This window comes from Bowmanella denitrificans (assembly GCF_039522935.1).
In the GTDB taxonomy this organism is placed as follows: Bacteria; Pseudomonadota; Gammaproteobacteria; order Enterobacterales; family Alteromonadaceae; genus Bowmanella; species Bowmanella denitrificans.
This window is the reverse complement of record NZ_BAAAEI010000006.1, coordinates 1-57,671: the sequence shown is the minus strand read 5'-3', so window position 1 is coordinate 57,671 and position 57,671 is coordinate 1. Positions and strand designations below refer to the sequence as shown.

The window sequence follows — 57,671 nt, the reverse complement described above, 5'->3', positions numbered from 1 at the left end:
TTGCTGAACGAAAAACGCAGTTCGGTGCGCAGTATCGAACAACGTCATCAGGTCAGTTTGCTGATCATTCCCAATCCTAATATGGAGACCCCACATTACCGCGTAACGCGGCACAGGGTTGATGATGTTATCAGTGATGTAAGTTACAACGTTACGTTGGATGAAGCCAAGAGCATTGACACTCCCAAAGTTGGGCAGGAACAACCCAGCCGAGAAGAGCCGGCCCTGAAGACATTGGTTGCCCCGCCTAAAGCAGCACCGGTCAGTAAAGTAACCGAGACACCAGCTCCGTCGTTGTTCGAAAAACTGGGCAATTGGTTTGCCAAGCTGTTTAAAACTGAACAGCCGCAAACGAAGCAGAACGAAAACAACAACCGCGGTAACCGCCAACAGCGTAACAGAAAGCCACGCCATGAGCGTGGAAATCGTCAGGATGACGGTCGCCGCGATAATAAGCGTGCCCGTCCGGATGATAAACGCGATGAGCGCCGTGAAGACCAGCGTAATCGTGATGATGCCCGCAAGGATAGCCGTCGTGACGAGCAACGCGATCAACGTAAGCAAGCTCGTGGTAATCGCAACAGAAATGACGAAACGGATACTCAGGCCTTAGAAAGTAAGCAAGGTAAAGAACAGCAAACACCTCGCCAGCCTAAGCAGGAGCAAATAGCAGAGCGCCGTCAACGTCGTGACAAACGTCGCTCAGTGCGAGTTCAGTCAACTGAAGGTCAGGATCTCGAACTGCAAGCCAACCAGCAGGTTGCACATGAGGTAGCAGTTACAGAAGAGGTGAAAGTCACTGAAACTGTTAAGCAGGAAGTTACTAAGTCCATTGCTAAGCAGCCAGAGCAAACTGAGGAAACTCAAGTAGAAGCGCAGGACAGGACAGAAAGTGACGAGTCCAAGGTAGATAAAGAATTAAATAAAGAGGAAGGAACTCGCAATCGCAGTCGCCGTTCTCCACGTCATATTCGTGCTGCCGGACAAAAACGTCGTAAAGAGCAGGACAGTGAAAGTGCGGCCCCCGAACAGGACCAGTTGGCACTTGAGGTGGAAGAGTCCGAAGTTGGAAACGACCTTAGTACTGATGTACAAAATAATGACGTTGAGACCAAAGCGAAAGCATCTGAGCAATCTGAATCAAACGCTGAGCATGATGCAGTTGATTCACAGCAGACAGATGAAGCCCATGTGGAAGAGGTAAAAAGTGAGAAGCCTAAACGCAGAACACGTCGTACCAAAGCACCGCAGCAGGTGGAAATTGCCTTAGAGGAAGGTCATGTTGATGACTCAGAGGCCAAAGCAGAATCGACTAAACCTGAAGTAAAAGAGTCTGCTGAAGTAGCTGAAGTAGCTGAAGTAGCTGAAGTAGCTGAAGTAAAAAATGTTAAACCTGTGACCCAGAAAGCCAAAGCGCTTACGCCGCTGGCTAAAGGGCCAAAGTTTCACTTTACCTCGTCGCCCATGGCTACGCCCGTGAGCCTGCCTGCAGAATTTACCGAAATTCAAATCCAGGCGCTGGCGGTAACAAACCGTCCTGAACTTAAAACCTCAGGTAAAGCGGCGGCACGCTCAAGCTTCAGTACGAAGGCAGATGCGCCGACAACTAAGCCCGAAAGCCTGGCTGACTGACCATTATCAGATTGCCGACGTGAGCTTGTAGCACGTCGGCATAACAAGTCAGCAAATAGCGATTCAGCTAAAGGTATCTAAACCAAACTAAAAAGCCGCTCATTGAAGCGGCTTTCTTATTTCGATTTGCAAACAGGGACAAGCTAACTAAGCAAGCGAGTGGTTAATGCTGTTAAGTGCTGTGACCGGATCGTTGGCCTGGGTGATAGGACGTCCGATCACCATATAGTCCACCCCTGCCTTGATGGCCTGCTCCGGGGTCATTACCCGGTGCTGATCCCCTATATCTGCTCCAGCCGGACGAATTCCCGGGGTGATTAACTTGAACTCACTGCCTAATGCTTGTTTCAACATCTGTGCTTCCTGAGCAGAGCACACCACGCCATCCAGCCCCGCATGCTTGGTCAGCTTAGCCAGATGCAATACCTGCTCTGCGGGGCTCTTATCTACCCCCGTTGCACGCAATTCAGTCTCAGACATACTGGTCAATACAGTTACCGCAATCAGCAACGGTCTTTCGTTGCCAAATTGTTCCAACGCCTGTCGACTGGTCTCCATCATTTTTGTACCACCACTGGCATGTAGATTAACCATCCACACACCAAGTTCTGCAGCGGCGACACAGGCCTTAGCGACAGTATTGGGAATATCATGGAACTTAAGATCCAGAAACACATCAAAATCGCGCTGAATCAACTGCTTAACAAAGTCCGGACCAAAATAGGTAAACATTTCTTTGCCGACTTTCAGGCGACAACTACCTGGATCTATCTGATCAACAAACTGAAGTGCATGCTTTTGATTGTCGAAATCCAGGGCAACGACAACTTTAGGATCTTTCATCTATTCTCCATCCAACCCTTTAATGGGTTTAACCAACCCCCACTTTTTACAGGAAGGGCATAACCAGTGCAATTGCCGCCCGGAAAAGCCACAGGCAGTACAGCGATACTTTGGTCTTTGCTTAATTTGTTCCTGCACCAGTTCCTGTAACATAGCTAAGCTGTCTCCAACCTGCTTCTCATTGCTATGCTGTTGATACAGATGCATTAATGTTTCAAAGCCTTTCATTGTGGGCTTCTTGCGCAGTTGCTGTAGCAGAAATTCGGCCGCCTGGATGCCCCTGCCCTGATTGGCCATTAATTTCACTTTGGCCAGATAGGCCGTCGCACATTGCTGGTGATATTCGTCCAAAAGCGACTCTAAAATACTGTTGTCTTGCAATTTGTCCGCGCATTCCTGCAACAACGGCACGGCTTCACTTAACCAGGTAACGTCTCTGACCGGAACCTGCTGCAGGTATTCCTGTGCCTGACGGTAATCTTGTTGTGCGATGGCCATCTGACCTAGCATCAACCAGGGACGCACCGCATGTTCATCAGACAGTACCGCCTTTTGCAGACTTTTCTCTGCTAATTCAAATTCTTGCTTCTTCAGATGAATTGCAGCCTGCTCACAATAGAAATGTGCGACCCGTTCACATAATTCCAGGCTGTCACCATGACAGTTGACCATGCGTTCTGCCAATTCTATGGCCCGGTCCCACTCTTTGGTATTCTGATAAATATTAAATAACTGCTGCTGAGCATCGAGAAAATACTTGTCACTGTCCAGCAACTGTAAAAATACCGCTTCAGCCCTTTCCAAAAAGCCCGCCAACATATAATCCCGACCTAGTTCTTTCAGGGCTTGTTGCTTTAGCGAGTCATTCACCTGCTCTTTGTCGACCAGGTTTTGATGGATACGTATCGCTCTGTCCAATTCCCCACGATGACGAAAAAAATTGCCCATAGCAATGTGCGTTTCCACCGTATCACTGTCAACGTTAATCATTTTGATCAGGGTATCAACAGCTTTATCGGGCTGATCAGACAGCAGGAAATTCAGCCCTTTATAATAATGTTTGGAAAGAATACTGGATTGCTTACGTTGCGCTTGACGAAGGCTGTTGCGGCCCATTATCCATCCATAACCGGCTGCGACAGGGAGCAGAAGAAAAAGCAGCTCTAACATGGAGTTCAGCTATCTCTTGGCTTGGTGGCCTGACTATTACGCTGACGACCACGCCAACGGAATCCGATAAACCAGAGAACACAAAGCAGCAAACAAGATAACGCCCCGGCAACAAACATGACCGCCATCAAACTAGACAGCCGCAGCTGTGACTGCGCAATAAGATAATTAACCTGAACAAGTTGATCATTTTGTGCGCCAATGGCCAGGGCCAGCAGAAACAGTGCCAATGCCAATAGCAGGCTCAAAATCAGTTTCAAGTCGCTCTCCCAAGCAATGAATTGGACCATTGTAATAGATAAGGGACCGCTGTGAACAGTCTTAACATGCCCATTTGGGACAAAGGAATAGTATGCAGGTGGCTGATACGACAAGACAAAAAAGGCATCCGATGTGGATGCCTTTACATAATCAGTGAGTCATCCCGTCATTCACCCTTTCACGCAACTCCTTGCCAGGTTTGAAATGGGGGACGTATTTACCGTCCAGCTTTACCGTTTCACCTGTCTTGGGATTACGTCCAACCCTGGGAGCACGATAATGCAGTGAAAAACTGCCGAATCCGCGGATCTCGATACGCTCCCCTTTTTGCAGGGTCTGCGCCATCTGTTCCAGCATTTCTTTTATCGCCGCTTCCATTTCCTTGGCGGGAATGTGACGGGCCTTATCAGCAAGTCTGTCGATTAGTTCCGATTTGGTCATATTAACCTCGTGATCATGGACAAATCATACAGTTACCGATCTGTTGAGGAGGCCAGTCGGCCTCCCCGACTCCTTACTCTTCGCCTTTCGCTGCTTTGAAAGCTTCAGCCATAGCGTTGACGAAACCAGTTTCTTCCTGCTGGTTTACTTTGTCGATCGCTTCTTTCTCTTCCGCTTCGTCTTTCGCCTTCACAGACAGATTCACGATACGGTTCTTACGATCAACACCAACATACTTGGCTTCGATTTCTTCGCCGACCTTGACGACTTCAGAAGCATCTTCAACGCGGTCGCGCATCAGATCAGTGGCACGAATGTAACCTTCAACTTCTTCGGCCAGCTCAACAGTCACGCCTTTAGCGTCAACAGCGGTAACCTTACCGACAACGATAGCACCTTTCTTGTTATCTGTCAGATACTTATTGAAAGGATCTTCTTCGATTTGCTTCACGCCCAGGCTGATACGCTCACGCTCAGGGTCGACTTGCAGTACAACTGCAGAGATCTCGTCACCTTTCTTGTAATCGCGTACGGCTTCTTCGCCAGCTTTATTCCAAGAAATATCAGACAAGTGAACCAGACCGTCAATGCCGCCGTCCAGACCAATAAAGATACCGAAATCAGTGATTGACTTGATCTTACCAGTGACTTTGTCACCCTTGTTGTGAGTCTTGGCAAACTCTTCCCAAGGATTGGCTTTACACTGTTTCAGACCCAGAGAGATACGACGACGCTCTTCGTCGATTTCCAGTACCATCACTTCAACCACATCACCCAGGTTAACAACCTTAGATGGGTGGATGTTTTTGTTGGTCCAATCCATTTCAGAAACGTGTACCAGACCTTCAACGCCATCTTCGATTTCTACGAAGCAGCCGTAGTCAGTCAGGTTAGTCACCTGGCCAGACAGTCTAGTGCCTTCTGGGTAACGCTGAGCGATTTCGCTCCAAGGATCGCTGCCCATTTGCTTCATGCCAAGCGATACGCGAGACTTCTCACGGTCGAACTTCAGAACTTTAACCTGAATTTCGTCACCAACATTGACGATTTCACTTGGGTGCTTAACACGCTTCCAAGCCATATCAGTGATGTGCAGCAGGCCGTCAACACCGCCCAGATCTACGAATGCACCGTAGTCAGTCAGGTTCTTAACGATACCTTTCACTTCCAAACCTTCTTCCAGGTTGGCCAGCAACTGTTCGCGCTCTGCACTGTTTTCAGCTTCGATAACGGCGCGACGTGATACCACTACGTTGTTACGCTTGGCATCCAGTTTGATAACTTTGAATTCCAGCTCTTTGCCTTCCAGGTGAATAGTGTCACGCACTGGACGTACATCAACCAAAGAACCAGGTAAGAAAGCGCGTACAGAGTTAACTTCAACCGTAAAGCCACCTTTGACTTTACCATTGATGATACCCTTAATGGTCGCTTTCTCTTCGTATGCTTTTTCCAACTCAACCCAGGCTTCATGACGCTTGGCTTTTTCACGGGACAGGATGGTTTCACCGAAGCCATCTTCCACAGCGTCCAGTGCTACATCCACAGTGTCGCCTACTGCGATTTCCAGTACGCCTTCAGCATTTTTGAACTGTTCGGCAGGGATGGCACTTTCAGACTTGAGACCCGCATCAACCAGAACGATGTCTTTATCGATGGCAACAACAGTACCTTTAACGATAGCGCCTGGGCGAGTTTCAAGCTGTTTTAAACTTTCTTCGAAAAGTTGAGCAAAATTTTCAGTCATAGTGTGATTATTCAAGTATTGACATCCACTCAGCAGTCCCGCTAATGTGGGGTTGTTCCAATTGGCTCGCAGCATCCTTACTTTCGAGCAGTTTCATCAATTATTTTGCAATCTGTCTTCAACAAATTGCATAACGGTTTCAAGCACTTGGGTGATACTCAACTGCGTTGAGTCCAACACCAATGCATCCTCTGCCGGTACCAGTGGCGCAACCGAACGATTAATGTCTCGTTCATCACGCGCCTGTATATCGGTCAAAAGGCGCTCAATGCTAACATCGAGCCCCTTATCTTTCAACTGCTTATAACGGCGCATCGCCCGCTCTTCAGCGCTGGCAGTAAGGAAGATTTTTGCTTGTGCACCGGGGAAAACCACGGTGCCCATATCTCTTCCGTCGGCGACCAACCCGGGTTCTTCCCGAAACGCTCGCTGCCTTCTGAGTAAGGCTTCACGAATCCTCGGCAGTGACGCCACCTGAGAAGCAACGGCACCGACTTCTTCGGTACGAATACTTTCCGTGACATCTTCGCCTTCGAGGATAATTCTTGTCCCACCAGATTGCGTTTCAAAGCTAACGTCCAGACTGGACGCCAATGGCACCAGCCCCATCTCGTCCAATGCATCAATTTGATGATGCAGAGACGCTACGGCCAATACACGATATATGGCACCGCTATCAAGAAAATGCCAGCCCAGCTTTTCAGCCAACATGGCGCTGATGGTGCCCTTTCCTGCTCCACTCGGTCCGTCGATGGTAATGACAGGCGCTACTTGCATCGCTTCTCCAAAACTGTCTTCATATAAAAAAACGCGCGCAATTATACGCTTTAGGCAGGGATAAGCAACGAAAGCCCTATACCGGCGGAGGGACTTAAGCTTAGTGTAGCCCTGCAACCTGCGCCAATATAAGGGCCTGCTGCCCTATGTGTTGGATTAACGATGGCTGATATCCGCCAAACGCAAAAAATAATCCGGGAATGTCTTAGCCGTGCAACCTGGGTCATTAATAACAACCTGGGTATCGCCAAGCGCCACCAGAGAGAAGCACATTGCCATGCGGTGATCATTGTAGGTATCAATGGCAGCTCGCTGCAATTTTGCCGGTGGTGTGACTTCAATAAAGTCATCGCCTTCCACAACATGCGCCCCTACTTTACGAAGCTCCGTTGCCATAGCATGCAAGCGATCGGTTTCTTTCACCCGCCAATTGTAAATATTGCGAATGGCCGTTGTACCTTTTGCAAAGAGTGCGGTGGTGGCAATCGTCATGGCGGCGTCGGGAATATGGTTCATATCCATATCCACCGCGTTAAGTGGCCTTCCTTCCACTTCAACGAAGTCGGCTCCCCAGTTGACTTTTGCTCCCATAGCTTGCAGTACCAGGGCAAAGTCTTTATCCCCCTGAATACTATTTCTGCCAATGCCGGTCACCCTGACTGTACCGCCTTTAATTGCAGCAGCAGCCAGGAAATATGATGCAGATGATGCATCCCCTTCCACCAGAAAGGAACCGGGGGAACGATAATGCTGCCCGGCGGTCACTACAAATTTCTGATATTGATGGTTTTCCACCATGACACCAAACTTGGCCATGGTATCCAGAGTGATATCAATATAGGGTTTTGATACCAGCTCACCAACAATTTCAATCTGTGTATCACCATCAAACAGCGGTGCTGCCATTAGCACGGCGGTTAAGAATTGGCTGGATACACTGCCATCCACCTGAATGGTACCACCGGATAACCTTTGGCCTTTAATCAGCAGTGGCGGAAACCCTTGGTTCTTCAGATACTGAATATCTGCCCCAGCTTGTCTGAGGGCATCAACCAGAGCTCCGATAGGACGCTCTTCCATGCGTGGTTCACCAGTCAGTTCAAACTCACCCTGAGAGAGCGCCAGCGCGGCACACAAAGGACGCATGGCCGTACCGGCATTACCCAAAAATAATGTCTGCCTGGCCGCCACCTTAAAAGCCTGCCCCAGTCCATCCACCGTGCAGCGGGTTTTATCTGCACTCAATTGGTAGCTCACCCCAAGTTGAGTTAAGGCACTGAGCATATGCCGGATATCTTCACTGTCCAGTAAATTGGTCAGCTCGGTTCTGCCTTGCGCCATCGCCGCCAATAGCAAAGCGCGATTCGACAGGCTTTTGGAGCCGGGCAGGTTCACCTCTCCATCAATACGACTGATAGGTTCCAGTACAAGTTGTTCCATTAACCCTTTCTCCTGGCAAAGTCAGCCATAAAGTCAACCAAAGCTTTTACCCCTTCAATGGGCATAGCGTTATAAATACTGGCGCGCATGCCCCCGACACTGCGATGTCCTGCCAACGCTTTAAATCCTGCCTGTTCAGATTCCATCAGGAATACTTTGTCCAGCGCCGAATTTGCCAGTTGAAAAGGCACATTCATACGTGACCGGAATGCAGGTGCAATGCGGTTATGATAAAAATCACTGCTATCAATATAGCTATACAGCAGCGCGGCCTTATCGGCATTGCGCTTCGCCATGGACTCCACCCCTCCCTGCGCTTTGAGCCATTTAAACACCAGCCCGGCCAGATACCATGCGTAAGTAGGTGGCGTATTAAACATAGAGCCCTGCTGCGCCAGGATGTTGTAGTCCAGAATCGAAGGAGTGTGAGTCATAGATTGGTTCAGCAAGTCGTCCCGCACAATCACCACTGACAAACCCGATGGACCAATATTTTTCTGTGCGCCAGCGTAAATCACACCAAAACGCGACACATCAACAGGTTTAGACAAGATATTGGATGACATATCAGCAACCAAAGGGACCGCGCCAATATCCGGGATGTCTGACATTTCGACACCATCCACGGTCTCATTGGGACAATAATGCAAATAGGCTGCCTCGGGATTTAAATGCCACTCTTCTTGTCCCGGAACAACTAAAAGCCCGTCCTCCCTGCGGCTGCTGGCCACCACATTGGCCTTAAGGTAACGTTTGGCTTCATCCACTGCTGCGGATGACCAGGAACCACTGACCAGATAATCGGCCTGATCTCGTTGGCCACCTAAATTCAGTGGCACGGCCGAAAACTGTCCCCGTCCTCCACCATGGGTAAAAAGCACTTTGTAATTAGCCGGCACGCTCAGAAGTTCCCGCAAATCCGCTTCGGCTTGCTCTGTCACCTGAATAAATTCCTTACTGCGATGACTAAGCTCCATTACTGAGCATCCCTGCCCCTGCCAATCGACAAATTCAGCCTGCGCCTGCTGCATTACCTCCACCGGTAACATGGCGGGACCAGCACAAAAGTTATACACCTTATTCATTTTTACACTCTTCAAAAGCAAACGAGCGGCTTAAGGTTTATCTCAGGCCGCTCGTCGCTGTACAGACTATAAGAGACATTGCTGTCTCTCGACTGGATTTCTGTCGTTTATTCGTCGTCGCCCGGCACCTGGCCTTCGTCCGAACTTGCCTGTAACGCGGGTTCTTGCCCGTCTTCTAGCATATAGTCGTCTTCAGCTTCCACCTCTTCGATGCGCTGCAGTCCAACTACATGTTCATTTTCTGTGGTGCGGATCAAGCGAACACCCTGAGTGTTTCGGCCAATAACCGATACTTCACTCACACGAGTGCGTACCAGCGTGCCCTGATCACTGATAAGCATGATTTCATCATTCTCATCGACCTGAACAGCGCCTACCACAGCGCCATTACGCTCGGATACTTTGATAGATACCACACCTTGCGTGGCACGGCTCTTAGCCGGGTAATCCTCCAGCGGCGTACGCTTGCCGAAACCATTTTCGGTAACGGTCAGTATCGCGCCATCCCCTTGTGGAACAATCAAGGACACCACTCTTTGCTCATCCTGCAAACGGATACCGCGCACACCCGTGGCCGTGCGGCCCATGGGACGTAGTGACAGCATCTCTTCACCGGTTTCTGGATCAAGTTTCACTTCACCGGTTTCTGCGTCGCGCTGTTTCTCATTAAAACGCACAACCTTACCCGCATCAGAGAACAGCATGATGTCGCTTTGACCGTCGGTTAGCGCAACACCAATCAGCTCATCACCATCATTAAGATTCACAGCGATAATACCGTTGGCTCTCGGGCGTGAATACTGAGTCAAGTCAGTTTTCTTCACCGTACCAAATGCGGTCGCCATCAATACAAATTTGTCTTCCACAAATTCTGCAATCGGCAGCATGGCGGTAATCCGCTCACCTTCTTCCAAAGGTAGTATATTGACAATAGGTCGACCTCTGGCGTTGCGGCTGGCCAGCGGCAACTGATAGGTCTTAATCCAGTACAGTCGGCCGCGGGTAGAAAAGCACAGAATATAATCATGGGTATTGGCAACCAGCAGCTTCTCAATAAAGTCCTCGTCCTTCATTTTGGTGGCTGACTTACCTTTACCACCACGGCGCTGGGCTTCGTATTCCTTGAGTTTCTGGTACTTAACATAGCCTTCGTGTGACAGAGTGACGACCACGTCTTCCTGCTCAATCAAATCTTCTATATCAATATCGTGGCTGGCCGCAGTGATTTCAGTACGACGCTCATCACCGTACTCGGCCTGGATTTTCTCCAGTTCTTCACGAATCACTTCCATCAAGCGCTCTGGACTGGCCAGGATATGCATCAGCTCTGCAATCAGCTCCAGCAGTTCTTTGTATTCAGCCAGAATCTTGTCATGTTCAAGGCCTGTCAGCTTGTGCAGGCGCAGGTCCAAAATGGCCTGAGCTTGCGCTTCGGTGAGATAGTATTTGCCGTCGCGGATGCCAAATTGCGGCTCCAACCAGTCTGGGCGCGCTGCATCGACACCGGCTCTTTCCAGCATGTCAGACACATCACCCAACAACCAGCCTTGTGCCACCAAACCGGCCTTGGCTTCGGCCGGGCTGGGTGAAGCCTTGATCAGTTCAATGATCGGGTCAATGTTGGCCAGCGCCACGGCCAGGCCTTCCAGGATGTGCGCGCGGTCACGAGCCTTACGAAGTTCAAATACGGTTCTGCGTGTCACCACTTCGCGGCGGTGCAACACAAAGGCTTCAAGCATTTCTTTTAAGTTGAAGACTTTTGGCTGGTTGTTATCCAGCGCCACCATATTAATACCAAACACCGTTTGTAATTGGGTTTGGGCATACAAATGGTTGAGCAATACTTCGGCAGATTCGTTACGTTTCACTTCGATAACGATGCGCATACCGTCTTTGTCAGATTCATCACGTAGCGCAGAGATGCCCTCAACTTTCTTTTCTTTAACCAGCTCGGCAATCTTCTCGATTAATCTGGCTTTGTTAACCTGATAAGGAATTTCGCTGACGATAATGGTTTCTTTACCGTTATCTTCTGTCTCGATGTCAGCTTTGGCACGCAGATAAATCTTTCCGCGCCCCGTGCGGTAGGCTTCTTCTATTCCCTTACGGCCGCTAATCATTGCCGCTGTAGGGAAGTCCGGCCCAGGAATAAACTCAATCAGTTCTTCAATACTGATGTCAGGGTTGTTGATCAGCGCAATACAGCCGCTGATCACCTCAGTCAGGTTATGCGGGGGAATATTGGTGGCCATGCCCACGGCAATACCAGAAGAACCATTTACCAACAGGTTAGGCACTTTGGTAGGCAGTACTTCGGGTATTTGTTCCGTGCCATCATAGTTAGGCACAAAATTAACCGTTTCTTTTTCCAGGTCAGCCAACAGCTCATGGGCAATTTTGGCCATACGTACTTCGGTATAACGCATCGCAGCTGCAGAATCGCCATCGACCGAACCGAAGTTACCTTGTCCATCAACCAGCATATAACGTAATGAGAAGGGCTGGGCCATCCTGACGATGGTGTCATACACGGCAGAATCACCATGCGGGTGGTACTTACCTATGACATCACCCACCACACGGGCAGATTTTTTGTAGGGCTTGTTGAAGTCGTTCTTCAACTCGTTCATCGCAAACAGCACACGCCTGTGTACCGGTTTGAGGCCGTCGCGCACATCTGGCAGGGCACGGCCCACAATGACGCTCATGGCATAATCAAGGTATGAGTTTTTCAACTCTTCCTCAATATTAATGGGGAGAATTTCTTTGGCGCGGTCGGTCATATACAGCCCTGTTCCCTTCTTTAATCTACGTCTTCCCATTCGGGTTTACACTGAACATCAAAAAATCAGTCAGAACCCGGGAATTCAAGCTTTATTAGAGGTTTATTAACCGCACAATCCTACCACTTAAATAAACAAATAAACAGCCGCAGCTTGCTCATATAAACGGCATTCGCACCAGCCTGAGGCCATTGTTATAAAACAGCGTTGGTGTTCGGCAATGAGCTGATTATACTAGGCCGCAGTTTTTCAAAACAAAGCCATACTCATGTCACAAACACTCATCCAGCAAAACCACCACGACAATGTAGATGAACAGGAAATTGCCAAGTTTTCTGCCCTGGCCAGTCGATGGTGGGATCTGGAGGGTGAATTTAAACCTCTGCACCAAATCAATCCCTTGCGTCTGGATTTTATCGCCCAGCATTGCCAGGGATTGTTTGGCAAGAAAGCCTTGGATGTCGGCTGTGGCGGAGGCATATTAGCAGAAAGTATGGCCAAAATGGGGGCCGACGTAACAGGCATTGATATGGCCAAAGACTCCCTGGAAGTGGCCAGATTACATGGTCTGGAGTCTGGCATTAATGTGAACTACCAGCTAATTACGGTGGAGGCGTTCAGCGAGGCCCAGGCTGGACAGTTTGATGTCGTGACTTGTATGGAGATGCTGGAACATGTACCCGACCCAGAATCCATCGTGCGTGCTTGCGCTAAACTGGTTAAGCCAGGTGGACAGGTGTTCTTCTCGACCTTGAACCGCAACCTTAAATCCTACTTAATGGCCATTGTGGGAGCTGAATACATGCTGGGGCTGGTACCCAAAGGCACGCATCAACACAGTAAATTCATCCGCCCTTCTGAACTGATGCAATGGATAGATAACACCCATCTGCTGTGCCGTCATATTCAAGGACTGCACCTTAATCCACTCAGCGGTCAGTACTATTTATCTAATAGCAATGTGGATGTTAATTACCTGCTGCATTGTCACCGGCCGGAAAATGACTAAGCCACGGGCAGGATTGCTGTTTGATCTGGACGGTACTCTGCTGGATACCGCCAGAGATATGGGCAACGCATTAAATATGTTGCTTGCCGAAGAAGGTCGCGCCCAGCAAAGCTATCAGTCATATCGACCTATCGCTTCTCATGGCGCTATGGGCATGCTGAAATTAGGTTTCGCGATTTGTCGCAATGATGGCGACTTCGAAGCACTACGCCAACGCTTTTTGCACCATTACCGTAACACTTTGTGCCAACATACCTGTTTGTTTGAAGGCATTGAGCCACTGCTATTGTGGCTTAATGATAACAATATCCCCTGGGGCATTGTGACCAACAAGCCAACACACCTGACACTGCCCCTGTTAGAACAGTTTCCACTTTTACAAAAAGCCGCGGCACTGGTATGTGGGGATACGCTGACAGATAGAAAACCCAGCCCCAAACCGCTCTTCCATGCTGCCAATCAACTAAACCTGGCGTTGCCGCATAGCTGGTATGTGGGTGACGCAGAACGTGACATGCTGGCAGCCAGATCAGCCGGTATGCAGGCTATACTGGCCGAATATGGTTATATCTGCCCCAGTGAACAACCGCAACATTGGCAGGTAGACCAACGCATTGCTCACCCAGTTGAAATATCCAACAGGTTCAAACACAAGATCTAGTATTTTTTGTGCAACACAAACACCATATGTCGTTAAATAATAACAACACCGCATTTAAGAAATAAAAAATTTATCTGCCTTAAAATGATCTAAATATTCCTTGCATTCCTATCACCGAAGTCTTGATAGTGACTCTTCGGTGAGTCGACACTAACCTCATTATCCAGTGCCTTCTGTTCGGCCATTAAACCACCAGATATTGGGTTGCATAAAGGCTAAAACCTCACTATCTTGTGCCAAAGCGAACATCTTGCTAAGGCAAAGATTCGCAGTTTTTCTGTCCTGCAGGCAAGGGCTTGTTTGCAGGCAATTTGCGCTAATTTTGATAACAATAAGACGGCTATCGGCATGAACAATACGCTTCTCGTTACCAAACGCTCCGGCGAAAAAGAGCCTATCGATCTCGACAAGATCCATAAAGTCATTACCTGGGCTGCCAAGGGCCTGAACAATGTATCTGTGTCCCAGGTAGAGATAAAGGCTCACATCCAGTTTTACGACGGCATCAAAACCTCTGATATCCACGAGACTTTGATTAAATCTGCCGCAGACCTAATCTCCAAGGACAGTCCGGATTATCAATACCTGGCCGCCCGACTGGCCATTTTCCATTTGCGTAAAAAAGCGTACGGACAGTTTGAGCCGCCGACTTTATACAGCCATGTTGCACGCATGGTGGACATGGGCAAGTACGATAAGCATCTACTGGAAGACTACAGCCAGGCTGAATTTGAACAAATGGACGCCTATCTTGATCACTGGCGTGATATGGATTTCAGCTATGCTGCCGTGAAGCAACTGGAAGGTAAGTATCTGGTTCAAAACCGGGTTACTGGCGAGATTTATGAAAGCGCGCAGTTCCTGTATATGCTGGTTGCCGCCTGCTTGTTTGCCAATTATCCAAAACAAACACGCATGGATTATATCCAGCGTTTTTATGATGCCGTCTCCAAATTTAAGATTTCGTTGCCGACCCCTATCATGTCCGGGGTGCGCACGCCGACGCGTCAGTTCAGCTCCTGCGTATTAATCGAGTGTGGCGACAGCCTGGATTCTATCAACGCCACCGCCAGCGCCATTGTTAAGTATGTGAGCCAACGTGCAGGCATTGGCATTAATGCCGGCCGTATTCGTGCTTTGGGGAGCCCCATCCGGGGTGGCGAAGCCTTCCACACCGGTTGTTTGCCGTTCTATAAATATTTCCAGACCGCGGTAAAGAGTTGCTCGCAAGGCGGTGTGCGTGGTGGTGCAGCAACCTTGTTCTACCCGTTGTGGCATCTGGAAGTAGAGTCCCTGCTGGTTTTGAAAAATAACCGTGGTGTGGAAGAAAACCGAGTCCGTCACCTGGACTATGGAGTGCAGTTTAACAAGCTGATGTATCAGCGCCTGATTAAAGATGAGCACATCACCCTGTTCAGCCCCTCGGATGTACCGGGCTTGTATGATGCTTTCTTTGCTGATCAGGACAAGTTTGAAGCGCTTTATACCCAGTACGAGCAGGACCCCGCCATACGTAAGAAGCAGATCAAAGCCATCGAGCTTTTCAGTCTGTTTATGCAAGAGCGTGCCAGTACTGGCCGCATCTATCTGCAAAACGTTGACCACTGCAATACCCACAGCCCATTTGACCCGGCCGTGGCCCCGGTACGTCAAAGCAATTTGTGTCTTGAAATCGCCCTGCCAACCAAGCCATTGGAGCATGTGAACGACGAAAATGGCGAAATTGCGCTATGTACCCTGTCGGCCTTTAATCTGGGTGCCATCGAAAACCTGGATGAGCTGGGTGAGCTATCGGATTTAGCCGTACGCGCACTGGACAGTTTGCTGGATTATCAGGACTACCCAGTACCTGCAGCGTATAACGCCACCATGGGCCGCCGTACACTGGGTGTAGGGGTCATCAACTTTGCCTACTATCTGGCCAAGCACGGAGTGCGATATTCCGACGGTAGCGCCAATGGCCTTGTGCACAGAGCTTTTGAAGCGATTCAGTACTACCTGCTTAAGGCTTCAGTGGGACTGGCGAAGGAAAAAGGCGCATGTCCGAAGTTTAACGAAACCACTTATGCCAAAGGCATCCTGCCCATCGACAGCTACAAAAAGGATTTGGATGCAGTGTGCAATGAGCCGCTGCAATACGACTGGGAAGCGCTGCGTGCCGATATCAAGGAGTTCGGTCTGCGTAACAGCACATTGTCAGCCCTGATGCCGTCTGAGACTTCTTCGCAGATTTCCAATGCGACGAACGGCATTGAGCCGCCTCGTGGTCATATCAGCGTTAAATCCAGTAAAGACGGTGTACTTAAGCAAGTGGTACCGGAATACGAACGCTTGCGTGAACAGTATGAGCTGCTATGGGACATCCCCTCTAACGACGGTTATTTGCAACTGGTCGCCATTATGCAGAAATTTGTCGATCAAACCATCTCTGCCAATACCAGCTATGACCCAGGCAAATACGAAGGTGGCAAAGTTCCAATGAAACTGTTGCTTAAAGATCTTCTTACTGCTTACAAACTGGGGGTTAAGACGCTTTACTATCATAATACCCGTGATGGTGCTGCAGACACCCAGGAAGAGCTGACTGTCAGCAAACGGCAACCTGTAGTGGAAGCCGTGGTCGAAGAAGATGACGACTGCGCCGGCGGCGCCTGCAAAATATAATCATAATAGGCCGGTCCCAGACCGGCCTTTGCGCTAAACAACCGTTGAAACTTGAGCCAATGAAATACACCACCTTTAACCAGCAAAGTACCAATCCCCTTGTCGAGCCGATGTTTTTTGGCAATCCGGTGAATGTGGCGCGCTACGACCAGCAAAAACACCAGATCTTCGAAAAATTGATTGAGAAACAAATCAGCTTTTTCTGGCGTCCGGAAGAAGTGGACGTCAGCAAAGACAGGGTGGATTTCCAGAAGCTCAGCGAGCCGGAAAAGCATATTTTCATCTCCAACCTTAAATACCAGACCCTGTTGGATTCGGTGCAAGGTCGCAGCCCGAATATTGCGTTTTTGCCTATCGTCTCGTTACCAGAGTTGGAAACCTGGGTTGAAACCTGGTCTTTTTTTGAGACCATTCATTCACGCTCTTATACCCATATATTGCGTAACCTGTTTGCCGACCCCAGTGCCGTGTTTGAGGACATCGTGCTGAATGAGGAAATCAAACGTCGGGCAACCGATATATCCAAATACTATGATGATCTGATCTTTGCCACTCAGGTCTGGCAAACCCAGGGCGAAGGTGTGCATTTGGTAGATGGCCAGACGGTGACCATTAACCAGCGCGAATTAAAGAAGAAGTTATTCCTGTGTATGAATTCGGTCAATGCATTGGAAGCTATCCGCTTTTACGTGTCTTTCGCCTGCACTTTTGCCTTCGCCGAGCGGGAGCTGATGGAAGGCAACTCGAAGATCATCCGCCTGATTGCCAGAGACGAAGCGCTGCACTTAAGTTCAACCCAGCACATTCTGAATCTGTGGGCTAAGGGCAAAGACGACCCGGAAATGGCCAGCATTGCCGAAGAGTGCCACGACGAGGCCAGGGCAATCTTTATGAATGCGGTGGAGCAGGAGAAACAGTGGGCAACCTATCTGTTCCAGCATGGTTCCATGATTGGCCTGAATAAAGATATTCTTTGTCAGTATGTGGAGTTTATTGCCAACCATCGTATGGCCGCTATTGGTCTGGATACACCATTTGAAGTGAAGTCCAACCCCCTGCCCTGGATGAACAATTACCTTAATTCAGATAACGTGCAAGTGGCGCCTCAGGAATCAGAAATCAGTTCATATTTGGTTGGACAAATCGACTCGGAAGTCAGCGGCGATGACTTCGGAGATTTCGACCTCTGATGTTCTGCCAATGAAAATGGACGATCTGTATATAATCCATTTGGATGATCAGACCCGCCTGGCGTGCCTTAAAGACAAAACGCTGTTAGAGAGTCTTGAAGCTCATCAGGTGGAGGTTCATTTTCAATGCCGAGAAGGCTTCTGCGGCGCATGTCGTACTAAATTGATTGAAGGCCAGGTGGATTATCTTACCGATCCCCTGGCCTTTATTGATGACGATGAAATACTGCCTTGCTGCTGCGTGGCTAAATCCGACCTAAAACTGAAACTAGGCGGGTGATTGGCCAGTGCACAGTGCTGCCTTATTCGTAATGGCGCTCTCGCTTTAACTCAATACTATCGATATAACCATGCCAGGTAGCGTAGCCAATCAGCGGCATTAAAATCACAAAAGCGGCAAAACCGGTCACAAAACCTATGCCAACCGCTGTGGCGATAATCAACCCCCAAATCATCATTGGCAACTTGTTGGTCCAGACTACATTCATGCTGGTCAGTACCGCAGATGCCAGGTCTATGCGCCTTTCCATCAGCACGGGTTGGGTAAATACGCTGATAAAAAAAACCAGCATGGTAAAGCCTGCTCCCACCACGGTACCTAAGGCTAGAAAAGGTAACAGGTTTTCCAGATTGTCCTCCAGATAAGGGGGATACAGAGCATGAATAATAGATGCCACCCTGAGCCAGAAGATCATCAGTACCAGCAGCAAGATACCAAACGCCCATTCATTCACAGCGTTACGCTTGATGGCTTTAATGCTGTGCCACAGGGACGGTTTATGGCCCTTCTCAAGCTCCCAACTGACATCATATAAACCTGCCGCCAGAAAGGGACCAATCAGCATAAAGCATACGATGGACGGCAGTATCACCAGGTGCCAGCCAGTCAGGTTGACCAAATAAGTAATCAGCCAGGGAATGGCTGCAAAGATCAATCCGTAGAATGCGGTGAGTAACGGTGCCCTGACCAAATCCCGCCAGCCCAGGGCCAGCCATTTGAGCGGGTCGCCCAAATCCAGTTCTTTACAAGGAATGACCCTGGCAATACCACTGTCGGTAATCGCATTGTGGGGAGTTTCTTTAAATGAATGAGACATAACACCTCCGGGGATGGCTTATTCTTCTGCGCACAAAGTGGACCTGACGTTAATAATCAGCGAGCGGCCCATCTTTAGCTTACGCAGACATAATCCAATCTGCCCGTAGTTATAAAAAACTAGTCTTAGAAAATATTTTTTAGAACTTATACCTATGAGAAATGTTGACGTCTTGAGGGTTGCTTCTATCAAGCTCAACCTGCTTCCGACATCTTATATTAAGGCTGGGCGCCAGCTTATCTGGCGTGCATAGTGGCGGGTCAGGTTTTGATTCAACTCACTAAATAAGGTGATGTGCTCAGCCAAAGGATCACAGCACGACAGCACAAAGCGGTGGCAGTTGTTACGCAAAAGATGATAGTCAGCATACTCAAATACTCTGGCAACGGCTCTGCTGGCGATTTGTTCGTCTCCTAACACAGTGCCATCGTCAGCGCAGGCTACGTAAATCAGGTCACCACTGCGATTTTCTAAAAAACGCTGGGGTGAAATAGCCCTTACCAGGCCGTTACCATTTAGTTCGATGATGCTGCCATCCATCCAGATACCGGTGTGGTCAAAAATACCGAAGACGCCGCAGCACACCACCGCGCCGTTTTGGGGTATCACCGTCTCGGTAAAATCACCAGGATGGTGCAGTACTGATTGCTGTGACGCTTTATGCAAACTCCGCCCGGCCGCCAGCGCTCCAAGTCCGAGACCAAGCCAAACCAAAGGTATCGGCATACTTATACTCCCAGTGCCTGAACAAGCTTTTCAGATAATAATTATCAGGCTGTGGCGATTTCGCCAATCGCGGCAATGTAAAGGGATGTGTCATAACCCCAAGGTCAGGATATTTTTAGCAAAATATCTCCTTAGCCATGCAGACAAGACGGTGGCGACTGTATTACCCTGTAGGGCCGTTTTTCAAACCCCAGCAGTGCATGAAACAGATTGTAAAATCCAGCAAACTCAACGACGTATGTTATGACATCCGCGGCCCCGTATTGGCCGAGGCAAAAAGGCTGGAGGATGAGGGACACAGGGTGTTAAAGCTGAATATCGGCAACCCTGCGCCCTTCGGCTTTGAAGCGCCGGACGATATTCTTAAAGACGTCATCCACAATTTACCTACGGCACAGGGTTATGCCGATGCTAAAGGCCTATATTCTGCCCGCGTGGCGGTGATGCAGTATTATCAGCAGCAGAATATCAAAAACATTGATATTGAAGATGTGTTTATCGGTAATGGCGTCAGCGAACTGATTGTGATGGCCATGCAGGCTTTGCTGAATGTCGGCGATGAAGTTCTGCTGCCTTCTCCGGATTATCCACTTTGGACGGCCGCTGTAACGCTTTCTTCCGGCACACCAGTGCATTATCGCTGCGACGAGCAGGCCGGCTGGTTTCCGGATATTCAGGATATAAAGAGTAAAATCACACCGAACACCCGGGCTATCGTCATGATCAACCCGAATAATCCTACCGGTGCGGTATACAGCAAAGAACTGCTGCTGGAGGTGATTGAACTGGCCCGTACACACGGTCTGGTGATTTTCAGCGACGAGATCTATGACAAGATCCTTTACGACGAAGCCAGACATACCTGTATTGCCTCCCTAGCGGATGATTTATTGTTTGTGACCTTCAGTGGCCTGTCGAAAAATTACCGGGTGGCCGGTTTTCGCGCCGGCTGGATGCTGTTAAGTGGCAATAAAAAGCTCGGGCGCAGTTATATGGAAGGCCTGAACTTGCTGGCCTCTATGCGGATGTGTGCCAATGTGCCGTGCCAGCACGCCATACAAACTGCCCTTGGCGGATATCAGAGTATTAATGATCTGGTACAAGCCGACGGCCGTTTACGTTTGCAAAGGGACACGGCCTGGCGCTTACTGGAGCAGATCCCCGGCATCTCCTGTGTAAAACCCAAGGGGGCCATGTACTGCTTCGCCAGGGTGGATGCCACACGTTTTAATATCAGCAATGATGAATTGATGATTCTTGACCTGCTGCGCCAGGAAAAAGTATTGCTGGTGCACGGCAGTGCTTTTAACCTTAAAGAGGGCTGCTACTTCCGGCTGGTCTTTTTACCTCACGCCGACCAGTTGCAAACGGCCCTTGGCAAGGTGGAACGCTTCTTCGCCGGCTATCGTCAGGAAAATGGTCAATGAGTGTGCCGCAAAGTCACTTCTTCGCCCATTTGGCGCGTATGAAACTGATTAACCGCTGGCCGCTGATGCGCAATGTCAGTACCGAAAATGTGCAGGAGCACAGCTTGCAGGTGGCCATGGTTGCCCACGCCCTGGCCATGATCCGCAATAAGTATTACGGCGGCCAGTTAGACCCTTTTCGCATTGCCACCCTGGCCATGTTCCACGATGTATCGGAAGTTCTGACCGGCGACTTACCTACCCCGGTGAAATATTATAATCCGGCGATTCAGCAGGAATACAAAAAGATTGAGCAAATCGCCGAGCAAAAGCTGATAGAAATGGCCCCCGATGCATTCCGGCAGGATTACGCGCAGTTAATTGACGGGCAATATCACACCGACGACGAGCGATTTATTATTAAGGCCGCCGATATTATTTGCGCCTACCTTAAAACCCTTGAAGAACTATCCGCCGGCAACCATGAGTTTGAACTGGCAAAACGGCGATTGGATAAAATCCTACAGGAATATCAATCAGAGGAAGTTAATTATTTCCTTGAGGCCTATGTACCCAGTTTCTCTTTGAGTCTGGACGAAATCACGCAGGAGTAATCTATGTCCCCCTGGCTTGCAAGACAGCAGATGCAACCCGAACGACAGGGGGACCACCGCTCAGCCTTCCAGCGCGATAAAGCCCGGGTGTTGCACTCCGCCGCCTTTCGCCGTTTGCAGGCCAAAACGCAGGTACTTGGCGTGGGTGTGAATGATTTTCATCGCACCCGCTTAACACATTCGCTGGAGGCCGCACAAATTGGCCATGGCATTGCATCCCAACTGCGGCAGAAGTACCCACAGCAAAGTCATGCGTTGGACCTTAACGATAATCTGATCGAAACACTCTGTCTGGCCCATGATATAGGTCACCCGCCCTTCGGCCACGGGGGCGAAATGGCACTGAACTATATGATGCGCAAGCATGGGGGTTTTGAAGGCAATGGGCAGACTTTTCGCATTGTCACCAAGCTTGAGCCCTATACACCCGACGCAGGTATGAACTTATGCCGCCGAACTTTGTTGGGCCTGGTGAAATACCCGAACTATCAAAGTCAGTTATTAATCACCCGTCCGACAACAGAGCGTTTACAGGATTGGCAACCGGCTAAAGGTTTGTTTGATGACGACAAAGACGTATTTGACTGGTTGCTGTCACCATTGGAAGCCGAAGACAAAGCGCTATTTTGTAGCTTTGCCCCACACAATGCGCAGCTTGCCAAAACCCGTTTTAAGTCCTTTGATTGCTCTATTATGGAGCTTGCCGACGACATTGCTTATAGCATTCACGATCTGGAAGATGCCATAGTGACAGGTATTGTCAGCCAGGATAGTTTTATTGAAGAAGTCGCCAACCCCATCAGCCAACTCGACATTGTCTGGCTTAGCCAGAACATACAGCACCTTGCGATCAAATTGTTCAGCCAGGCCCACTATGATCGTAAAGACGCCATTGGTGCTCTGGTTAACGCCTTTATTACTGCCGTTGAAATTGGCACTACGGATAACCAATTCAAACACCCTTTACTCGCCAATAACGCCCAGCTTCCATCTGGCTTTAGTCAGGCTCTGGACGAATTTAAAGCTTATGTATACCGGCGGGTAATTCGGCAGAGCGACGTACAGCGTATGGAGTTTAAAGGCCAGCAACTGGTGATAGCCTTATTTGAAGCATTCAGTTCCGACCCTATGCGTTTGTTACCGGAAAACACCAAGCAGCGCTGGCTGAAAGGACAGGCTCAGGGGCAGGAACAACGGGTTATCGCTGATTATATCTCAGGGATGACGGACGAATTTGCTTCCAGACTGTATCGACAGTTATTCCTGCCTCACAGGCACTAAATGCAGAAGACACGCCTTCTCTGAAAATTGTTTAAAAAAAACACTTGCATGTTCATTTATACAGTACTACTGTTTGCACAACCACTGTATAAATAAACAAGGTTTTGTTATGGCCGTTAACGCATTGCTTCCGTCTCGCCACCAACCAGGCTTAATGGAATTGTCCATTTACCAGGGGTCGCAACTTCGCAGTCTGATGCAACACTTTACGCAACAGAATAAATGGATTTATTTGCTGGCCAACAACCTGCGATTTAAACGGACAGAACACCATAGCCAGCAGTTACCTCGTCCTGAAGCAGAACAGACTCTGGAATGGCTGGAAAAGCTGATGAGTGCCGGAAAAACCTGCGCACTGTTTGTAGAAGAGTTAGTACTGGATGAATTAAACCGTAAGCGCCTGGAACAGCTCTGTCGTCAGTTTGGCGTTACAGTGGTAAGCTTAAGTAAAGAAAAAGGCCTGGACAACAATCTTGTCTTTGGGCCATGGTAATGGGCTTACTGCTGCCGATCTCGACTTTTTCCATGACAACACTTTGTTATTGCGATAGTAAACTTGCCTTTGTACGCTGCTGTGAGCCACTGCTTAAAGGTAAGCTTTTGGCCCAAAACGCAGAGGCCTTGATGCGCTCACGTTATTGCGCCTATGTATTGGGTGATTTCCAATATATATTGGACACTTATAGCCAGGCTAAACGCCGGGACTTGTCTTTGGCAGTGTTGCAACAAGATGCCAATGAAACACAATGGCTGGCATTGCAGGTAGAGTCTCATCAGCTAACCGAGCCAGGGGCCACCGTACAATTTAGTGCCTTTTATCGTTACGATGGCCAATTGTATAAACTACATGAGCTATCCCGCTTTATTATTGAAGAAGGTCATTGGCGTTATGTGGATGGGCAGATGTTAGATGACTGTGGCAAACTCAGGTTAGGTCGGAATGACAGCTGTTTTTGCGGTAGTAATAAAAAGTTTAAGCAATGCTGCGGTAAAAATTGATCTGCTACTTTTGTATTCCCCCTCCCTTTCAAGCCTACCCGCATGGTTCTCTTTTCAAACAACCTCAGCACACTTACTTACAAATTTCATCTCGATAGCCTTTGCTAAACCACTAACATTAAGTGATCAGGGTTGACGCAACATTAACTTTTGACACAAGTAACCAACAATTGGTCGAAATCGCCAACTTATACGCAAACCAACAAACCTCGAACATAAGGACAAAGACATCTATTTGTTTTTATTGAACTTATTACACTGGCACGGTGAGTGCTTCATAGTGCAATAACACAGGACATTGTGACCACACGATAAACTTCCGGGGAAAATCCATGCAATCCAGGTTCGTAAAAACACTCATCGCCAGTTCCATATTCGCTGCCAGCGCTCTGTTAAGTGGCTGTGGCGGTGCCGAAGCAACCGTTGATAGCGCGCAAAAAAAAGCCGAGGTTATCGCCATTCCGGTTGAAGTCGCCGCATTGAGTCAGGGAGATATTTCTTCTAATTACGCCACCACAGCCATTCTCGAAGCCAAAGAAGAAGCGTTTGTGGTAGCCAGAGCATCCGGCATTATTCATGAGATCCTGGTGGAAGAAGGCGATTATGTGGAAAAAGGCCAGGTTCTGGCCAGATTGGAAACCGAACGCTATATCCTTAACCTCAGACGCGCAGAAGCCAATCTGACCGGAATAGAAAAGGAACTGAATAAAGTTCGTGACATGTACGCCAAGAAATTGGTCAGCGATGATGCATTTGACAAACTCAGCGCCTCTTATGATGCAGCCAAAGCGGAGTTGGAGCTCGCTAAGCTGGACCTGGCAGAAACCACCATCAAAGCGCCTATTGCCGGTTTTATCGCCGAACGTAATGCCAAAGTAGGTAACCTGACAGAGTCATTCCAGCGTGAACGCATGTTCCATATTGTGCAACAGAAACAACTTTACGGTGTTGTGCACCTGCCTGAAAAAGAGCTGTCCAAAGTGCATGTCGACCAAGCTGCACAGTTGGATATTACCGCAGCCAATGACAACCAGGTGAAGGCCTTTGTGGAACGCATCAGCCCGGTTATAGATGCCAAAACCGGTACTTTCAAAGTTACCTTGCGTGTACCCAATGAAGATAACCGCTTAAAAACCGGGATGTTTGCTCAGGTGAAGCTCAACTACGACACGCATCAAAATGCCACTCTTCTACCGCGTCAGGCCATTATCAATATTGACGATACAAGCAGCGTATTTGTGGTTCGCGATGGTGTGGCAGAAAAAATCAAGGTGCAAACCGGCTATACCGAAGGCGATAAGGTGGAAGTGCTTAACGGGCTCTCTGGCACCGAACAGGTGGTCGTCACAGGCCATCACAATTTAAAAGACAAGGCACCAGTAGAAATCGTCAATACCCTCGAACTGGCCAAGCGCTAAGCAGAAGGAAGATTATCATGAGCTTAGTTGATGTGGCTGTTAAAAGGCCGGTTACTGTGTGGATGTTCACCTTTGCCATTATCTTATTTGGCATGGTGTCACTGTCTCGACTGGCACTCAATCTGCTACCCGAGTTGTCCTACCCTACCCTGACCATTCGCACCGACTATCCCGGTGCAGCTCCAGGTGAAGTCGAGCAACTGGTGAGTAAACCGGTGGAAGAAGCCGTTGGTGTAGTGAAGGGTGTACGCACCGTAACATCTACCTCAAAAGCCGGTCAGTCTGATGTGGTGCTGGAATTTGAATGGGGCACCAGAATGGATCTGGCCAGCCTGGATGTACGCGAAAAGCTGGATGTGATCTGGTTACCACTGGATGTGAAAAAGCCGTTACTGCTGCGTTTTAACCCCAATATGGATCCCATACTGCGCATGGGGCTGGGGGCTACACAGGGTAATATGGATGCCAATGCAACCAAACGACTGCGTACCTATGCCGAGGAGGAATTCAAACGTAAGCTGGAGTCCGTGCAAGGTGTTGCCTCAGTCAAAGTCGGCGGTGGCCTGGAAAATGAAATCCAGGTTCTGATCAATCAGGACAAAGCCAGTCAGCTTAATATTAAACTGGAAGAAGTGATCGCCCGTCTCAAGGCTGAAAACGTGAATACCTCAGGAGGCCGGGTGGAAGACGGCAGTCGTGAGTATCTGGTGCGCACACTCAATCAATTTCAGAATCTTGAGCAAATGCGCGATCTCTTTATTGCCAGTCGAGAAGGCCGCAATATCCGATTAGGCGACATCGCTGAGGTGCTGGACAGCCATAAGGAAAGAGATGCTATTACCCGCTTCGCCGGTTTGGAAGGCGTGGAAGTCGCCATTTACAAAGAAGGTGACGCCAATACCGTACAAGTCGCGCAGAATGTTAAACGACGTCTGGAGCAGATCAAAAAAGACATTCCGGCCCAGTATCAGTTACAACTGGTGTATGACCAATCTCTGTTTATCGCCAGCGCCATTGACGAAGTCAAGTCAGCGGCCATTATTGGCGGTTTTCTGGCCATGTTGGTGCTCTATCTGTTCCTCAAAAACATTTGGCCCACCCTGATTATTTCCATCAGCATTCCGGTGTCCATCATTGCCACTTTTAACCTTATGTATGGTAACGACATCAGTCTGAATATCATGAGTTTGGGTGGCATCGCACTGGCCATCGGCTTGTTAGTGGATAACAGTATTGTGGTGCTGGAAAACATTGACCGCCACAAAAAGCTGGGCAACCATCCTCACGATGCGGCCGCTAAAGGCACCAAAGAAGTGAGTAACGCCATCATCGCCTCGACGTTGACCACCATGGCAGTCTTCTTCCCACTGGTTTTTGTTGAAGGCATAGCCGGTCAGTTGTTCAGCGACCAGGCCCTGACCGTGACGTTTGCTCTGGCGGCTTCATTGGTTGTCGCACTGACACTGATCCCTATGTTGGCGGCCAGAGAAAAGCAGCCGGGTCAGACTTCGCCGTCTATGGAGCTTGATTCGGCACCGGATGATGCTGTTGCACCGCCCAGCGGCATAGCGGCTAGAACGCTGTATGTCTTGGCCTGGCCGTTCAGGATGCTGATCAAAGCAGTCGGTAAGCTGATCTATGCGCTGTCGCTGTTCATTAGTAGTGCGGTCGTGATGTTGACCCGTTTGCTACGCAGACTGTTCGGTTTACTGCTGCGACCTTTTCAGTGGGGCTTTGAGAAGGGTTTTAATATCCTTGAACATGCTTATCAGGTGATGCTACGCGCGGCCATGCGGCAACGAATGCTGACCTTAAGTGGAATCCTGGCTGTGTCGCTGCTTTCACTGGCGCTGATCCCACGTCTGGGGATGGAGCTGATTCCACCTATGTCCCAGGGCGAATTCCATGTGGAAGTAAACCTCTCTACCGGGGCGCGTTTGGAAGATACAGACCAGGTGCTGGAAAAGCTGGCCCTGTTCACCCAGCAATTACCCAACGTGCAACGCACCTATTCACTGGCGGGCACCGGTAGCTTAATGAACGCATCCCCCAGCCAGGGAGGCGATTACTGGGGCAAACTGAATGTGGTGATGACCCCAGGCAGCAGCGCCACTGACGAGTCCAACACCATGGACGCCATGCGTGACTACCTGCGTACCCAGGCAGGTATCACCGCCAAATTTGGCAAACCCGAAATGTTTAGTTTCTCTACGCCAATGGAAATCCAGCTCACCGGTTATGATCTGAGTATGCTGAGCCGTTATGCCAACGAGTTGGTGAGTTTACTTGAAACAAATAACCGATTCGCTGATGTTAAATCCACCTTGCGTGCCGGTCACCCCGAACTGAAAATCTACTTTAACCATGCCAAGTTAGCACAGCTGGGGCTGAGTGCCGCCGACGTATCAAAACTGATAGCGGCCAAAATTGGTGGTGAAGTGGCAAGCCGTTATGCCATTGATGATCGCAAAGTCGACATTCTGGTGCGCACCCAGGAGCAACAGCGCGATTCAGTACAGGATATTGCCGGTATCACAGTCAACCCAGGTGGCAGTCCGGCCATTCCCCTGGAAGCGGTTGCCGATATCCAGATGTCGGTTGGCCCAAGTGAGATTACCCGGGTAGGTCAGGAGCGTGTGGCCCTGATAAGTGCTAACCTGGCCTATGGTGACTTAGGTGAAGCGGTGACTGACGTTAAACAGCTGCTGGCTAAACTGGATTTGCCACTTAGCATGCAGGCCCGTATTGCTGGTCAAAATGAAGAAATGCAGGTTTCCTTTGATTCGCTGAAGTTTGCTCTGCTACTGGCGGTGTTTATGGTGTACCTGGTCATGGCTTCCCAGTTTGAATCGCTGCTGCATCCCTTCCTGATCCTGTTCACCGTCCCCCTGGCTTGTGCCGGCTCTATTTACGGGCTGTATATTACTGGCACCAATATCAGCGTAGTGGTGTTTATCGGCCTGATTATGCTGGCAGGTATCGTCGTTAACAACGCCATCGTATTGGTGGACCGTATAAACCAATTGCGTGAAAGCGGCAGTGACAAACATGACGCCATATTTGCAGCAGCAAGCAGCCGCCTGCGCCCGATTTTGATGACGACATTAACCACCACCCTAGGTTTATTGCCAATGGCCATTGGCCTGGGGGAAGGGGCAGAAATCCGTACCCCCATGGCTGTCACCGTTATCTGTGGATTATTGTTTGCCACCGTACTGACTTTGCTGCTGATCCCGGTGCTGTATAGCCTGTTTGACCGTAAGCAGTTTATTCAAACCAGTCAGACTACGTTGGAGGTGGGTCATGAACAAGCTCGATAATATGAGCGTGGCCCTGACGGACTTTGCCATTCGCAAGCCGGTTACCGTTTGCATGCTGTTTTTTTCCATGCTGCTGCTTGGCCTGATGGCCAGTCGGTTGCTGCCCCTGGAGAAATTTCCGGGCATCGACATCCCACAAATGGTGGTGGTAGTGCCCTATCAGGATGCCACGCCCGCCGAAGTGGAAAAGATGATCACCAAGCCAGTGGAAGAAGCGCTCGCCACTATGTCAGACGTTAAACGCCTGTCATCGCGTTCCAACGAGGACAGCGCGGAGATCGAGCTGGAATTTAACTGGGGTGAAAACTTAAACGCCAAAAGCATCGAAGCCAGAGAGAAAATCGATGCCATCCGCCACCTGCTGCCTTCGGATGTGCAACGCATTATGGTGTATCAGTTTAATACCGCCGATTTACCCATTTTTCAGTTGCGGGTTTCCAGTGATCGGGATTTGTCTAATGCCTATGATCTTCTGGAACGTAATCTGAAGATGCCCATAGAACGGGTCGCCGGCGTGTCCAAGGTAGAGCTTTATGGGGTGATGAAAAAACAGATTGCCATTCGCCTGGATGCACAACGTATCGCTGCACTGCATATCGACCTGACCAAACTGTACAATGTGCTGCAAGACGCTAACTTTTCCATGACAGCCGGTCATTTCTTTGAGCTGGACCAGAAAATCACCGTGAACCCGCAAGGGGAATTTCGTAGCAAAGAGGAAATAGAAGATCTGATCGTTCAGCAAGGTATTCGCCTGAAGGATTTAGCCGAGGTTCGCTATGAAACACCCAGACGCACCGAAGGCCGTCATCTGGATAGAACCTACGCAGTTGGGTTGAATATTTATCGTGAATCCGGCAGTAATCTGGTGGAAGTCTCCCAGGCGGTGCTAAAGGTAGTGGACGAAGCCAATGAAAGCCCGGCATTTAATGGTATTAATCTGTATATCATGCAGGATGAGGCGACCAGCGTAACTCAATCACTGAGTGACCTGCTCAGCGCCGGTATGCTGGGGGCACTGCTGTCGGTTATTGTGCTCTATGCGTTTTTGCGCCAGTGGGCCCCTACCCTGATTGTGGTGTTGTCTGTGCCCTTTGCCATCTGCATTACCTTAGGCTTTATGTACTTTATGGGATATAGCCTGAATATTCTGTCCATGATGGGCTTAATGCTCGCCATTGGCATGTTGGTGGACAATGCCGTGGTAGTCACCGAAAGTATCAGCCACGAGCGTGAAACCCAGCCGGATGCGATCAAAGCCACTAAAGCCGGTGTCAGTAAGGTCAGTCTGGCAGTTATCGCCGGTACGGCCACCACCGCCATTGTGTTTTTACCTAACATTGTTGGCGAAAAACAGGAAGTCACGGTGTTCCTTGAGCATGTGGCCATCGCCATCTGTATTTCACTGTTTGCCTCACTATTGATTGCCCAGACGCTGATCCCACTGCTGACCACTCGTCTTAAATACCAGGCGAGCAAACCCAGGAGCCAGGCTGGTAAGTTTGCCAACTGGTATAAGCGTGTGCTGAGCTGGACCCTGGCTCATCAGGGCAAAACCGCGTTAATTGCCATCCTTATCCTGCTGTCCACTGCGATTCCTATGGGTGTGGTAACCAATGACGGGGACAACGACAACCCAAACAATCAACTTTGGCTTAACTACAATATTGACGGTAACTACAGCCTTGATGAGGTGGAAAAAGAAGTCAATCGGATGGAGCAGTACTTGTATGCCAATCAGGAGCGCTTCCACATTAAACAGGTGTACAGCTATTACAACCCTGGTCATGCCGTGTCCGGGCTGACCCTGAATGAAGACCTGCCCATCAGCCAGGCAGAGCTGAAAGACATGATTAGAAAGGACATGCCCAGCTTTGTACGCAGCCAGCCCAGCTTTCGCTGGAATGAGAGTAAAGGTGGTGTGCGCCTGACCTTGCTTGGGCAATCGTCAGAGACATTGATGCGTATTGCCGATCAAATTGTTCCGGTGCTGGAACGGGTCGAAGGACTGACCGACGTCAGAGCAGATATCAATGGCCAGAAGGAAGAGTTGCAAATTCGCGTAGACAGACAGAAAGCCTTCCGCTTTGGCTTGTCTGCCGAAACCGTTGCCAATACCGTTGCAACCGCATTGCGGGGCGCCAATTTGCGTACCTTCCGTCACGGGGATAGCGGTGAAATGGATATTCGCCTGATGTTTGACGAATCATTGCAACATTCACTGGACGAGTTGAAACGGTTGACCATCAAGCGCGATGACAAACAGAATATCACTCTGGATATGGTGGCCGACATCAGTATTAAACCGCGTTTGTCGCAGATCCGTCGCTATTACCGGCAAACGGCACTGGGCGTGGGAGCTAACCTGCAAGAAGGCACCACACTGGAGCAGGCCCGCGAGCGGATAGAAACGGTCATGGCCAATATCGCGCTACCGAGCGGCTACAGCTGGACACTGGATGGCAGTTTCCGTAACCAGAATGAATCAGAAGCCGTCATGCAAATTAATATGCTATTGGCGGTATGCATGATTTATCTGGTCATGGCTGCGCTGTTTGAATCCCTGCTGCTGCCTACCGCCGTTATCACGTCACTGCTATTTTCCTTCACGGGCGTATTCTGGGCCTTTTTGGTCACCGGCACCAATATGTCAGTGATTGGTATGATTGGCATGTTGATTCTGATGGGGATAGTGGTCAACAACGGTATTGTGCTGGTTGACAGAATTAATCAGCTTATTGGCGAAGGTGAAAGCGTTCATCAGGCCATACTGGATGGTTGTTTAAGCCGTGCCCGGCCGATACTGATGACCGTCGCCACCACAGTACTGGGACTGATTCCCCTGGCACTTGGCGGCACCCAAATTGGCGGTGACGGCCCGCCTTATGCTCCGATGGCCATTGCCATCATTGGCGGCCTGCTGTTTTCCACCCTGACCAGCTTATTCTTATTACCCCTGACATACTTAGGGCTGCTTAAGTTGCGCCGTGCCACGGTTAATATGATTGCTGACAGTAAACGCCTGGTCGGCCGCGTTATCCCTGAATAATCACATCGCCCCGAAAGGGGCGTTGTTATTTAGCGAACATCGCTTGTTACATAAAGCCGTTGGACAGAAGGGCCTGTTCACATTTCAATCAACATTCCTTCAAGCAAAAAAATAATTCGCTATGGTTTTGAACAACACCTTGTATGCATTGTGTTTTTTGTTAAGCGCAAGTTCCATTTCAGCCGCCGAGTCACTTACCCATCTTACCAGTCAGGATTACCCCTTGGGTGACCACCGTTATCTGGTCTATATCACCGACGCCAACACCGGCACGCTGAAAAATACTGCCATCTGGCAACGCATCGTTAGTATCGATGAGTATCAAGGTCAGCCGGCCATTAAAATAGAACAGCACTGGCAAAGTGCCGATGCAAAAGGCAACCGCGACCTGGTGTCTTACAACCGAATTGACAATTTCTTACCCTTATATCACCGTACCCATAATGCCAAGGGCACCGAAGCCTATGTATTTGAACCACAGCAAATCCACGGTGATAAGGACCTGCAAGACAACTTAAACAGCGATTTTTTGCAATCCCACCAGCCAGGGTTGTTAAATTGGGAACTGGATATGGAAACCTTTGCCCTGCTCGACCTTGCTGGCAAGTCTCAGATAACCTTACCTTTTTATCATCCAGGCTCTAAAACGGCACCAGCAAATTATACGTATCAGGTCAGCGAGAAGTCTTACCATACACCTTACGGTATTGCCTTGCCTTGTTGGGTTTTGCATTACTCCGACGGTGACAAATACCAGGTGGATTTTTACCTGGATAAAGTCAGTGGTCTGGTTATTTATATGCAGGAAGTCTGGGACAATATCCGACGGTATAAAATAAAGATAACCTGACAACTCAATTTCCAGACGATGGGGCATATCGGTTAATACGCTTTTGCAATGAGCCATTCCCCTTAATTACAAGACCTTTAGGGCGTTGATGCGTACAATAGCCGGCACCCTTGAATATCCGGGCTTTTTCATGCGTCACCAAATCTGGCAACAACTTCGACTGGAAGCGGAAGATCTGATCCGCACTGAACCCTTGCTGGCGAGTCATGTCTACTCGTGCATTTTAAATCACAGCTGTCTGGGTAGTGCGTTGAGCTTTATTGTTGCTAACAAGCTGACGGATGGTGTGGTGTCTGCCTTTACCTTTCGGGAGCTGTTCGATCAGGCTTTTGTTAATTGTGACAATATGCTCACCCATGTCAGTTGCGACATTAAAGCGGTGATTGACCGCGACCCCGCCGTTGATAAATACCTGACCGTGCTACTTAACCTCAAAGGTTTTCAGGCCATTCAGGTACACCGTCTGGCCCACTGTTTGTGGCAACAGAATCGTCGCGATCTGGCCCGCTTTATTCAAAGTCGCAACTCCGAAGTGTTTGGTATCGATATCCATCCCGCCTGTAAAATTGGCAAAGGAGTCATGTTTGACCACGCCACCGGGATTGTGATTGGTGAAACAGCCGTGATTGAAGACAATGTGTCAATTCTTCAGGGCGTCACCCTGGGTGGCACAGGTAATGAAAGTGGCGACCGCCATCCCAAGATCCGTGAAGGCGTGATGATAGGCGCGGGCGCCAAGGTACTGGGCAATATCGAAGTGGGCAAAGGCGCTAAGATAGGGGCTGGCTCTGTGGTACTGCACGCCGTCCCAGAGCATACCACAGTGGTGGGTGTACCTGCCAAAGTAGTGGGCCGCACCAACTGCGAATGCCCAGCTGAAACCATGGATCAATCCTTTGCCGAGGAACAATCCTGAACCGATAGAATGTCTGGTTTTCTATCAGGTTAGGCAAAGAGACTTTTCAGTTGGTGGATAGCAGCGTACTCTTAGCTTATTAATCGCACTCCAGGAGGAACTGATGGCTAAGATACTGATGATTACCGGTGACTTTGTCGAAGATTACGAAAATATGGTGCCGTTTCAAGCACTGTTGGCTATGGGCCATGAAGTGGATGCTGTGTGCCCGGGTAAGCGCAAAAATGAAACGATTGCCACCTGTATTCACGATTTTGAAGGTCAGCAAACTTACACCGAGAAACGCGGCCATAACTTTACCTTGAATGCCAACTTCGACGATGTGGCTGCCTCAGATTATGACGCTCTGTATTTACCGGGGGGCCGGGCGCCAGAGTATTTACGACTGGATAGCAAGGTACTGGCCATTGTCAAAGCCTTTATGGCCAGCAACAAGCCAGTGGCAGCAATCTGTCATGGTGCCCAGCTGTTAACCGCCGCCAATGTGATTGAAGGTAAAAAGGTGTCGGCTTATCCAGCCTGCGCACCAGAAGTCAGACTGGCAGGTGCCGAGTATGTAGAATTACAGATGGATGAAGCCATCACCGATGGCAAGCTGGTTACCGCCCCGGCATGGCCCGCTCATCCTGCCATGCTGAAACACCTTGTAGCACTGCTATAACAGGTCAATGGCCGGTTTAATCCCCGGCCAATTCCACCGCGGTGCCGGTAACCGACACCCCTCCGGTAACCGGAACACTGACATTAAGCTGGCTGGGACGCCCCATCCTAACCCCCTGCTGAATTTCAAATTGCATGGGAGCCTTAATCAGTCCGTGATCGCGCAAATAGCCCCCCAGCGCCGCTGCTGCTGCACCTGTGGCGGGATCTTCCACCACCCCACCAACCGGAAAAGGATTCCGACTGTGGTATAAGCCACTGTGTTCACGCCAGATCAATTGCAGGGTAGCCAAACCATCTTCCAGCATCAGGGTCTGTAAGCGATTAAAATCATAAGCAAGATTGTCCAGTCTGCTCTGGCTTTGACAGGCCAGTACCAGATGCCAGGCCCCAGCAAAAGCGAAGATTGCAGGAAGAGACATATCCAGCTCATCAGAATGCCAACCGATAACATCCAGATATTGTGCAAGCCTGGCCGCTGGAATCGGCCGCTGCTCTGTGGCGACCGAGGTTAATTTGGCGAAGCCCTTACCATCCCGTTCTTCGGTTTCCAAGGTGACCTCTCCAACTGAGGTATGCAGTCTGTAAGTTCCTGCTCCGCTGGCTTTTGCCAGCACCACGCCAGAGGCAATCGTAGCATGACCACAAAATGATACCTCGGCCAACGGGCTGTAGTAACGAATCTGTCGCTCTGCCCCTGTGCCTGGCGCAATAAAGGCTGTTTCCGAATAGCCCACTTCAGCGGCAATGCGCTGCATGGTTTCGGCATCAGGTAATTGTTCACCTATCCAGACGCCGGCCGGATTACCCCCGTGCGGACTCTCGCTGAATGCGCTAAGACGAAATAATTGCTCTGCTTTATACATAAGACATCCCCCTGTTGCTTTGAAGTGTCCAGTATGAGCAGTAGAATAATTTGTCACAACGGAGTTATTCTTAGCCTATGACCAAAAAATATTAAGCCAAATGTCACAACGTCTTCCTCCAATGAATAGTTTACGAGCCTTTGAGGCCGCTGCCCGTCACGGTAGTTTTGTAAAAGCCGCTGCAGAATTGCACGTTACCGCTGCCGCCATTAGTCATCAGGTGCGTGAGTTAGAACAAACACTCAATCTAAAATTGTTCTTACGTCGACCCAGAGGAGTCATATTGAGTGAAATGGGTAACCGCTACTATAAAGATGTGGCAGAAGTGTTCAGGCTACTTGGGCAGGCAACACTTTCATTGCAAAACGTTGATATCGCCGGTCCCCTTGAATTGTCAGCGCCGCACGCATTTTGTCAATTCTGGTTGGCACCAAGATTGCAAAAACTGCGGGCGGCAATGCCGCAGCTGCGATTGACGGTCAAGGCAGACAATCATATTTGCGATATGCGTACAGACAAAGCACAGGTCGCCGTGCGATTTGGGATGGGACAATACCCCGGACTGCACAGTGTTTTTTTAATGTCAGATGCTGCCGCGCCACTAGTGTCCACCAGCAAACTTGAGTATGCCGCCGTTGATCGCAAAACCTTGCTACAAACTGAACTGCTGCTTGCCGAGCATAATTTGAATCCGGACGAACCCTGGATGGGTTGGTCGCCATGGTTACGAGAAGCCAGAGTCAATAAGGCAAAGCACAATACCCTATCGGTATCAGACAGTGCACTAGCGCTATCGGCTTGTTTAGCCGGAAATGGTCTGTGTATTGGACGTTTGAGCCTTGCATTTGAGGCAATTAAGCGGCAGCAGCTGAGTATTCTTATGCCTTGGCGCATTACTGACTACGGCTATTACCTGCTGTGCAGCAACGTCAACATTAGCAATCCCAGGATCCAAGCCTTCAGCCAATGGCTACAGGAGGAAATCAGGGAGTTTACAAGCAGTACAAAAGTTCTCTGTGACATTGCCCTGAACAACAATTAAAGGTCATCTCAAAAAACTCGTATATGCCGCCGGGTTGACCCAATGGGAGTTTATTGCACTAAGCGCCATTCACTTGTAACGTCTATTCACCGTATCGGGGTATCGCTGCCAGTTTCGGCCAGGCACAACTGACCATGCATGGTTAAGGATGAATACACGGGAGTCTGTTATGCGAGAAGAAATTAATTTTCCGGGACTGGGACATCAGCTCAGGGGGCTAATGGAATGGCCAGAGCAGCCTATTCGCTGTTTTGCCTTGTTCGCCCATTGTTTTTCCTGCGCAAACAACAACGTGGCCGCATCCAGCATTGCGTCGGCCTTAACGGCTAACGGCATTGCCGTGCTCAGGTTTGACTTTACCGGACTTGGCAGCAATGACGGTGATTTAACCAACCATCACTATTGCGCCAATCTGGATGACTTACTGGCGGCCGCCAGTTTTTTGCGCCAAAGGTATCAGGCCCCCGCCCTGCTGATTGGCCATAGTCTTGGCGCTGCGGCCGTACTGGCCATGGCCGGGCAGGTTAAAGAGGCTAAAGCCGTCATCACCATTGGCGCGCCGCACAGTGCCGCCCATGTAGTGCAGCACTTTGGCAGCTCGCTGCTGGATATACATCAGCAGGGTCAGGCCAGTGTGAGTTTGGGCGAACGAGAGTTCCTGATTAAGAAGCAGTTTCTGGATGATATCAATGCCTATCAGGGCGCCTATCTAAGTGAACTGAATAAAGCCTTGCTGATTATGCATGCACCGCTGGATAGCACGGTGGCCATAAGCGAGGCAGAAAAGATTTATCAGGATGCCCGTCATCCTAAAAGTTTTATCAGTCTGGACCAGGCTGACCATCTGCTCACAGCGCACTGCGATGCTCAGTATGTGGCAGAGACCATTGCTGGTTGGGCAAGCCGTTACCTGCCGGAAGTGGATAAACAACCTGGGGCACCGGCCGGACAGATTTGGGTGGAGGAACATAATCACAGGTTTACCGTCAGGATCAGTAGCGCCCATCACCATTGGCTGGCCGATGAACCCAAAAACCTGGGCGGTGACGATCTGGGGCCCGATCCTTACCAGCATTTACTGGCGGCGCTGGGCGCTTGCACTGCCATCACGCTGCGTATGTACGCAACGCGTAAAACGCTGCCACTGGACCACATCAAGGTTGCCCTTTCTCTGCATCGCGAGTCTGACAATCACGGGGCAAATAACACCCAGCAGGAAACAATTCAGCGACGCATTGAGCTGAGCGGCAATTTAACCGACGCACAGCGCCAGCGTTTGCTGGAGATTGCCAACAAATGCCCCCTGCATCGCACCATAAGTGGCCCAGTCGTTATTCAATCTGAACTGGTTGAGCACACTCAGCCTACCTGATCTTGCTTCACATTATCTGCGCATAAAAAAGGCGGCCTGAGCCGCCCTGTCATCTACACCTGCATATGCTTGCTTATAGGCAAGTCGCGAATGCGTTTGCCGCCTGCGCGAAATATAGCGTTGCACAGGCTGGCCGCCACCGGCGGTACACCGGGCTCACCCACCCCACCAGGCGGTTGGCTGGACTCGACAATATAACTGTGAATTTGCGGTGACTGATTAATGCGTAGCAGCGGGTAGTCATGGAAGTTAGACTGCACCACCGCACCGTCTTTTACGCTGATTTCCCCCATCATCGCCAGCGACAGGCCAAAGATCATGGCCCCTTCCATTTGCGATCTGACCCTGTCGGGGTTCACCACGGTGCCAGCATCAATGGCGCTGTGCATTTCCAGTACCTGCACTTTATTTCCATCCACCCGGACTTTGGTGGCCACCGCCACATAGCTGACAAAACTGCGATGCACACTCAGTCCCCAGGCTTCATTTTTAGCCGTGGGTTTGTCGACCCCGGCTTTATCCGCCACCAGATTCAGTACCCCTTTAATGCGGGCCGTATCAATGGGGAAAACCGCTTTGGATTCGCCATAATTGCCGTATTTAAAGCCTTCAGGCTCAGGGTCGACCAGGCGATCACTGCCCAGCAGCTCCAGCCACAGTTCCCGTGGTCGGCGCTCTAGTTTATGCGCCAGTTCATCCACAAAAGAACCAATGGCGAAGCCATGCTGGATATTGCTGACCGAACGCACCCAACCGATACGCAAATGCGCTTCCGCCTTTTGGACCTCACAGGACAAATTATCCAGCGCAAAAGGCAAGTCACCAAAGCCCAAGTCCAGCTCCGAGCCGGATGGCTCATCTGAGGTGCCATTAAAGGTCCAGCTGATACTGGGAAACGCGGTACGCTGCAACCAACTGACCACCCGGCCGGTGTCGTCCATGCCCGCCGCAAAATGCATCGCGGCGGCGGCGTGATAGTAACCGTGACGAATTTCATCCTCACGGCTCCAACTGACCTTAACCGGCTTACCTGTCTGCTTAGCCAGAATAGCCGCTTCTACCGAGAAATCCGGTTTGGATTTACGGCCAAAGCCACCGCCCAGCAAGGTCACATTGACTTTGACTTTGTCAGGCTCAATGCCAAGCGCGCCCGCCACATTTTGCTGGGTGCTTTGTGGTGTCTGGGTACAAGCCCAGATTTCACAGGTGCCGTCTTTAAATACTGCCGTTGCTGCAGGCGGCTCCATCGGGGCATGAATCAGATAAGGTACGCTGTAGCCCGCTTCAAAAGTGTCCACCGCGTTCATCATACCGGCATAGGCATCACCGATACTGCGTATCACTTTACCTTGTTGTTTTACCCGGCCTTTCAGCACGTCCAGGTAGGCGTCCGAGTCGTGTTCGCTGTGGGTACTGTCGGTCCATTCAATACGCAGTTGCTTACGTCCCTGCATCGCTGCCCAGCTATTGGTCGCCAGTACGGCAACGCCGGGTAAAGGTTTAAACAGCACAGGTTCACTTTGCTCTGGCATCACAAAGGTGTCGACCACGCCTTTAACTTTCAATGCCGCGCTGTTGTCTACTGATTTGACATTGGCCCCCACCACCGGAGTACGCTCAATACTGGCGTATAACATGTCAGGCAGTTGCACGTCCTGACCAAATACCGTCTGGCCACTCAGAATGGCGGGCATATCCACAATCGGAACGTCTTTACCTATGTAGTTAAAGTCATCAGGGGACTTAAGCTTAAGCTGGTCTTTGGCCGGTGGGGTTAACCCGGCGGCCGCTTCTGCCAGCTCGCCAAAACGCAAACTGCGGCCCGACTTCTGGTGCCAGACCTGATGATCCCTGGCCTGTACTTCTTCCAGTGGGACCTGCCACTGATTGGCGGCAGCCTGTTCCAGCATCGCCCGGGCTGACGCACCCATTTCGCGCATAATCTGGTAAAAACGTCTGACCGAGCGCGAGCCGTCGGTATTCTGGCTGCCGTATTCGGCATTGGCCAGCCCCTGCACCACCTGCACTTTTTGCCAGTCAGCCATCAGCTCATCGGCCACCACTTGTGGCAAGCCGGTGCGGATCCCCTGACCCATTTCACTGCGATGGCAAATAATATGCACCAAATCATCACTGCCGATGCTAACAAACAAATTCAGTTCACTAACTGCATCCCCGGTCTGGGCCCAGGCCGGTCTGAATCCGGGCAGCAATCCACCCAGCACCAGGCCGGTGGCACCCATGCCGGTTAATTTTAAAAACTGTCTGCGGCTGACGTTGGCTATCTGGCTCATGATTTGCTCCCCAGCTTAGCGGCCGTCTTAATCGCGGCCTTAATCCGCGGATAAGTACCACAGCGGCAGATATTGCCCTGCATCTGCTCATCAATGGTGTTGTCATCAGGATTAGGGTGTTTAGCCAGAAGGGCCGCTGCGCTCATCATCTGCCCAGACTGACAATAACCGCACTGCGGCACATTATGCTCTTTCCAGGCCTGCTGCACCGGGTGTGATGCATCCACCGCCAGGCCTTCAATGGTGGTCACTTTTTTGCCCTGCACTAACGACATGGGCAAGGTACAGGCTCTTACTGCCTGGCCGTCAAGATGCACGGTACAGGCACCACATAAGGCCATCCCACAACCGTACTTCGTGCCGGTCATGCCCAGCATATCCCGCAGTGCCCATAACAGCGGCATATCGTCCTCGGCATCCACTGACACGGCATTGCCGTTTAAGGTGAAATTCATCATGGTCTTTTTCCCCTGGCTTGTTGCCATTGTTTTAATTCATCTTGGGTATCAATATCTGTTGCAGCCTGCACCATTGGCAGGGTTTTGAGTCGGGACGGTTCTGCCAATAGCAGTGCTTTTGCCCCCTTGTCACCGTTAAGTTTTGCCAGCGCAGCAAAATCAATGCTTGGAAATATCGCTGGCACACCAGGTCCTTGAGCATACTCTGCGGCAATACGACACTCTTTGTACAGTTTGGCCTGTTTTAATAACGCCACCAGTTGCAAGGCGCTAATATCGGGCTGATCAGCCAGCCCCACCAACACATGGCTGATATCCGAATGCAGCCACTTTATGGCACTGGCCAGACTGCTGCCCATGCCCTGTTGCCAATCGGGATTCACCACCATATCCACCCAATCAGGCATGATAGGTTCAATTTTGTCTGCATAAGCCCCCAGCACCACCACGGTCTGTGCCAGAGCAATGTCTTGGTAAGCAGACAAGCAATGCAATAGCATCGGCCGCCCATCAAGGGCAGCAAGCTGTTTAATGCCACCATAGCGACTGGCATTGCCAGCAGCTAAGATCACGCCCGCCACTTTCATTGAGCCAGTTCACCACTGATGGACAGACCATCTTTGCCTTCCAGCACCGCATGGATCTCTGCCAGCGTGGCCAGTGCAATGGACTCTGGCAGTTCACCGCCAAGGCGCAGTCCTATGGGGCTGAATAGCGGAGCAACAATGTCCCGCTGACTTAAGCCGGCAACTTTCAATACCCGCTCGGTGCGATGTGCAGGTCCGAGGATGCCCAGATACTTCAGAGGCAAATTCCGACACACAGACAGCGCCTGGGCGTCCAGCTCCACATGATGAGCCATTAACACCACGGCATCCAGACTATCCAGCCAGGGCTGTTGATCAAGCTGGCTAATGGGTTCATGTATACAGTTGGCCGCAGGAAACCACTCAGCTCTGGCATTGGCTGGACGCGGGTCCACCAAACTGATACGCCAGCCCAGTTCATTGGCCATCGCCACCAGCGGTTTGGCGTCCAGGCCGCCACCGAATATACCAATATGCGGAGCGGGTTTTATATGCTGGGTAAAGATCCGCCCCTGGGGTAGATCAAACTGGCCGCAGCGCTCGTTATCATCCAACCATTGGGGACGCGCGGTCAGCAATTGATTATCGGGCCGCCCATCGTCCAAAGACTGTGAATAATATCCGCCGCGCTGCTGGTTCAGTTCATCCAGCAGGGCATCCAGGTGCAAGTACTGATTTTGTGCATCAATGGGCTGAAGCAGTATGCGCACCATACCGCCACAGCCGATGCCCAGTTGCCAGGCCCAGTCGTCTTCGTCCCGCTGGTCATATTGAATAATCCGGCTATAGCCGCTGTCCCAGCAGCGCCTGGCCTGACGCAGAATATCCGCTTCCAGGCAACCGCCGCTGAGCAGACCACGATACTGGCCCAGACTGTTGATCAGCATCATGGCACCGGCTTTACGATAGCTGGAGCCCGCGGTTTCAATAATGGTGGCCAGCACCCATTGCATTTGGTCTTTTTGTGCCTGCCAATGGGCCAGCATTCGACTTAACTGATTCGACATAGATGTTAACTCGCTGTAACTTCCGCTAGTGCATCAGTCATAGTGCAACGAATCAACCGGCACGGGACCAAATTCTATTTTCATAAGACCAACGGACACCACTAACGGCTGTTCTCAACCAGGGTCTTAAGGTTGGCCAGGCCCATTTCAAAATCCGGCCCGACCATGGAGTCCATCATCACCGCAAAATAATGATTGATGGGGTTGCTGCCCACATCACCATAATCCACCCATTGCACACGGGTTTTGCCTTCTTCGTCGGTCAAAATAATTTCACCGGTGCTGCCCATTTCAAATTCGGGGAAATATAGGCTGTACACCAGTCGCTTGTCCGGATCGGCGGCAATAATCTCCATCACGCCGCTGCCTTCCTGGGCACTTATCCACTCTGAACGCATTCCCACCTCAGCTGTAGGGCCATCGTAATGAACCTGCATGGCGGGATCGCGCTTAAACCACACGCCCCAATCCTGCCACTTTTGTAAGTCCGCCACTTGGGGGTAAATTTTTTCAGCGGGGGCGTCAATGGTAATAGAGCGCTCCACCCTGAACTCAGAGGGCAACATAAAGCCCACCGCAAAAAACAGTACAATCAGCAACACCAACCCAAGAGCAATTTTTTTTATGATTCCCATGTTGTTCTCCCTAAATTCCAACGCCACAAAGTATTTTTATAACATATGCTTAACTTTTCACAGGGCTTTTACTGCAGGCTGCTGACCTTTTTGCCCGGGCAACTGCGCGCCACGAAAATAAGTAAAGGAAAAATAATGAAAATACGCCAATTCCAGGCATTGCTGCTAGGCACCTTGTTGAGTTTGCATACCTGGGCCAAACCCGGTGCCAGTGCCCCCGAGCGGGCCGCAGATGAAGGCCAAGGCCCCTACTCCCGCTTGATTTTGCGCGGCGTTACTCTGGTCAATGGCGAAGGCGCGCCAGCCCGTGGTCCGGTTGACATTGTTATCGAAAAAAATCGCATCGCCGGCATCTACAATGTCGGCAATCCCGGTGTACCGATTCTGGCCGAAGGGCGTCCCAAAGCTCAGCCAGGTGACCAGCAACTAGCCCTTGAAGGCCATTACGTGTTGCCCGGTTTTATTGATTTGCACGGCCATATTGGTGGCTCTGCGGACAATATTCCAGCCGAGTACGTATTTAAGCTATGGCTGGCTCATGGCATTACCACTGTGCGCGAACCCGGCAGCTTTAACGGCGTGGACTGGGTACTGGACCATGTCAGGCGCAGCGACAAGAACCAGGTGGTTGCGCCCCGAATCATCCCTTATTTTGGTTTTGGTCTGGGCAGTGAATCCCCCATTTATACCGCCGAGCAGGCACGGGACTGGGTAAAATGGGCGGCAAAACACGGTGCCAAAGGCATTAAGTTCTTTGGTGCGGCGCCAAAAATCATGCAGGCCGCATTGCAAGAAGCCAAAAAACAAGGGCTTGGCAGCGCCATGCACCATGCCCAGCTCAACGTAATGAGCATGAATGTACTGGACTCCGCCCGACTGGGTCTGACCACCATGGAACACTGGTATGGTTTACCCGAAGCACTGTTTGAAGGACAGCGAATTCAGAACTACTCGGCCAACTACAATTACAATAATGAGCAGCATCGTTTTGCCGAAGCCGGTCGCTTATGGCAACAGGCCGCCAAACCCGGCAGCGAAAAATGGCGTCAGGTGCGCGACGAATTACTTGCACTGGATTTTACCCTCAACCCCACCCTGACCATCTACGAAGCCAGCCGCGACCTGATGCGCGAACAGCAGGCTATCTGGCATCAGGATTACACGCTGCCGACCCTGTGGGAATTTTTTCAGCCCAATCGCTATGCCCATGGCAGTTATTGGTTTGACTGGACCACAGACGATGAAATTGCCTGGAAACAAAACTACCAGCTGTGGATGGCGTTTTTAAACGACTATAAAAACCAGGGCGGCCGGGTGACTACCGGCTCAGACTCAGGCTACATCTATAAAATCTACGGTTTTGGTTATATCCGCGAGTTGGAACTGTTGCGCGAAGCCGGTTTTAACGCCCTGGAAGTGATTCAAGCCGCCACCTTAAATGGTGCACAGGCACTGGGGTTGGAAGACGAGATAGGCTCCGTCAGCGTTGGTAAACTGGCCGATTTGGTGATTGTAGAGGAAAACCCACTGGCCAACTTTAAAGTATTGTATGGCACCGGCCATTTTAAGCTGGATGATAACAACCGCCCCACCCGTGTCGGTGGGGTAAAATACAGCATTAAAGACGGCATTGTGTATGACGCCAAAGCCTTGCTGGCTGATGTACGTGAAATGGTCGTTGCTGCCAAAGCGGCGCAGCAATAGTATGTCAGCATGATAAACTGCGGGCGGTTTTTGCCGATGGTCAGGCGAGTACAGAAGGCAACAACACATAGCATCTGGTTGTTCCTAAGTGGCTGGCTACTGTGCTTGGTACTTTTCCCAGCCAAAGCACAGCCGCCACAAAAGATCATCTGGGCTAACTTTGACTTTCCGCCTTTATATATCCTTAAAGGCGAGCTTCAGGGCCAGGGTTACACCGACAAATTAATTGATTACCTGGAATCCGCGCTGCCGACCTATCAGCATCAGCGAGTGGTGTTTCCCAACTATTTAAGAATGGAGCGCGAAGCGGCCAATGGTGTCCCTATCTGCGATGCGGCAGCATTCTATCAACCACCAGAGCTGCGCGAAGATACACCGTGGCTGCTAAGTGCCCCGCACACAGTATTTTTTATGCACAGCCTGGTGGTTGCCAAACACAGCAAATATGCCTTTGCCGAACAGGAGTCCCTGGCGGAATTGTTGCAACAGCCACAACTGAAACTCGGTATTCAGGCCGGCCGGCCGCTGGGGCAAAAGCTCGATCAGTTATTGCAAGCGCATCATAAAAACAGCGCATTCAGAGGAAAAAACGGTCAACCGGTGAACCTGATTGAACGCTCAGCCGAGGATTTCATTGGCCTGTACAGCATGTTGCAGCGCGGCAACATTGACTATCTGATTGACTACTTCCCGCAAATGGCCTTCGCCACAAAAACCCTGGGCTTAGCGCACGACAGTTTCCGTATGCTGTCATTATCTGAAACCGCCGGACAATATGGCCTGGCGGCCATTCGCTGCCAGCAAGCGATGCAGAAAGTCATAGCCGATATCAATCGCTTGTTAATAAGAGACCGGCCCAAGCCCTTTTTTCAGACGCTGACCAAACGCTGGGGCGTACGTAACCCTTATCCGGAATTGGCCGATGATATATATCAGAACAAGGTGCTGAAGATAATGGATTAAAGACCCGCGCCTTAGCGACTGCCGTTTGCTTAACCGCCTATAGCCACTAAAGCACCTTTGCTGCCAACAAAGCTCAATCAGCTTGCCCCCCCATATTGATAATGGCTTTTAACGCCTCTACATGGTGTTCAAATGCCTGTTGGCCCTGGCGGGTCAAGGCAATCCAGGTACGGGGGCGGCCATTGTGATTGCGCTTTTTCAACTGAATATATTGCGCTGTTTCCAGTGCTTTAAGGTGCTTGGACAGCACCGAGTCAGTCACTCCCAGTTGTTCGCGAATCAGCCTGAAATCCAGCTCTGCGCTGGTCGCCAGCATGGCACAAATCTGTAGCCTGTTGGGTGCATGAATAACAAGATCCAGCTCAGCCATTTAAACGCCCTTAATCCCGACTTCCCCTGTTGGGAATCGTCTTTGTAGCCAGAAAAACAACACAGCCGCAGCAGTGGCGCATAGATAAGGCCCAAACTCCATACCCAGTTCGGTGCGCATAAAGCGGCTGCCAAAGCCCAGCGCGGCAAAACCAATACCGGTGTAAATATGGATTTTTTCAGTCTGATAAAAGCGCGGAAAAAACCGAATTCGGATCCCTTGTAACCGATAAGTATAAGTGTACAGGACCGATGACAAACCAAAGCCTAACGCGCCAACCCAGATGGCCAGCGCCCAGTTATTTTCATGTTCCGTCATACCATAGCCAAAGAGTATCGCCCCCAGGCTTAGACTCATGACCACTCTTATCCACACTGAGGGCACAAAGCTTTCCAGCAGAGCCTGTTGACTGCTGCGCATTGTATCCAGCGCCCCTTTCGCGCTGGCCGCAGACGTATCCTGTTGTTTCATTTCCCATCCTTACTTTCCATCATGGAAAGTAAGTTTAATCATTAACTTTCCAATATGGCAAGTTATTATTTTCCACAATGGAAAGTTAATAGGATTATCAGAAATGTCATCAGAACATAGATAAGGCCAATGATATTCGTGGCCTATTGGCATAAGCTGTTACTGGTGGATGGCAACTGGACTCATTAGGGAAATGCAATGGAACGTAAATCTAATTCGAAAGCACTGGCGCTGGTATGCTTCTTACTATCCGGTACTCCAGCAAAAGCAGATAGTTTTAGATGCAATCAAAAGTTAGTTATGGAGGGTGACACTACCCTGGAAGTGAAACAAAAGTGTGGGGGGCCCGATGAAGAAGAAACCGTTGGATATGTAAAGATTGATGACGCCTACATTAATGTTGTGCGGTATATGTATGACCCGGGTGAAGGTAGGTTTTTAAAAATCCTGGAATTTCACAACGGCGTACTTAACAAAATTATTACCGGTCCCCGCAGTTAATCGATATCGGTATAAAAAGACTGGGAAACCTTATAATCCTTACTGGGAATAAAGGCTTTGATATCGGTCACATCCATGGTCATATCCTTATAAACGCAGGCCATCTACGCAGTTCTTGGCCAAAATGGTTCGTTCTTAGTCGATGCGATGCTGCATAGCTATACTGAAGGCCATCGCCAGAAAGCGATGACCAGCCCTTTGTATTAAATCTCTACCTTGTCTTAAAACAGAACCCTGTCTGGCAAATTAATCTCGATCTGACGTTTTCAAACCTCAGGCCACGTTCAACAACATGAGCCATGACAGACACAGGTATGAAAGCTATGCAAGCGCAACGTTATACTGCCGTATCAGCGCCAGCCCGGTGTAATGAATAGTCTAAAAGTGATTTCACCATGGCAACCGAGCCAGGCCGAGGGCTAATCACCGATGCCCATCCATATTCACCATACACTGGGTGAGGAAACAATACATCGCTGGCAGAGAAATCAAATTTACTGCGATTTGCGCTGAACTCTTTGGGGGTGAAGCTAAAGAGCTCAGCAAATTTCTCCCTGCCGACATCCATATTAAGGCGAAAGATATCCGGACGATTAAGATTTGATTCGTAGTCAAAGCCTTCATAGTCACTGGTCACTATGGTGATAAAAGGCATTTTGCCTAGTTCGCCATTCTTGCGTTTTAAAAAGACAAAGGTGTCACCCCATGCTGCTTCAGGCGAGCCATCTTGTGGACTTGCCACCTGAATGTACACAGATTGGTTAGCACTTAAGTAATTGCGAATGTCGTCTTGAGTCATAGTGACACCTCTTTGTTTGATCTGGCGTTGGCATGGGATGAAAAGTGGCTGACCGGCGATTGTTGCTGGTATTGTTTTGTATATACCTGGAGAGATTTTTGAGGAAGGCCCTCGATGCTACCGCCATTTCTTATCAGGTCAGCAGACAATTGTGCCGCCTGAAACTTGTTATAACAAGGCCAATAATTGCAACAATATTGATCTCAATGTAACAACCGGCTCTGATAAGCTTACTTTGATGCCTGTGTTAACAGGCAATCTGATGCTGAGTGTTAGCACAATTTTCCGCCCCTTACGGGTAACAATGGCAAGGCCACTGTCATCCGTATGAAATATACCTATAAGTCAGCAATCCTCGCTAAAAAGCTCACACCTGATGCAGCGCCGCAGCCGGTTCTTTGTGCAATAGTTTGCGGGTTGGCAAATAGGTGGCAAGCAGTACCAATATGGCAATAAATGCCGGGATCCCCAGTAAACCCATCAGGTAACTGTTGCCCAGCAATACAATGGACTGAGTAATCTGGCCGACCAGCCAAAGCGATATCAGCAGCCCCGCACTAACACCCAACAGTAATTGCCCTGCGGCCTGTTTTAAAAACAGCGCGACAATTTGACCGTTGCGCGCTCCCAACGCCCGGCGCGTAGCAATCTCCTGGCTTTGCAGCATAATGGTATTGGCCGACACCGCATAAATCCCGGAACCGGCCAGCACCAGGGCCACCAGCCCGGCTAACAGGAAGATCCGATTCACCGCATCCACCAGTTTCATGGGTTGTTTAACCAGATTGTCGTAGCTTTGCACATTGTGCGGCGTTACATCTGCATCGATGCGATTAATCGCTTGTCGCAGCATTGCTTCAGCCTGCCCCTGCGGGCCGGAATAATGAATCACTATGGTCATCAGCCAGGGTCGCAGCTCCATCAACCCATAGCCGGTATGCCGGGCACTGGTGGCCTGCATAGTCGGGCCGTGTACGGTATCTGACACCACCCCGATAATAGTGCGCCACTCACTGTGCCAATCCTCGGTCACCGTACGCACCTGCTGACCAATAGCATCACCATCAGGAAACAAATCCCTGGCGATGGCGGCATTAATCACTGCCGGGGCCGTCTGTTCACCCGCTTCAATCCGCTCGATGGCCGCATCATCAAGAGTAAAGCTGCGCCCGTCAATCAGGGTGATGCCCACTGTATGCCAGGCATCCCTGCTAACGGTTTCAAAGTTCCACTGCGGATTTTCGTTATATACCTGTGCGGCGCGGCCCCGGATCTCAAAGTGAGACACCCCGCCGCCGGTACCCGGTGGGCTGGTGAAATACGCCGCACTGTGAATATGCGGCAAAGCTTCCAACTCGTCTTTCAGCCGATAGTAAAAGTGATTGCGCTTTAGCTTGCTTTCTAAATCACCTGCCTGCCAGGGATAGGTGCCCGACGGCAGCACAATATCTGCGGTGATGCGCTTGTCGGTGGTGACGCCATAATCTGCCTGTTGCGATGCATAACTGGTACTGAGCAACATGGTAGCAACACTTAATACCACACAGGACAGGCTGATTTCTGCCACCACCAGGGCTTTGTTGGTCCACTGGGCTCTTTTACTCAGCGCCCCGCGGGTACCATCCCGAAGCAGAGCATTTACATCACCGGACAGGGCGCGTAAGGCAGGGATCAAGCCGGTGATAATAACCATCACCACCAGCATAGCCAGCAGCAGCAAAACCGCCTCAAGGTCGAGCTGTACATACCACCAGAACGGCCGTTGCTGGGTTACCGCAAAAATCTCTTCAAACACCAGGTTGGTAAGATGCACGCCGCCGCTCGCCAGGGCAAGTGCCACAAGCCCGCCCAAGGCGCATATCAAGGTGCTTTCCAGCAGCATTTGCACAATCAGGCGCTTTCTTGGCACGCCCAGAGAAATACGGATGGCCACTTCCTTGATACGTTCATTTACCCGTACCAGCAACAAATTACCCACATTGATGCCGGTTAGCAGCAGGATCAACAGCACCACCACCAGCATGGCCATAAACACCGCATAATGCTGCGCAATGCTGTCGTGACTCAGCTTAAAGGGAAAGGCCCGGATATGCCCGCCGGGTGATGCGGCCCGCCAGGCTAACTCTGCAGGTAAGGCCTGAAAATGGCGCTGCAGTATGTGTTTTAATTCCTGCTGAAATTGCGCTAAAGACACATCGGGTTTAAGCCGTGCAACCGCATACAAACTGTCGGCATACGCCGTGGAAGGCTCGCTAGGCGATAACCTTGTAAGGGGAATGGGCTGCCAAATCTGGGCCGTGGCAGGAAACGCAAAGCCCGCCGGCATCACCCCAATAATAGTGCGGGACTGACCATCAATACGCACAGCTTTGCCTATGATCTGTGGATCAGCAGCAAAATGCCCCTGCCACAGTGCATGGCTAATCACGCTGACCGGCGGTGCGCCCTGGTCCTGATCCTGCGGGCCAAAGCCACGCCCCAGCACAGGCTGAATGCCCAATACTTCAAACAGATTCCATTGGCTGTGGGCAGCACTGAGCATCTTGGCATTGCCCTGTTCCCCTACCCCTGCAATAGTCTGAACACCCGGCCGGTACTGGCTCATGCCCTGCAACAGTTGTGAGTCGGCACTTATCTGATTAAGGTGATAAATATCGGCGCGTTGCCCCCGCCCATGGCTGGTATGAAATTCCCCCTCAATGGCCACCAACGGGGTGCCAGCGCTGAGGGTCATGGGCTTAAAAATCAGCTGATTAAGTAGCAACAAGGTGTAAATGGTCAGCCCCAAGCCCACCGCCACAATCAACATGGCGGTCACACTGAATAAGGGCTTGCTAAGCAGCAGCCGGGCTGCATATTTGATTTCAATGGCGTAAGACATGTGCGTTCCTTAAGCCCGGGCGGACATGCCGCAAAGCGGGGTAACCTGCCTATCGGCAACAATCTGCCCGTCAAACACTTCCACGATACGTTGGGTACGGGCCGCCGAAGCGCTGTCGTGGGTCACCATGCAGATGGTGGTACCGCCCCGGTTTAACTGCTCCAGCAGCGCCATAACGGCTTCGGCATTTTTAGAGTCCAGATTACCGGTCGGCTCATCGGCCAGAATAATGGCCGGGTTGCCAGCAATGGCGCGGGCCACCGCCACACGCTGCTGCTGACCACCAGAAAGCTGGGCAGGGTAATGCTGTTGTCTGTGGGCCATATCCACCTGTTCAAGGGCAGAGAGCGTCATACTGTGCCGCTCGGCTTTGCTTAAATTCCCCCGGTAGGTCAGTGGCAGTTCAATATTTTCCGCTACGGTTAAATTGCTGATCAGGTTAAAAGACTGAAACACAAAGCCGATTTCTTTGTTTCTGATCCTGGCCCGCTCGTCTGCGTCAATGCTGGAAGCGTCGTGACCGGCCAGCCGGTATTGGCCACTGCTTGGCGCATCCAGTAAGCCCAGTAACGACAGCAGAGTGGATTTACCACAGCCCGACGGGCCAATGATGGCAACAAATTCGCCCGGATAAATACGCAGTTTGATGTTATTCAGTGCATGGGTTTGTACCCTATCGGTAGCAAACACCTTGCTCAGCCCCTGTAGTTCGATAATGGCGTTTTTATGGTTATTTGTTGGTTGCATAGTCACTTCCTATTTAATGCCGATCTGTTGATGCTGCGCCCAGCCAGAGGCATCAGACACAATAATGCTGTCACCTTCGTTTAAGCCCGTTTGCACCTGAATAAACTGGCTGGACATATGGCCAAAGGTCACCGGTTGTTGGTTAGCGTTTTGGCCCTGTGGGCCGAGCCGATAGACAGTGGCTTGGCTGAAACTGCTGGCGTACATGGGGCGGCGTACAAATAAGGTGTCGGGTATGGTGGCAATGTTTATTTCGCCGTCTACGGTCAGTTCCGGGCGAACTTCTTTGGGCAGCTCGCCCAACAGCTCAACATCAATCTGCACTGAGCTATTGACCACTGCCGGGTCGATACGCAGTACCTTGCCCTGAATATGGCTGGTGCGAGTATCCAGGGTGACGGGCTGGCCAATAAGCACATCTTTGATTTGTTTTTCCGGGATCCTGAGCTGGGCAATAAACAAATCGCTTCTGGCCAGCAGCGCCAGATTACTGCCTGCGCTGACCTGCTGGCCCAGCTCAAGAGGCATATCCTGCACAATGCTGTCCATACTGGCTTTAACCTGTAAGCCGTCTACCTGCTCCTGAAGACGTTGTACCACCTTGCGCATTCTGCTCAGCCTTGCTTCGTTGGCCAGCATATGCGCATCCAGGTTTTCCTGACGCTTTTGCAGCCGTTTCTGTTCCAACTCCCACTGTTGCTTGTATTGCGCCACATTGATCCTGACTTCTTCGTAGTCAATTTTAGAAATGGCCACAATCCCCTGCCCCAACAGCGTTTTTTGCGCCTCCAGGGTTAACAGTGCACGCTGGTGATTAAGGCTTTCATTCACCACAGCAATTTCCTGATCGAGTAAATCCGACTCCAGCGACACTCTGCGCGCCTGGGTTTCAGCCTCAAGCGCCTGCAGCTCCCACTGCGCTTCCAGCAATTGCTGTTGTAGTTGCGGGTTAGCCAGTTCCATCAATACGTCACCTTGCTGCACCTTAGCGCCGGCTTTTTTCAATATCCGCTCCACCCGTGCGGGCACATCGGTGGTGATCCAGCGAATATCTTTGGGGACCAGCACGCCGGTACCCCGCACCCGTACATGCAAATCGCCGCGCTGCACGGTATCAATCAACAGGCTGTTCCGATCGGCAAGGTAGGCGGCGCTGCCGGTGTTAAACAGCAGCACAGCGGCCACCAATGCCGATAAGGCAACCAGACTTAAGGTGGTTTTGCGACTCATACGCCGGACTTTTTTTGACTGAACAATATCCATACACAACCTGATAAATGCGCAGACGTTCTGCGGGTGAATATGGCGATACTGTAAAAGTGGCTGGCGGCTGCAAACAGACAGGCAAGGTAAAAATGCCGGGGGTAAAACTTTACAAAAGTTTGCATTTCCCTGGCTGAGGTTGTTGGTATAGTGCCATGTCCGGTTTAGTGGCCTGAAGGAAGCCTGTGAGTATTAAGCCAAAACTGCTGATAGTGGAAGATGAACCCGGTATTTTGCGCGGTTTAACCGATTTGTTTGTGTTTCACGGCTATGAGGTGGAGAGCGAAAGTGACGGCCAGCAAGGCCTGAATCGTGCCCTTGAAGGCCAGTTTGCCTGTATTATTCTGGACGTGATGCTGCCTTCTGTCAGTGGTTTTGATATCTGCAGCACGCTTAGGCAAGGCTCCCGTACCCAACCCATCTTGATGCTGACCGCCAAAAACAGCGAACAGGATATTATCAACGGTTTAACCCTGGGCGCAGATGATTACCTGGGCAAACCCTTTTCCACTTCAGAACTGGTGTTGCGGGTCAATGCACTGGTGCGTCGCGCTGGCTGGATTGGCACCGATCTGAGTATCATCCTAAGTGATCAGGTAACGATTTGCAGCAAAACCCTGACCGGCATCTCCTATCAACAAGAGGTAAAATACACCCGCCGCGAGGTACAGATACTGAGCTACCTGCACAGGCAAAATCAGCCGGTCTCCCGCCAGGAACTGCTAAGGGAAGTCTGGGGCTATAAAACCACCGATGAGGTAGACACCCGCACCGTGGATATTCATATTGCCAAGATACGTAAGAAGATTGAGCGCGATCCTAAATCCCCCCAGTATTTAACCACCCATCGTGGTGAAGGCTACCAGCTGTATTGCCAGTAAGGGACCTTATGCTGTTTTCCACCAAGCCGCTGCTGAATTACCAGCAAAGATTGCACCGCTTACGTATAGTGGCCATGCTCGGCCTGTTGGCCCTGCTGATTCCCGTGGGTATTTTGCTGGCCTTGGCCTATCAGCAGCTAGACCGCCAGCATTTGGCTGATTATCAGCGCGACGCCACGGAGTTGATGCAATCCATTAACCGCAAATTGTTTAAAAAGCTCACCTTAACCAACACACTGGGCAAAGACGCCTTTAACTACTATCAGCAGGTTTATAACCCGCTGACTAATTCGCCCCAGCAGTTGTTGTCGCCCCTTGCGCAGTTGCAAAGCCTGCAGGACAGCCCAGGCCTGGTGGGCTACTTTCAACTGGATCAGCAGGGCCGCTTTAACAGCCCCATCTGGCCCTATACGCTGCCTCAGGAGCCAGAAATGACGGCGCCAGCCGGGCCACAGGAATTATCCGCAGAACTTATCACCCGCAAAAACATCGCCAGTCATATCTTTGATATTCTTAGTGCTTCAGACAGCTTCAGCACGCTGGCGCGGGCACATCAAAACACCGAGAGCGAGTTATTTACTCTTAGCCTGCACAGCCCGGACTATTTTATTTTTTCCCGCCGCGTGGATATGGCCGGGCAAAAACGCATTCAAGGCTACCTGGTCCAACGCCAAGTCTATCTGCAACAGGCATTTAGCGACATTCTGGAGCTGAAATCATTTAGACGCTCAGTGTTGATTGAGATAACTGACACCCGGCAGCCTGACAACGCCCTGTATCTTTTGTATGAAAAATTAGCCAATGGTCAGTCACAGGTCAGCTACCCAGGCGCTGCGGACCCGCGCTTTATACAGCAACCCATCTTAACCAGCAGATTGCATTATCCCTATCAGGATTATTCGGTGTCGCTGAGTACCGCCAATCTGCCCCTTACCACTAATATGCTGTATAGCGGCATCTTAATGCTTGGCCTGGTGGCGGCTATTTTTATGGCCTGTTACGGCTTTTATCGTTTAGGTATTAAGCAACTGGCGCTTGCCGGCCAGCAACTGAATTTTGTCTCATCTGTCAGCCATGAGCTTAAAACCCCACTCACTTCCATTCGTATGTATTCAGAAATGCTTAAAGACGGCATGGTCCGGGAAAAAGCCCACAGGCAGGATTACTACGGTTTTATTTTTGCAGAAAGTGAACGCCTTAGCCGCCTAATCAACAACATTTTGCAGTTAAGCCAAATCAGCCATCAGCAGCACTATGTGCGCCCGGCGTATATCAGGCTGGCCCAACTGGAAGAGATGATTGATAACAAAGTGGCGGCCATGCTGGAAGAAAGCCAGTTCAGACTAAATAGGAAGATTGAACTTGCAGATAACGCCGGTACTTGTGTGTTTATCGACCCCGACGCCTTTGTGCAAATTCTGTTTAACCTTACCGACAATGCGATTAAGTTCTTTGATAAAGCCAGCATCGCCAATCCACAAAGACAACAGCTTGATTTTATCTTCAGGCCCCACCCTAAACACAGCCAGATGCTTGAGCTGGAGATCCGCGACTATGGCCTGGGCGTCAGCAACGAGCAGCAAAAGCATATATTTGACCTGTTTTATCGTGGTGGCGATGAGCTGACCCGCACCACCAACGGCACCGGTATTGGCTTAGCTCTGGTAAAAGAACTGGTATTGGCACAGGGCGGTGATATTCGGGTGGTTAGAAAAGACCCTGGCTTAGCGGTATTGATTGGTTTTCAGGCCAGGTTTGAGTAAACCTGGTTTGAACCATATGTCCGAAAAAATTTGCGCCCCTTTCATAAACAGGCGCTGGTTACGCTTTGCACTATTGGCTGTGTGTATTAGAGATTGACTTTGCTCTTCACGTAACGTTCAAGTGTTTTGCTCTATGTCAGGCTCCACAAAACACTGTTTTATCGGGCCTGTATACATCAGAGCAATAAGACCACCGCTTAACAAATTGGATATATCGTGGAGCAAATCTGCCAGGCCAGTGGAAACGTACACACCATCTGAAAAATAGGTCGGAATCATTAACACAAAGGCGACAACGAACAGATGGCGGGCCCAGGATTTAAACATAAACAAGCCCACATATGAGGCGGCAACAACAGCAAGAACAACGCCAGCTGTCACAGCCATCCATACATCCGACAGTAACTGGCGGTTATATTCGGCTTCTAGTTCAGAAATATAGTCACTTACTTTATCCAGGTTTTCATTCGGAATCACAAGTGCTGCCGCAACTGACAAAAAGGGCAATAGCAATGACAGTAACAATAAAATACGAAAGGTGTTTTTCTTCATAAGGCAGTTTCAGAAAACCCCACCGCTTGGGCGATGTTCAGTTTGTCCTGGTCAGATAAATTATCGGCGTTTAATACCACCCCGGCCGGTTTACCGCCGCGGTCATTAGCGGTAAAGGCATTAACTAAAAAGGCGTTAACTTCCATTTAGATCTCTTACTTCCTACTACAAATGGGTAAACAAACAGGAGACGGGATTATGCTGTTGAATTCTACCCTGTGCTACCCCGATAAACGTCTGACCGATGTCCAACTTTTATCACCTGAACAATCAGTTCATTGTCTTTAATTGCATAGATGATTCTGTACAGCCCCTGCCGTACCCGATACAAATCGTGACCACTTAACTTGATAGCACCGTCCTGACGAGGGTCGTCAGCAAGGCTATCAATCCTGGCTAGTATTTTTTTGACATCAGATTTTGGAATTGTCTTAAAGTCCTTAATAACGGACTTCTTAAAGCTGATTCTATATTTTTCCATCAGCTTCTAAGCTGCTTAATAATGCTTCGTACGATATTTCTGGTTCATTCACCCTTTGTCTGACCGCCGCCAGATCTGCCTGATCTTCATGCATCAGCAATCTGACGGCCTCATCAACCAGTTCCGATATCGAGGTTTCGGATGATGCTGCCCGAAGTTTAAGCGCCTTATGAATAGAAGGTTCAAAATAAATCGTTGAACGCTTGGATAACGTGCTCATAAACCACCTCTAAATTAACGCTATAACATTGTAGCACCATAAGGTTTTAACAACGAGGTTCCATATAACAAGTCCTCCACGCCATTCCCTCTTAACCTTTATGCTTCCACCAGTGATTGCGCCGAACCATTACTGACGCCGACTTCAAAAGATGCCAGGTCTATCCCTTCAATACAGGCCAGATTGTAGCCATATTCGGTGGGCACGCTGCGGCGCTGATGATGGGTGTAAATGCCGCACACACTGCAAAAATAGTGTTTGGCAATCTTGGTATTCCATTGATACAGGCTTAACTTATCCTCGCCGCGGGTAACGCGCAGACGATCCAAGGTCACCCCCGCCATAATGGCGCCTTTTTTACTGCAAATAGAGCAGTTACAACGACGGATATTCTGATGCCCGTCAATCAAGTCCACCTCAAACTCCACAGCCTGGCAGTGGCAGGTACCTTTTACTGTTTGCATATACTTCTCTTTGTCCTTTATTACCGCTAAGGATTTAGTGCTTAGCAATGGCTTAGGCTAGCCCGTTAGTTTTTGGGCCTAAGCGTTTCAATGATTTTTGCATCCACCCAATAGGGGCTTCCCAGCGCATAGCGGCTACCATCGTCGCGGGTCTTCACATCGCCCTTCCAGAAAAACAAATATTTGCCATCAGGCGTGACTTTAGGGCGCTGTTCATACAATGGGGAGTTGATGGTATCGCCCATATTGATGGCCTCGCCCCAAGCGCCGTCTTGCTGGCGAAAGCTGATATAAATATCCGGGGTGCTTTCGCCGTCCTTCTCGGCATCCCACATTAAATAGGATTCATCCGGGGCGATAAAGGGGTGAGCTATATATTTTCCCTGGTTCACCGCCGCGCTCATCTTAACCGGCATTTCATACTTGCCATCAATCAGCCGTGAATAGCTTAAATGCCCACTGCCATCTTTAAAGTCTAAAACGTAAAAATACTGGGTTGCGTTAGCCGCAGTGGTATAGCCAATAACCGGAATATCCTGAAAAGGTTCAAGGCTTTTAAGCGCTGCTACGCTGGGGCTAAAGCGCTGCTTATATTGTCGAACATCCTCAGGGGCAATCTGCTTCTCGCGCCATTGATTATCCTGGTATTGCATTACAATCCATTTGGCCTCTTTAAAGTCGCCACCAGAGCGGGTGAACGACAGCTCACTCATATCAGGTAGAAACAGCACTTCTGTTTCATGAGATTCAGTGGCCACTATACCGGGGGCAAAGAGTTCCGGGGTCAGGCCTGGGGGTGTCTGGCCTAAGTAGAGCGGTGCTGCGACTGGGTTTATATCCTTGGCGTAACTAATGGCAGATATAAGAACTGTGGATAGTAGTAAGCTTGTTTGGATTCCTTTAGGTTTCATTCATTATCCTTTTTAATTATGTAGTTGAAACTATGGATGCTTTAGTGTTCTTCAATGAAATCCAGCCCTCCCAAAGGCTTGGAAGTGGCTGTTATCCTATACTGCCATATGATTACTCGATGCATAATTGTTTAGGAGGGGAAGTCCACATTCTAGTTAACACGATTGTTATATCATTCAGTAGAATTCAAAATTCTCACAACATCCAAATAAAATGCTGAAGTAGTATTGATTGCACCCAGTTTTAATCGTGTGGTTTTAGCCACATCAACTTTAAAGATTTTTTTTAACTGTTCTACATCATTTTGCAGCATCTTTGAAGTGCCACCACCACAGGGCGTGAGCGCACTTTGTTAATTCCATTAACCAAAGAGTAATTCTGCTCTGAAATTATCATCGA

At 50.1% G+C, this 57,671-nt stretch carries 53 protein-coding genes (1 of these 53 running past the window's edge); 24 read left to right on the top strand and 29 right to left on the bottom strand.

Translation table 11 applies throughout. The features are described from left to right. Positions 1 to 1,632, top strand: the 3' portion of a protein-coding gene (gene rne, locus ABD028_RS03225; protein ID WP_425542053.1) for a ribonuclease E. It extends 1,338 nt beyond the left edge of the window; 1,632 of the gene's 2,970 nt are visible here — the last part of the coding sequence; its start codon lies beyond the left edge, outside the window; the stop codon is at positions 1,630 to 1,632. Positions 1,633 to 1,779: 147 nt separating this feature from the next. On the opposite strand, the gene pyrF is transcribed toward rne, so the two are convergent. The 9 genes from pyrF to gyrA form a co-directional block, all read right to left on the bottom strand. Then, positions 1,780 to 2,475, bottom strand: coding sequence for an orotidine-5'-phosphate decarboxylase (pyrF, locus tag ABD028_RS03220; RefSeq protein ID WP_102795309.1), 696 nt, complete (start codon positions 2,473 to 2,475; stop codon positions 1,780 to 1,782). After that, positions 2,476 to 3,645: a lipopolysaccharide assembly protein LapB gene (gene lapB, locus ABD028_RS03215; protein ID WP_102795308.1), complete on the bottom strand. Its 1,170-nt coding sequence runs from the start codon at positions 3,643 to 3,645 to the stop codon at positions 2,476 to 2,478. Between the two features lie 5 nt (positions 3,646 to 3,650). Continuing rightward, positions 3,651 to 3,905, bottom strand: coding sequence for a lipopolysaccharide assembly protein LapA domain-containing protein (locus tag ABD028_RS03210; RefSeq protein WP_172449244.1), 255 nt, complete (start codon positions 3,903 to 3,905; stop codon positions 3,651 to 3,653). Positions 3,906 to 4,056: 151 nt separating this feature from the next. Then, positions 4,057 to 4,347, bottom strand: a complete 291-nt coding sequence (gene ihfB / locus ABD028_RS03205) for an integration host factor subunit beta (RefSeq protein ID WP_102795306.1) — start codon at positions 4,345 to 4,347, stop codon at positions 4,057 to 4,059. Positions 4,348 to 4,420: 73 nt separating this feature from the next. Beyond that, a complete protein-coding gene (rpsA, locus tag ABD028_RS03200; RefSeq protein WP_102795305.1) occupies positions 4,421 to 6,094 on the bottom strand; it encodes a 30S ribosomal protein S1 in 1,674 nt (557 codons plus the stop codon). 96 nt (positions 6,095 to 6,190) lie between these two features. Next, the gene (gene cmk / locus ABD028_RS03195) at positions 6,191 to 6,871 is read right to left on the bottom strand and encodes a (d)CMP kinase (RefSeq protein WP_102795304.1); all 681 of its coding nucleotides are present in this window, start codon (positions 6,869 to 6,871) and stop codon (positions 6,191 to 6,193) included. Positions 6,872 to 7,027: 156 nt separating this feature from the next. Then, on the bottom strand, positions 7,028 to 8,311 hold the full coding sequence (aroA, locus tag ABD028_RS03190; RefSeq protein WP_343841673.1) for a 3-phosphoshikimate 1-carboxyvinyltransferase: 1,284 nt from the start codon (positions 8,309 to 8,311) through the stop codon (positions 7,028 to 7,030). Beyond that, on the bottom strand, positions 8,311 to 9,396 hold the full coding sequence (serC, locus tag ABD028_RS03185; RefSeq protein ID WP_343841671.1) for a 3-phosphoserine/phosphohydroxythreonine transaminase: 1,086 nt from the start codon (positions 9,394 to 9,396) through the stop codon (positions 8,311 to 8,313). Before serC ends, aroA begins: the two co-directional genes overlap by 1 nt. Before the next feature lie 107 nt (positions 9,397 to 9,503). After that, the gene (gene gyrA, locus ABD028_RS03180; RefSeq protein WP_102795301.1) at positions 9,504 to 12,179 is read right to left on the bottom strand and encodes a DNA topoisomerase (ATP-hydrolyzing) subunit A; all 2,676 of its coding nucleotides are present in this window, start codon (positions 12,177 to 12,179) and stop codon (positions 9,504 to 9,506) included. 268 nt (positions 12,180 to 12,447) lie between these two features. Here gyrA and ubiG point away from each other — a divergent pair, with 268 nt between their 5' ends. From ubiG to yfaE, 5 genes are all read left to right on the top strand, one after another. After that, positions 12,448 to 13,188, top strand: coding sequence for a bifunctional 2-polyprenyl-6-hydroxyphenol methylase/3-demethylubiquinol 3-O-methyltransferase UbiG (ubiG, locus tag ABD028_RS03175; RefSeq protein WP_343841667.1), 741 nt, complete (start codon positions 12,448 to 12,450; stop codon positions 13,186 to 13,188). Continuing rightward, positions 13,181 to 13,849, top strand: a complete 669-nt coding sequence (locus tag ABD028_RS03170; RefSeq protein ID WP_343841665.1) for an HAD family hydrolase — start codon at positions 13,181 to 13,183, stop codon at positions 13,847 to 13,849. Before ubiG ends, ABD028_RS03170 begins: the two co-directional genes overlap by 8 nt. 348 nt (positions 13,850 to 14,197) lie before the next feature. Further along, positions 14,198 to 16,513, top strand: a complete 2,316-nt coding sequence (gene nrdA / locus ABD028_RS03165) for a class 1a ribonucleoside-diphosphate reductase subunit alpha (protein ID WP_343841663.1) — start codon at positions 14,198 to 14,200, stop codon at positions 16,511 to 16,513. A gap of 59 nt (positions 16,514 to 16,572) precedes the next feature. Further along, on the top strand, positions 16,573 to 17,703 hold the full coding sequence (gene nrdB / locus ABD028_RS03160) for a class Ia ribonucleoside-diphosphate reductase subunit beta (protein ID WP_102795297.1): 1,131 nt from the start codon (positions 16,573 to 16,575) through the stop codon (positions 17,701 to 17,703). A 16-nt stretch (positions 17,704 to 17,719) separates the two neighbouring features. Next, a complete protein-coding gene (yfaE, locus tag ABD028_RS03155) occupies positions 17,720 to 17,983 on the top strand; it encodes a class I ribonucleotide reductase maintenance protein YfaE (RefSeq protein ID WP_343844006.1) in 264 nt (87 codons plus the stop codon). Positions 17,984 to 18,005: 22 nt separating this feature from the next. Here yfaE and ABD028_RS03150 read toward each other — a convergent pair whose 3' ends face one another. Next, positions 18,006 to 18,800 carry a DUF2189 domain-containing protein gene (locus ABD028_RS03150; protein WP_102795503.1) on the bottom strand — a complete coding sequence of 265 codons (795 nt, stop codon included), beginning with the start codon at positions 18,798 to 18,800 and terminating at the stop codon, positions 18,006 to 18,008. Positions 18,801 to 19,013: 213 nt separating this feature from the next. Beyond that, complete coding sequence (locus ABD028_RS03145) at positions 19,014 to 19,526, bottom strand: hypothetical protein (RefSeq protein ID WP_343841658.1); 513 nt, start codon at positions 19,524 to 19,526, stop codon at positions 19,014 to 19,016. 200 nt (positions 19,527 to 19,726) lie between these two features. Between ABD028_RS03145 and ABD028_RS03140 the strand changes: the two genes are divergently transcribed. The 11 genes from ABD028_RS03140 (at position 19,727) to ABD028_RS03090 (ending at position 34,040) form a co-directional block, all read left to right on the top strand. Then, on the top strand, positions 19,727 to 20,953 hold the full coding sequence (locus ABD028_RS03140) for a pyridoxal phosphate-dependent aminotransferase (RefSeq protein ID WP_102795294.1): 1,227 nt from the start codon (positions 19,727 to 19,729) through the stop codon (positions 20,951 to 20,953). Beyond that, on the top strand, positions 20,950 to 21,546 hold the full coding sequence (yfbR, locus tag ABD028_RS03135; RefSeq protein WP_343841656.1) for a 5'-deoxynucleotidase: 597 nt from the start codon (positions 20,950 to 20,952) through the stop codon (positions 21,544 to 21,546). The genes ABD028_RS03140 and yfbR overlap by 4 nt, the downstream gene beginning before the upstream one ends. A gap of 3 nt (positions 21,547 to 21,549) precedes the next feature. Further along, positions 21,550 to 22,827 (top strand): anti-phage deoxyguanosine triphosphatase, encoded by a 1,278-nt coding sequence (locus ABD028_RS03130; RefSeq protein WP_343841654.1) that lies wholly within the window; start codon positions 21,550 to 21,552, stop codon positions 22,825 to 22,827. A gap of 109 nt (positions 22,828 to 22,936) precedes the next feature. Further along, positions 22,937 to 23,320, top strand: a complete 384-nt coding sequence (locus tag ABD028_RS03125; RefSeq protein ID WP_146027107.1) for a hypothetical protein — start codon at positions 22,937 to 22,939, stop codon at positions 23,318 to 23,320. Continuing rightward, positions 23,314 to 23,826, top strand: coding sequence for a YchJ family protein (locus ABD028_RS03120; protein WP_343841650.1), 513 nt, complete (start codon positions 23,314 to 23,316; stop codon positions 23,824 to 23,826). Before ABD028_RS03125 ends, ABD028_RS03120 begins: the two co-directional genes overlap by 7 nt. A 332-nt stretch (positions 23,827 to 24,158) precedes the next feature. Beyond that, positions 24,159 to 25,244: an efflux RND transporter periplasmic adaptor subunit gene (locus ABD028_RS03115; RefSeq protein ID WP_102795288.1), complete on the top strand. Its 1,086-nt coding sequence runs from the start codon at positions 24,159 to 24,161 to the stop codon at positions 25,242 to 25,244. A 17-nt stretch (positions 25,245 to 25,261) separates the two neighbouring features. Further along, a complete protein-coding gene (locus ABD028_RS03110) occupies positions 25,262 to 28,564 on the top strand; it encodes an efflux RND transporter permease subunit (protein WP_343841648.1) in 3,303 nt (1,100 codons plus the stop codon). Continuing rightward, positions 28,548 to 31,613, top strand: coding sequence for an efflux RND transporter permease subunit (locus ABD028_RS03105; RefSeq protein ID WP_343841646.1), 3,066 nt, complete (start codon positions 28,548 to 28,550; stop codon positions 31,611 to 31,613). The genes ABD028_RS03110 and ABD028_RS03105 overlap by 17 nt, the downstream gene beginning before the upstream one ends. 121 nt (positions 31,614 to 31,734) lie before the next feature. Next, positions 31,735 to 32,463 (top strand): DUF3108 domain-containing protein, encoded by a 729-nt coding sequence (locus ABD028_RS03100; RefSeq protein WP_343841643.1) that lies wholly within the window; start codon positions 31,735 to 31,737, stop codon positions 32,461 to 32,463. 130 nt (positions 32,464 to 32,593) lie between these two features. Beyond that, entirely contained in the window at positions 32,594 to 33,379 is a 786-nt protein-coding gene (gene cysE / locus ABD028_RS03095; RefSeq protein WP_102795501.1) for a serine O-acetyltransferase, read from the top strand. Positions 33,380 to 33,482: 103 nt separating this feature from the next. After that, positions 33,483 to 34,040, top strand: a complete 558-nt coding sequence (locus tag ABD028_RS03090) for a DJ-1/PfpI family protein (RefSeq protein ID WP_343841640.1) — start codon at positions 33,483 to 33,485, stop codon at positions 34,038 to 34,040. Positions 34,041 to 34,056: 16 nt separating this feature from the next. On the opposite strand, the gene ABD028_RS03085 is transcribed toward ABD028_RS03090, so the two are convergent. Beyond that, on the bottom strand, positions 34,057 to 34,905 hold the full coding sequence (locus tag ABD028_RS03085) for a PhzF family phenazine biosynthesis protein (protein ID WP_343841637.1): 849 nt from the start codon (positions 34,903 to 34,905) through the stop codon (positions 34,057 to 34,059). A 121-nt stretch (positions 34,906 to 35,026) separates the two neighbouring features. Between ABD028_RS03085 and ABD028_RS03080 the strand changes: the two genes are divergently transcribed. Together ABD028_RS03080 and ABD028_RS03075 are read left to right on the top strand one after the other, a co-directional pair. Then, the gene (locus ABD028_RS03080; RefSeq protein ID WP_343841635.1) at positions 35,027 to 35,947 is read left to right on the top strand and encodes a LysR substrate-binding domain-containing protein; all 921 of its coding nucleotides are present in this window, start codon (positions 35,027 to 35,029) and stop codon (positions 35,945 to 35,947) included. 169 nt (positions 35,948 to 36,116) lie between these two features. Continuing rightward, positions 36,117 to 37,319 (top strand): bifunctional alpha/beta hydrolase/OsmC family protein, encoded by a 1,203-nt coding sequence (locus ABD028_RS03075; RefSeq protein WP_343841633.1) that lies wholly within the window; start codon positions 36,117 to 36,119, stop codon positions 37,317 to 37,319. A gap of 53 nt (positions 37,320 to 37,372) precedes the next feature. On the opposite strand, the gene ABD028_RS03070 is transcribed toward ABD028_RS03075, so the two are convergent. The 5 genes from ABD028_RS03070 to ABD028_RS03050 all read right to left on the bottom strand — a co-directional run bounded on the left by ABD028_RS03070 (position 37,373) and on the right by ABD028_RS03050 (position 42,300). Next, positions 37,373 to 39,613, bottom strand: coding sequence for a xanthine dehydrogenase family protein molybdopterin-binding subunit (locus ABD028_RS03070; RefSeq protein ID WP_343841631.1), 2,241 nt, complete (start codon positions 39,611 to 39,613; stop codon positions 37,373 to 37,375). Then, a complete protein-coding gene (locus tag ABD028_RS03065) occupies positions 39,610 to 40,071 on the bottom strand; it encodes a (2Fe-2S)-binding protein (RefSeq protein ID WP_343841628.1) in 462 nt (153 codons plus the stop codon). The genes ABD028_RS03070 and ABD028_RS03065 overlap by 4 nt, the downstream gene beginning before the upstream one ends. Beyond that, entirely contained in the window at positions 40,068 to 40,658 is a 591-nt protein-coding gene (locus ABD028_RS03060) for a nucleotidyltransferase family protein (RefSeq protein ID WP_343841625.1), read from the bottom strand. The genes ABD028_RS03065 and ABD028_RS03060 overlap by 4 nt, the downstream gene beginning before the upstream one ends. Beyond that, the gene (locus tag ABD028_RS03055; protein WP_343841622.1) at positions 40,655 to 41,665 is read right to left on the bottom strand and encodes an XdhC family protein; all 1,011 of its coding nucleotides are present in this window, start codon (positions 41,663 to 41,665) and stop codon (positions 40,655 to 40,657) included. Before ABD028_RS03055 ends, ABD028_RS03060 begins: the two co-directional genes overlap by 4 nt. Before the next feature lie 101 nt (positions 41,666 to 41,766). Continuing rightward, on the bottom strand, positions 41,767 to 42,300 hold the full coding sequence (locus tag ABD028_RS03050; RefSeq protein ID WP_343841619.1) for an SRPBCC family protein: 534 nt from the start codon (positions 42,298 to 42,300) through the stop codon (positions 41,767 to 41,769). A gap of 135 nt (positions 42,301 to 42,435) precedes the next feature. Here ABD028_RS03050 and ABD028_RS03045 point away from each other — a divergent pair, with 135 nt between their 5' ends. Then, positions 42,436 to 44,004: an amidohydrolase family protein gene (locus tag ABD028_RS03045; protein ID WP_343841617.1), complete on the top strand. Its 1,569-nt coding sequence runs from the start codon at positions 42,436 to 42,438 to the stop codon at positions 44,002 to 44,004. Positions 44,005 to 44,109: 105 nt separating this feature from the next. Then, on the top strand, positions 44,110 to 44,967 hold the full coding sequence (locus ABD028_RS03040; protein ID WP_343841615.1) for a hypothetical protein: 858 nt from the start codon (positions 44,110 to 44,112) through the stop codon (positions 44,965 to 44,967). A gap of 73 nt (positions 44,968 to 45,040) precedes the next feature. On the opposite strand, the gene ABD028_RS03035 is transcribed toward ABD028_RS03040, so the two are convergent. Continuing rightward, positions 45,041 to 45,337 carry a winged helix-turn-helix domain-containing protein gene (locus ABD028_RS03035; protein ID WP_343841613.1) on the bottom strand — a complete coding sequence of 99 codons (297 nt, stop codon included), beginning with the start codon at positions 45,335 to 45,337 and terminating at the stop codon, positions 45,041 to 45,043. Next, a complete protein-coding gene (locus ABD028_RS03030) occupies positions 45,338 to 45,808 on the bottom strand; it encodes a hypothetical protein (protein WP_343841611.1) in 471 nt (156 codons plus the stop codon). It abuts the gene before it with no gap. A 198-nt stretch (positions 45,809 to 46,006) separates the two neighbouring features. Between ABD028_RS03030 and ABD028_RS03025 the strand changes: the two genes are divergently transcribed. Beyond that, complete coding sequence (locus tag ABD028_RS03025) at positions 46,007 to 46,309, top strand: DUF2845 domain-containing protein (RefSeq protein ID WP_102795272.1); 303 nt, start codon at positions 46,007 to 46,009, stop codon at positions 46,307 to 46,309. 337 nt (positions 46,310 to 46,646) lie between these two features. Here ABD028_RS03025 and ABD028_RS03020 read toward each other — a convergent pair whose 3' ends face one another. From ABD028_RS03020 to ABD028_RS03005, 4 genes are all read right to left on the bottom strand, one after another. After that, positions 46,647 to 47,108 (bottom strand): DUF6194 family protein, encoded by a 462-nt coding sequence (locus ABD028_RS03020; RefSeq protein WP_343841607.1) that lies wholly within the window; start codon positions 47,106 to 47,108, stop codon positions 46,647 to 46,649. A 367-nt stretch (positions 47,109 to 47,475) separates the two neighbouring features. Next, positions 47,476 to 49,989, bottom strand: a complete 2,514-nt coding sequence (locus tag ABD028_RS03015; RefSeq protein ID WP_343841604.1) for an ABC transporter permease — start codon at positions 49,987 to 49,989, stop codon at positions 47,476 to 47,478. A gap of 9 nt (positions 49,990 to 49,998) precedes the next feature. Beyond that, positions 49,999 to 50,736 (bottom strand): ABC transporter ATP-binding protein, encoded by a 738-nt coding sequence (locus ABD028_RS03010; RefSeq protein WP_343841601.1) that lies wholly within the window; start codon positions 50,734 to 50,736, stop codon positions 49,999 to 50,001. Between the two features lie 9 nt (positions 50,737 to 50,745). Then, complete coding sequence (locus ABD028_RS03005; RefSeq protein ID WP_343841598.1) at positions 50,746 to 51,966, bottom strand: efflux RND transporter periplasmic adaptor subunit; 1,221 nt, start codon at positions 51,964 to 51,966, stop codon at positions 50,746 to 50,748. A gap of 218 nt (positions 51,967 to 52,184) precedes the next feature. On the opposite strand from ABD028_RS03005, the gene ABD028_RS03000 reads away from it, so the two are divergent. Both ABD028_RS03000 and ABD028_RS02995 read left to right on the top strand, forming a co-directional pair. Then, on the top strand, positions 52,185 to 52,880 hold the full coding sequence (locus tag ABD028_RS03000; protein WP_343841596.1) for a response regulator transcription factor: 696 nt from the start codon (positions 52,185 to 52,187) through the stop codon (positions 52,878 to 52,880). A gap of 8 nt (positions 52,881 to 52,888) precedes the next feature. Further along, entirely contained in the window at positions 52,889 to 54,643 is a 1,755-nt protein-coding gene (locus ABD028_RS02995; RefSeq protein ID WP_343841594.1) for a sensor histidine kinase, read from the top strand. A 117-nt stretch (positions 54,644 to 54,760) separates the two neighbouring features. Here the strand turns inward: ABD028_RS02995 and ABD028_RS02990 are convergent, their stop codons facing one another. The 6 genes from ABD028_RS02990 to ABD028_RS02965 form a co-directional block, all read right to left on the bottom strand. After that, positions 54,761 to 55,195: a hypothetical protein gene (locus tag ABD028_RS02990; RefSeq protein WP_343841591.1), complete on the bottom strand. Its 435-nt coding sequence runs from the start codon at positions 55,193 to 55,195 to the stop codon at positions 54,761 to 54,763. Then, the gene (locus ABD028_RS02985) at positions 55,192 to 55,341 is read right to left on the bottom strand and encodes a PhzF family phenazine biosynthesis protein (RefSeq protein WP_343841589.1); all 150 of its coding nucleotides are present in this window, start codon (positions 55,339 to 55,341) and stop codon (positions 55,192 to 55,194) included. Before ABD028_RS02985 ends, ABD028_RS02990 begins: the two co-directional genes overlap by 4 nt. 65 nt (positions 55,342 to 55,406) lie before the next feature. Further along, positions 55,407 to 55,676, bottom strand: coding sequence for a type II toxin-antitoxin system RelE family toxin (locus ABD028_RS02980; protein WP_343841587.1), 270 nt, complete (start codon positions 55,674 to 55,676; stop codon positions 55,407 to 55,409). Continuing rightward, positions 55,663 to 55,896 carry a ribbon-helix-helix domain-containing protein gene (locus ABD028_RS02975; protein WP_343841584.1) on the bottom strand — a complete coding sequence of 78 codons (234 nt, stop codon included), beginning with the start codon at positions 55,894 to 55,896 and terminating at the stop codon, positions 55,663 to 55,665. The genes ABD028_RS02980 and ABD028_RS02975 overlap by 14 nt, the downstream gene beginning before the upstream one ends. 98 nt (positions 55,897 to 55,994) lie before the next feature. Next, the gene (locus ABD028_RS02970; RefSeq protein WP_343841581.1) at positions 55,995 to 56,360 is read right to left on the bottom strand and encodes a GFA family protein; all 366 of its coding nucleotides are present in this window, start codon (positions 56,358 to 56,360) and stop codon (positions 55,995 to 55,997) included. A 65-nt stretch (positions 56,361 to 56,425) separates the two neighbouring features. Further along, complete coding sequence (locus tag ABD028_RS02965) at positions 56,426 to 57,271, bottom strand: hypothetical protein (protein ID WP_343841578.1); 846 nt, start codon at positions 57,269 to 57,271, stop codon at positions 56,426 to 56,428. Between the last annotated feature and the right edge of the window lie 400 nt (positions 57,272 to 57,671).

Excerpts from the sequence above, each read along its gene's own strand:
- cysE (WP_102795501.1), top strand. The coding sequence starts at position 32,594 with ATGCGTCACCAAATCTGGCAACAACTTCGACTGGAAGCGGAAGATCTG.
- ABD028_RS03100 (WP_343841643.1), top strand. The coding sequence starts at position 31,735 with ATGGTTTTGAACAACACCTTGTATGCATTGTGTTTTTTGTTAAGCGCA.
- ABD028_RS03110 (WP_343841648.1), top strand. The coding sequence starts at position 25,262 with ATGAGCTTAGTTGATGTGGCTGTTAAAAGGCCGGTTACTGTGTGGATG.
- ABD028_RS03055 (WP_343841622.1), bottom strand. The coding sequence starts at position 41,665 with ATGTCGAATCAGTTAAGTCGAATGCTGGCCCATTGGCAGGCACAAAAA.
- ABD028_RS03090 (WP_343841640.1), top strand. The coding sequence starts at position 33,483 with ATGGCTAAGATACTGATGATTACCGGTGACTTTGTCGAAGATTACGAA.
- ABD028_RS03060 (WP_343841625.1), bottom strand. The coding sequence starts at position 40,658 with ATGAAAGTGGCGGGCGTGATCTTAGCTGCTGGCAATGCCAGTCGCTAT.
- ABD028_RS03020 (WP_343841607.1), bottom strand. The coding sequence starts at position 47,108 with ATGACTCAAGACGACATTCGCAATTACTTAAGTGCTAACCAATCTGTG.
- ABD028_RS02995 (WP_343841594.1), top strand. The coding sequence starts at position 52,889 with ATGCTGTTTTCCACCAAGCCGCTGCTGAATTACCAGCAAAGATTGCAC.
- ABD028_RS03140 (WP_102795294.1), top strand. The coding sequence starts at position 19,727 with ATGAAACAGATTGTAAAATCCAGCAAACTCAACGACGTATGTTATGAC.
- ABD028_RS03150 (WP_102795503.1), bottom strand. The coding sequence starts at position 18,800 with ATGTCTCATTCATTTAAAGAAACTCCCCACAATGCGATTACCGACAGT.
- yfaE (WP_343844006.1), top strand. The coding sequence starts at position 17,720 with ATGGACGATCTGTATATAATCCATTTGGATGATCAGACCCGCCTGGCG.
- ABD028_RS03030 (WP_343841611.1), bottom strand. The coding sequence starts at position 45,808 with ATGAAACAACAGGATACGTCTGCGGCCAGCGCGAAAGGGGCGCTGGAT.
- ABD028_RS03075 (WP_343841633.1), top strand. The coding sequence starts at position 36,117 with ATGCGAGAAGAAATTAATTTTCCGGGACTGGGACATCAGCTCAGGGGG.
- cmk (WP_102795304.1), bottom strand. The coding sequence starts at position 6,871 with ATGCAAGTAGCGCCTGTCATTACCATCGACGGACCGAGTGGAGCAGGA.
- ABD028_RS03130 (WP_343841654.1), top strand. The coding sequence starts at position 21,550 with ATGTCCCCCTGGCTTGCAAGACAGCAGATGCAACCCGAACGACAGGGG.
- ABD028_RS03080 (WP_343841635.1), top strand. The coding sequence starts at position 35,027 with ATGAATAGTTTACGAGCCTTTGAGGCCGCTGCCCGTCACGGTAGTTTT.
- yfbR (WP_343841656.1), top strand. The coding sequence starts at position 20,950 with ATGAGTGTGCCGCAAAGTCACTTCTTCGCCCATTTGGCGCGTATGAAA.
- ABD028_RS03085 (WP_343841637.1), bottom strand. The coding sequence starts at position 34,905 with ATGTATAAAGCAGAGCAATTATTTCGTCTTAGCGCATTCAGCGAGAGT.
- ABD028_RS03170 (WP_343841665.1), top strand. The coding sequence starts at position 13,181 with ATGACTAAGCCACGGGCAGGATTGCTGTTTGATCTGGACGGTACTCTG.
- ABD028_RS02965 (WP_343841578.1), bottom strand. The coding sequence starts at position 57,271 with ATGAAACCTAAAGGAATCCAAACAAGCTTACTACTATCCACAGTTCTT.
- ABD028_RS02975 (WP_343841584.1), bottom strand. The coding sequence starts at position 55,896 with ATGAGCACGTTATCCAAGCGTTCAACGATTTATTTTGAACCTTCTATT.
- ABD028_RS03070 (WP_343841631.1), bottom strand. The coding sequence starts at position 39,613 with ATGAGCCAGATAGCCAACGTCAGCCGCAGACAGTTTTTAAAATTAACC.
- ubiG (WP_343841667.1), top strand. The coding sequence starts at position 12,448 with ATGTCACAAACACTCATCCAGCAAAACCACCACGACAATGTAGATGAA.
- ABD028_RS03035 (WP_343841613.1), bottom strand. The coding sequence starts at position 45,337 with ATGGCTGAGCTGGATCTTGTTATTCATGCACCCAACAGGCTACAGATT.
- ABD028_RS03120 (WP_343841650.1), top strand. The coding sequence starts at position 23,314 with ATGGTAATGGGCTTACTGCTGCCGATCTCGACTTTTTCCATGACAACA.
- ABD028_RS02980 (WP_343841587.1), bottom strand. The coding sequence starts at position 55,676 with ATGGAAAAATATAGAATCAGCTTTAAGAAGTCCGTTATTAAGGACTTT.
- ABD028_RS03050 (WP_343841619.1), bottom strand. The coding sequence starts at position 42,300 with ATGGGAATCATAAAAAAAATTGCTCTTGGGTTGGTGTTGCTGATTGTA.
- pyrF (WP_102795309.1), bottom strand. The coding sequence starts at position 2,475 with ATGAAAGATCCTAAAGTTGTCGTTGCCCTGGATTTCGACAATCAAAAG.
- ABD028_RS03115 (WP_102795288.1), top strand. The coding sequence starts at position 24,159 with ATGCAATCCAGGTTCGTAAAAACACTCATCGCCAGTTCCATATTCGCT.
- aroA (WP_343841673.1), bottom strand. The coding sequence starts at position 8,311 with ATGGAACAACTTGTACTGGAACCTATCAGTCGTATTGATGGAGAGGTG.
- ABD028_RS03010 (WP_343841601.1), bottom strand. The coding sequence starts at position 50,736 with ATGCAACCAACAAATAACCATAAAAACGCCATTATCGAACTACAGGGG.
- ABD028_RS02990 (WP_343841591.1), bottom strand. The coding sequence starts at position 55,195 with ATGAAGAAAAACACCTTTCGTATTTTATTGTTACTGTCATTGCTATTG.
- ABD028_RS02985 (WP_343841589.1), bottom strand. The coding sequence starts at position 55,341 with ATGGAAGTTAACGCCTTTTTAGTTAATGCCTTTACCGCTAATGACCGC.
- rpsA (WP_102795305.1), bottom strand. The coding sequence starts at position 6,094 with ATGACTGAAAATTTTGCTCAACTTTTCGAAGAAAGTTTAAAACAGCTT.
- ABD028_RS03015 (WP_343841604.1), bottom strand. The coding sequence starts at position 49,989 with ATGTCTTACGCCATTGAAATCAAATATGCAGCCCGGCTGCTGCTTAGC.
- lapB (WP_102795308.1), bottom strand. The coding sequence starts at position 3,645 with ATGTTAGAGCTGCTTTTTCTTCTGCTCCCTGTCGCAGCCGGTTATGGA.
- ihfB (WP_102795306.1), bottom strand. The coding sequence starts at position 4,347 with ATGACCAAATCGGAACTAATCGACAGACTTGCTGATAAGGCCCGTCAC.
- ABD028_RS03105 (WP_343841646.1), top strand. The coding sequence starts at position 28,548 with ATGAACAAGCTCGATAATATGAGCGTGGCCCTGACGGACTTTGCCATT.
- serC (WP_343841671.1), bottom strand. The coding sequence starts at position 9,396 with ATGAATAAGGTGTATAACTTTTGTGCTGGTCCCGCCATGTTACCGGTG.
- nrdA (WP_343841663.1), top strand. The coding sequence starts at position 14,198 with ATGAACAATACGCTTCTCGTTACCAAACGCTCCGGCGAAAAAGAGCCT.
- ABD028_RS03025 (WP_102795272.1), top strand. The coding sequence starts at position 46,007 with ATGGAACGTAAATCTAATTCGAAAGCACTGGCGCTGGTATGCTTCTTA.
- ABD028_RS03005 (WP_343841598.1), bottom strand. The coding sequence starts at position 51,966 with ATGAGTCGCAAAACCACCTTAAGTCTGGTTGCCTTATCGGCATTGGTG.
- ABD028_RS02970 (WP_343841581.1), bottom strand. The coding sequence starts at position 56,360 with ATGCAAACAGTAAAAGGTACCTGCCACTGCCAGGCTGTGGAGTTTGAG.
- ABD028_RS03145 (WP_343841658.1), bottom strand. The coding sequence starts at position 19,526 with ATGCCGATACCTTTGGTTTGGCTTGGTCTCGGACTTGGAGCGCTGGCG.
- ABD028_RS03125 (WP_146027107.1), top strand. The coding sequence starts at position 22,937 with ATGGCCGTTAACGCATTGCTTCCGTCTCGCCACCAACCAGGCTTAATG.
- nrdB (WP_102795297.1), top strand. The coding sequence starts at position 16,573 with ATGAAATACACCACCTTTAACCAGCAAAGTACCAATCCCCTTGTCGAG.
- gyrA (WP_102795301.1), bottom strand. The coding sequence starts at position 12,179 with ATGACCGACCGCGCCAAAGAAATTCTCCCCATTAATATTGAGGAAGAG.
- ABD028_RS03045 (WP_343841617.1), top strand. The coding sequence starts at position 42,436 with ATGAAAATACGCCAATTCCAGGCATTGCTGCTAGGCACCTTGTTGAGT.
- ABD028_RS03065 (WP_343841628.1), bottom strand. The coding sequence starts at position 40,071 with ATGATGAATTTCACCTTAAACGGCAATGCCGTGTCAGTGGATGCCGAG.